Source organism: Pseudomonas sp. 20P_3.2_Bac5 (assembly GCF_025466035.1).
Taxonomy (GTDB): Bacteria; Pseudomonadota; Gammaproteobacteria; order Pseudomonadales; family Pseudomonadaceae; genus Aquipseudomonas.
Genome location: NZ_JANLOA010000105.1, coordinates 111,770 through 168,695, shown reverse-complemented (window position 1 = coordinate 168,695; position 56,926 = coordinate 111,770). Strand labels below are relative to the sequence as shown.

53 protein-coding genes and 1 other RNA gene (2 of these 54 cut by a window edge) are annotated in these 56,926 nt (G+C 60.9%); 41 read left to right on the top strand and 13 right to left on the bottom strand.

Features of this window, described 5'->3' with window-relative positions; genetic code table 11:
• From NTD88_RS19545 to NTD88_RS19525, 5 genes are all read right to left on the bottom strand, one after another.
• Nucleotides 1-142: the beginning of a transcriptional regulator gene (locus tag NTD88_RS19545; RefSeq protein ID WP_262128181.1), read on the bottom strand. It extends 479 nt beyond the left edge of the window; only the first 142 of its 621 coding nucleotides appear in the window; its start codon is at nucleotides 140-142; its stop codon lies beyond the left edge, outside the window.
• A 73-nt stretch (nucleotides 143-215) separates the two neighbouring features.
• Nucleotides 216-1,358, bottom strand: a complete 1,143-nt coding sequence (locus NTD88_RS19540; RefSeq protein ID WP_262154514.1) for an NAD(P)/FAD-dependent oxidoreductase — start codon at nucleotides 1,356-1,358, stop codon at nucleotides 216-218.
• A gap of 16 nt (nucleotides 1,359-1,374) precedes the next feature.
• Nucleotides 1,375-2,325 carry an ornithine cyclodeaminase family protein gene (locus NTD88_RS19535; protein ID WP_262154513.1) on the bottom strand — a complete coding sequence of 317 codons (951 nt, stop codon included), beginning with the start codon at nucleotides 2,323-2,325 and terminating at the stop codon, nucleotides 1,375-1,377.
• A 220-nt stretch (nucleotides 2,326-2,545) separates the two neighbouring features.
• Nucleotides 2,546-3,973: an ATP-dependent RNA helicase RhlB gene (gene rhlB, locus NTD88_RS19530; protein ID WP_262154512.1), complete on the bottom strand. Its 1,428-nt coding sequence runs from the start codon at nucleotides 3,971-3,973 to the stop codon at nucleotides 2,546-2,548.
• Nucleotides 3,974-4,075: 102 nt separating this feature from the next.
• Nucleotides 4,076-4,732 (bottom strand): alpha/beta hydrolase, encoded by a 657-nt coding sequence (locus tag NTD88_RS19525; RefSeq protein ID WP_095154597.1) that lies wholly within the window; start codon nucleotides 4,730-4,732, stop codon nucleotides 4,076-4,078.
• A 334-nt stretch (nucleotides 4,733-5,066) separates the two neighbouring features.
• On the opposite strand from NTD88_RS19525, the gene NTD88_RS19520 reads away from it, so the two are divergent.
• From NTD88_RS19520 to NTD88_RS19505, 4 genes are all read left to right on the top strand, one after another.
• Nucleotides 5,067-6,095: an amino acid ABC transporter substrate-binding protein gene (locus NTD88_RS19520; RefSeq protein WP_095154599.1), complete on the top strand. Its 1,029-nt coding sequence runs from the start codon at nucleotides 5,067-5,069 to the stop codon at nucleotides 6,093-6,095.
• A 67-nt stretch (nucleotides 6,096-6,162) separates the two neighbouring features.
• The gene (locus NTD88_RS19515) at nucleotides 6,163-7,332 is read left to right on the top strand and encodes an amino acid ABC transporter permease (RefSeq protein WP_110969720.1); all 1,170 of its coding nucleotides are present in this window, start codon (nucleotides 6,163-6,165) and stop codon (nucleotides 7,330-7,332) included.
• 10 nt (nucleotides 7,333-7,342) lie between these two features.
• On the top strand, nucleotides 7,343-8,440 hold the full coding sequence (locus NTD88_RS19510) for an amino acid ABC transporter permease (RefSeq protein WP_262154511.1): 1,098 nt from the start codon (nucleotides 7,343-7,345) through the stop codon (nucleotides 8,438-8,440).
• Nucleotides 8,441-8,451: 11 nt separating this feature from the next.
• Nucleotides 8,452-9,216, top strand: a complete 765-nt coding sequence (locus tag NTD88_RS19505; protein ID WP_095154605.1) for an amino acid ABC transporter ATP-binding protein — start codon at nucleotides 8,452-8,454, stop codon at nucleotides 9,214-9,216.
• Between the two features lie 28 nt (nucleotides 9,217-9,244).
• Here the strand turns inward: NTD88_RS19505 and algW are convergent, their stop codons facing one another.
• On the bottom strand, nucleotides 9,245-10,402 hold the full coding sequence (algW, locus tag NTD88_RS19500; protein ID WP_095154607.1) for a Do family serine endopeptidase AlgW: 1,158 nt from the start codon (nucleotides 10,400-10,402) through the stop codon (nucleotides 9,245-9,247).
• Nucleotides 10,403-10,641: 239 nt separating this feature from the next.
• Here algW and NTD88_RS19495 point away from each other — a divergent pair, with 239 nt between their 5' ends.
• From NTD88_RS19495 to cysN, 3 genes are all read left to right on the top strand, one after another.
• Nucleotides 10,642-11,400, top strand: coding sequence for a Nif3-like dinuclear metal center hexameric protein (locus NTD88_RS19495; protein ID WP_262128186.1), 759 nt, complete (start codon nucleotides 10,642-10,644; stop codon nucleotides 11,398-11,400).
• A 138-nt stretch (nucleotides 11,401-11,538) separates the two neighbouring features.
• A complete protein-coding gene (gene cysD / locus NTD88_RS19490) occupies nucleotides 11,539-12,456 on the top strand; it encodes a sulfate adenylyltransferase subunit CysD (protein WP_095154611.1) in 918 nt (305 codons plus the stop codon).
• A gap of 15 nt (nucleotides 12,457-12,471) precedes the next feature.
• Nucleotides 12,472-14,373 carry a sulfate adenylyltransferase subunit CysN gene (cysN, locus tag NTD88_RS19485; protein WP_095154613.1) on the top strand — a complete coding sequence of 634 codons (1,902 nt, stop codon included), beginning with the start codon at nucleotides 12,472-12,474 and terminating at the stop codon, nucleotides 14,371-14,373.
• A 76-nt stretch (nucleotides 14,374-14,449) separates the two neighbouring features.
• Here the strand turns inward: cysN and NTD88_RS19480 are convergent, their stop codons facing one another.
• Entirely contained in the window at nucleotides 14,450-14,929 is a 480-nt protein-coding gene (locus tag NTD88_RS19480; protein WP_262128298.1) for an Lrp/AsnC family transcriptional regulator, read from the bottom strand.
• 127 nt (nucleotides 14,930-15,056) lie between these two features.
• Between NTD88_RS19480 and NTD88_RS19475 the strand changes: the two genes are divergently transcribed.
• The 6 genes from NTD88_RS19475 to NTD88_RS19450 all read left to right on the top strand — a co-directional run bounded on the left by NTD88_RS19475 (nucleotide 15,057) and on the right by NTD88_RS19450 (nucleotide 24,129).
• Nucleotides 15,057-16,253 carry a methionine gamma-lyase gene (locus NTD88_RS19475; protein ID WP_095154617.1) on the top strand — a complete coding sequence of 399 codons (1,197 nt, stop codon included), beginning with the start codon at nucleotides 15,057-15,059 and terminating at the stop codon, nucleotides 16,251-16,253.
• Between the two features lie 229 nt (nucleotides 16,254-16,482).
• The gene (locus tag NTD88_RS19470; RefSeq protein WP_410017297.1) at nucleotides 16,483-18,567 is read left to right on the top strand and encodes a type I secretion system permease/ATPase; all 2,085 of its coding nucleotides are present in this window, start codon (nucleotides 16,483-16,485) and stop codon (nucleotides 18,565-18,567) included.
• Nucleotides 18,564-19,979, top strand: a complete 1,416-nt coding sequence (locus NTD88_RS19465; protein ID WP_262154509.1) for an HlyD family type I secretion periplasmic adaptor subunit — start codon at nucleotides 18,564-18,566, stop codon at nucleotides 19,977-19,979. The genes NTD88_RS19470 and NTD88_RS19465 overlap by 4 nt, the downstream gene beginning before the upstream one ends.
• A gap of 262 nt (nucleotides 19,980-20,241) precedes the next feature.
• Nucleotides 20,242-20,799, top strand: coding sequence for a hypothetical protein (locus NTD88_RS19460; protein ID WP_262154508.1), 558 nt, complete (start codon nucleotides 20,242-20,244; stop codon nucleotides 20,797-20,799).
• A gap of 526 nt (nucleotides 20,800-21,325) precedes the next feature.
• Nucleotides 21,326-22,027, top strand: a complete 702-nt coding sequence (locus NTD88_RS19455; protein ID WP_262154507.1) for a hypothetical protein — start codon at nucleotides 21,326-21,328, stop codon at nucleotides 22,025-22,027.
• Nucleotides 22,027-24,129 carry a proprotein convertase P-domain-containing protein gene (locus NTD88_RS19450; protein WP_262154506.1) on the top strand — a complete coding sequence of 701 codons (2,103 nt, stop codon included), beginning with the start codon at nucleotides 22,027-22,029 and terminating at the stop codon, nucleotides 24,127-24,129. Before NTD88_RS19455 ends, NTD88_RS19450 begins: the two co-directional genes overlap by 1 nt.
• 57 nt (nucleotides 24,130-24,186) lie before the next feature.
• Here the strand turns inward: NTD88_RS19450 and NTD88_RS19445 are convergent, their stop codons facing one another.
• Nucleotides 24,187-24,624: a YhcB family protein gene (locus tag NTD88_RS19445; protein ID WP_095154622.1), complete on the bottom strand. Its 438-nt coding sequence runs from the start codon at nucleotides 24,622-24,624 to the stop codon at nucleotides 24,187-24,189.
• A gap of 141 nt (nucleotides 24,625-24,765) precedes the next feature.
• Here NTD88_RS19445 and NTD88_RS19440 point away from each other — a divergent pair, with 141 nt between their 5' ends.
• From NTD88_RS19440 to zapE, 3 genes are all read left to right on the top strand, one after another.
• Nucleotides 24,766-25,401 (top strand): alpha/beta hydrolase, encoded by a 636-nt coding sequence (locus tag NTD88_RS19440; protein ID WP_262154505.1) that lies wholly within the window; start codon nucleotides 24,766-24,768, stop codon nucleotides 25,399-25,401.
• A 25-nt stretch (nucleotides 25,402-25,426) separates the two neighbouring features.
• On the top strand, nucleotides 25,427-26,776 hold the full coding sequence (locus NTD88_RS19435) for a tryptophan--tRNA ligase (protein WP_262154504.1): 1,350 nt from the start codon (nucleotides 25,427-25,429) through the stop codon (nucleotides 26,774-26,776).
• Between the two features lie 81 nt (nucleotides 26,777-26,857).
• Nucleotides 26,858-27,952 (top strand): cell division protein ZapE, encoded by a 1,095-nt coding sequence (gene zapE, locus NTD88_RS19430; protein WP_095154627.1) that lies wholly within the window; start codon nucleotides 26,858-26,860, stop codon nucleotides 27,950-27,952.
• Between the two features lie 77 nt (nucleotides 27,953-28,029).
• On the opposite strand, the gene NTD88_RS19425 is transcribed toward zapE, so the two are convergent.
• Entirely contained in the window at nucleotides 28,030-28,926 is an 897-nt protein-coding gene (locus NTD88_RS19425; protein ID WP_175652472.1) for a GlxA family transcriptional regulator, read from the bottom strand.
• Nucleotides 28,927-29,417: 491 nt separating this feature from the next.
• On the opposite strand from NTD88_RS19425, the gene rplM reads away from it, so the two are divergent.
• The 7 genes from rplM (at nucleotide 29,418) to NTD88_RS19390 (ending at nucleotide 34,272) form a co-directional block, all read left to right on the top strand.
• On the top strand, nucleotides 29,418-29,846 hold the full coding sequence (gene rplM / locus NTD88_RS19420; protein ID WP_095154629.1) for a 50S ribosomal protein L13: 429 nt from the start codon (nucleotides 29,418-29,420) through the stop codon (nucleotides 29,844-29,846).
• A gap of 14 nt (nucleotides 29,847-29,860) precedes the next feature.
• Complete coding sequence (gene rpsI, locus NTD88_RS19415) at nucleotides 29,861-30,253, top strand: 30S ribosomal protein S9 (protein ID WP_095154631.1); 393 nt, start codon at nucleotides 29,861-29,863, stop codon at nucleotides 30,251-30,253.
• A 262-nt stretch (nucleotides 30,254-30,515) separates the two neighbouring features.
• Nucleotides 30,516-31,109, top strand: a complete 594-nt coding sequence (gene petA / locus NTD88_RS19410; protein WP_095154633.1) for a ubiquinol-cytochrome c reductase iron-sulfur subunit — start codon at nucleotides 30,516-30,518, stop codon at nucleotides 31,107-31,109.
• Nucleotides 31,109-32,320: a cytochrome b gene (locus NTD88_RS19405; protein ID WP_095154635.1), complete on the top strand. Its 1,212-nt coding sequence runs from the start codon at nucleotides 31,109-31,111 to the stop codon at nucleotides 32,318-32,320. Before petA ends, NTD88_RS19405 begins: the two co-directional genes overlap by 1 nt.
• Nucleotides 32,320-33,102 carry a cytochrome c1 gene (locus NTD88_RS19400; RefSeq protein WP_262154503.1) on the top strand — a complete coding sequence of 261 codons (783 nt, stop codon included), beginning with the start codon at nucleotides 32,320-32,322 and terminating at the stop codon, nucleotides 33,100-33,102. Before NTD88_RS19405 ends, NTD88_RS19400 begins: the two co-directional genes overlap by 1 nt.
• 119 nt (nucleotides 33,103-33,221) lie before the next feature.
• Nucleotides 33,222-33,845, top strand: a complete 624-nt coding sequence (locus NTD88_RS19395; RefSeq protein ID WP_095154639.1) for a glutathione S-transferase N-terminal domain-containing protein — start codon at nucleotides 33,222-33,224, stop codon at nucleotides 33,843-33,845.
• Nucleotides 33,846-33,855: 10 nt separating this feature from the next.
• Nucleotides 33,856-34,272, top strand: a complete 417-nt coding sequence (locus NTD88_RS19390; protein ID WP_095154641.1) for a ClpXP protease specificity-enhancing factor — start codon at nucleotides 33,856-33,858, stop codon at nucleotides 34,270-34,272.
• Nucleotides 34,273-34,319: 47 nt separating this feature from the next.
• Here NTD88_RS19390 and NTD88_RS19385 read toward each other — a convergent pair whose 3' ends face one another.
• The 4 genes from NTD88_RS19385 to NTD88_RS19370 form a co-directional block, all read right to left on the bottom strand.
• Nucleotides 34,320-34,898 (bottom strand): BON domain-containing protein, encoded by a 579-nt coding sequence (locus NTD88_RS19385; protein ID WP_095154643.1) that lies wholly within the window; start codon nucleotides 34,896-34,898, stop codon nucleotides 34,320-34,322.
• Entirely contained in the window at nucleotides 34,895-35,488 is a 594-nt protein-coding gene (locus tag NTD88_RS19380; RefSeq protein ID WP_095154645.1) for a phosphoheptose isomerase, read from the bottom strand. The genes NTD88_RS19385 and NTD88_RS19380 overlap by 4 nt, the downstream gene beginning before the upstream one ends.
• Before the next feature lie 122 nt (nucleotides 35,489-35,610).
• On the bottom strand, nucleotides 35,611-35,982 hold the full coding sequence (locus NTD88_RS19375; protein WP_095154647.1) for a YraN family protein: 372 nt from the start codon (nucleotides 35,980-35,982) through the stop codon (nucleotides 35,611-35,613).
• Nucleotides 35,982-37,796, bottom strand: a complete 1,815-nt coding sequence (locus tag NTD88_RS19370) for a penicillin-binding protein activator (RefSeq protein ID WP_095154649.1) — start codon at nucleotides 37,794-37,796, stop codon at nucleotides 35,982-35,984. Before NTD88_RS19370 ends, NTD88_RS19375 begins: the two co-directional genes overlap by 1 nt.
• Before the next feature lie 184 nt (nucleotides 37,797-37,980).
• Here NTD88_RS19370 and rsmI point away from each other — a divergent pair, with 184 nt between their 5' ends.
• The 18 genes from rsmI to lpxC all read left to right on the top strand — a co-directional run.
• The gene (gene rsmI / locus NTD88_RS19365; RefSeq protein WP_095154651.1) at nucleotides 37,981-38,856 is read left to right on the top strand and encodes a 16S rRNA (cytidine(1402)-2'-O)-methyltransferase; all 876 of its coding nucleotides are present in this window, start codon (nucleotides 37,981-37,983) and stop codon (nucleotides 38,854-38,856) included.
• A gap of 68 nt (nucleotides 38,857-38,924) precedes the next feature.
• An RNA gene (gene rnpB, locus NTD88_RS19360) (RNase P RNA component class A) lies at nucleotides 38,925-39,284 on the top strand.
• Between the two features lie 309 nt (nucleotides 39,285-39,593).
• Nucleotides 39,594-40,049 (top strand): division/cell wall cluster transcriptional repressor MraZ, encoded by a 456-nt coding sequence (gene mraZ, locus NTD88_RS19355; RefSeq protein ID WP_095154653.1) that lies wholly within the window; start codon nucleotides 39,594-39,596, stop codon nucleotides 40,047-40,049.
• Nucleotides 40,046-40,993 carry a 16S rRNA (cytosine(1402)-N(4))-methyltransferase RsmH gene (rsmH, locus tag NTD88_RS19350; RefSeq protein WP_371864270.1) on the top strand — a complete coding sequence of 316 codons (948 nt, stop codon included), beginning with the start codon at nucleotides 40,046-40,048 and terminating at the stop codon, nucleotides 40,991-40,993. The genes mraZ and rsmH overlap by 4 nt, the downstream gene beginning before the upstream one ends.
• A complete protein-coding gene (ftsL, locus tag NTD88_RS19345) occupies nucleotides 40,990-41,283 on the top strand; it encodes a cell division protein FtsL (RefSeq protein WP_095154655.1) in 294 nt (97 codons plus the stop codon). Before rsmH ends, ftsL begins: the two co-directional genes overlap by 4 nt.
• Nucleotides 41,283-43,016, top strand: a complete 1,734-nt coding sequence (locus tag NTD88_RS19340) for a peptidoglycan D,D-transpeptidase FtsI family protein (protein WP_177454402.1) — start codon at nucleotides 41,283-41,285, stop codon at nucleotides 43,014-43,016. The genes ftsL and NTD88_RS19340 overlap by 1 nt, the downstream gene beginning before the upstream one ends.
• Complete coding sequence (locus NTD88_RS19335) at nucleotides 43,016-44,479, top strand: UDP-N-acetylmuramoyl-L-alanyl-D-glutamate--2,6-diaminopimelate ligase (RefSeq protein ID WP_095154658.1); 1,464 nt, start codon at nucleotides 43,016-43,018, stop codon at nucleotides 44,477-44,479. The genes NTD88_RS19340 and NTD88_RS19335 overlap by 1 nt, the downstream gene beginning before the upstream one ends.
• Nucleotides 44,472-45,839: a UDP-N-acetylmuramoyl-tripeptide--D-alanyl-D-alanine ligase gene (gene murF / locus NTD88_RS19330; protein ID WP_262154502.1), complete on the top strand. Its 1,368-nt coding sequence runs from the start codon at nucleotides 44,472-44,474 to the stop codon at nucleotides 45,837-45,839. The genes NTD88_RS19335 and murF overlap by 8 nt, the downstream gene beginning before the upstream one ends.
• Complete coding sequence (gene mraY, locus NTD88_RS19325) at nucleotides 45,839-46,921, top strand: phospho-N-acetylmuramoyl-pentapeptide-transferase (protein ID WP_095154662.1); 1,083 nt, start codon at nucleotides 45,839-45,841, stop codon at nucleotides 46,919-46,921. Before murF ends, mraY begins: the two co-directional genes overlap by 1 nt.
• A gap of 5 nt (nucleotides 46,922-46,926) precedes the next feature.
• Nucleotides 46,927-48,273, top strand: a complete 1,347-nt coding sequence (gene murD, locus NTD88_RS19320; protein WP_095154664.1) for a UDP-N-acetylmuramoyl-L-alanine--D-glutamate ligase — start codon at nucleotides 46,927-46,929, stop codon at nucleotides 48,271-48,273.
• Complete coding sequence (gene ftsW / locus NTD88_RS19315; RefSeq protein WP_410017296.1) at nucleotides 48,270-49,487, top strand: putative lipid II flippase FtsW; 1,218 nt, start codon at nucleotides 48,270-48,272, stop codon at nucleotides 49,485-49,487. Before murD ends, ftsW begins: the two co-directional genes overlap by 4 nt.
• Nucleotides 49,477-50,556: an undecaprenyldiphospho-muramoylpentapeptide beta-N-acetylglucosaminyltransferase gene (gene murG, locus NTD88_RS19310; protein WP_262154501.1), complete on the top strand. Its 1,080-nt coding sequence runs from the start codon at nucleotides 49,477-49,479 to the stop codon at nucleotides 50,554-50,556. Before ftsW ends, murG begins: the two co-directional genes overlap by 11 nt.
• Complete coding sequence (murC, locus tag NTD88_RS19305) at nucleotides 50,549-52,003, top strand: UDP-N-acetylmuramate--L-alanine ligase (RefSeq protein ID WP_095154670.1); 1,455 nt, start codon at nucleotides 50,549-50,551, stop codon at nucleotides 52,001-52,003. Before murG ends, murC begins: the two co-directional genes overlap by 8 nt.
• Entirely contained in the window at nucleotides 52,000-52,956 is a 957-nt protein-coding gene (locus NTD88_RS19300) for a D-alanine--D-alanine ligase (protein WP_095154672.1), read from the top strand. Before murC ends, NTD88_RS19300 begins: the two co-directional genes overlap by 4 nt.
• A 4-nt stretch (nucleotides 52,957-52,960) precedes the next feature.
• A complete protein-coding gene (locus NTD88_RS19295; RefSeq protein WP_262154500.1) occupies nucleotides 52,961-53,827 on the top strand; it encodes a cell division protein FtsQ/DivIB in 867 nt (288 codons plus the stop codon).
• A gap of 14 nt (nucleotides 53,828-53,841) precedes the next feature.
• Entirely contained in the window at nucleotides 53,842-55,095 is a 1,254-nt protein-coding gene (gene ftsA / locus NTD88_RS19290) for a cell division protein FtsA (RefSeq protein WP_095154675.1), read from the top strand.
• Nucleotides 55,096-55,152: 57 nt separating this feature from the next.
• Nucleotides 55,153-56,349, top strand: coding sequence for a cell division protein FtsZ (gene ftsZ / locus NTD88_RS19285; protein ID WP_095154677.1), 1,197 nt, complete (start codon nucleotides 55,153-55,155; stop codon nucleotides 56,347-56,349).
• Between the two features lie 112 nt (nucleotides 56,350-56,461).
• On the top strand, nucleotides 56,462-56,926 hold the 5' portion of the coding sequence (gene lpxC, locus NTD88_RS19280; protein WP_095154679.1) for a UDP-3-O-acyl-N-acetylglucosamine deacetylase. Its footprint extends 447 nt past the window's final position; 465 of the gene's 912 nt are visible here — the first part of the coding sequence; its start codon is at nucleotides 56,462-56,464; its stop codon lies beyond the right edge, outside the window.

The window sequence follows — 56,926 nt, the reverse complement described above, 5'->3', positions numbered from 1 at the left end:
GTTTGGACAGGTTGTTGGCGATGTAGTCGATCTTCTGTGTGCGCAGGTCGTGCAGGACGACTTCGGCATGGGGGAAGAACAGCGTGGCGATGGCATCGGCGATCGCCCGGTAGTTCTGCAGGACATCATCGGGTGTCGACATTCGGGCGGGCTCCGGACGGGTTCAGCGCCCTGGGGCCAGGGCGCTGGGAGTGTGCCGCAAACGCGCGGGCGCGTCATCCTTCCTGGCGGGTGGCCAGGCGCGCGGGCGAGAGTTGCTCGGCGCTCAGGCCGAAATCACCGAGGTGGGCGGGCAGGGGCTCGCCGCGCACCAGTGCGGCGCTGGCCTGGCCCATTGCCGGCGAGGTCTGGATGCCGTAGCCGCCTTGCGCCGCGACCCAGAACAGGCCGGGCACGGTGCCGTCGAAACCGGCCACCAGATCTCCGTCGGCGACGAAGCTGCGCAGCCCGGCCCAGGTGCGGAACGGACGACGGATGCTCAGGATGGTGGCTTCCTCGATCTGGTAGATGCCCATGGCGATGTCCAGCTCTTCGGGCTGCACGTCGTGGGGCTCGACCGGGTCGGCGTTGCACGGCGAGCCGAGCAACATGCCGGCGTCCGGCTTCATATAGAAGGACTCGTCGAGGCTGACCAGCATCGGCCAGCCGTGGGTGTCCAGGTCGGCCGGTGCTTCGAAGATGAACGCGGCACGCCGCTTGGGTTGCAGGCCCAACGGACGGGCGCCGGCCAGTTGGCCGATGTGGTCGGCCCAGGCGCCGGCGGCGTTGATGATCACCGGTGCGCGGAATTCGCCGCGGCTGGTTTCCACGCGCCACTGGCCGTCGTCTTCGCGGTGCAGGGCGAGGACTTCACAGTCGCCGTGCACTTCGCCCTGCTGGCGGCGGATGCCGCGCAGGTAGCCCTGATGCAGGCCGTCGGTGTCGATATCGCTGGCGCTCGGGTCGTACAGCGCGCCGTGGACTTTCTCCCGGCGCAGCACCGGCAGCCGCGCACAAGCCTCATCGGCGCTGAGCAACTGCATCTCCGGTACACAGGCGCGGGCGCTGTCGAACTGGCGTTGCAGTTCGGCGGCGTCGCCATCGAAGTCCACGGTCATCTCGCCGCGCGGGGTCAGCAGCGGGTGCTCGGCGAAGCCGGCGGGCGGCTGGTCGAAGAACGCCCGACTGGCCAGGGTCAGGGCGCGGACTTGCGGCGTACCGTAGGCGGCGGTGTACAGCGCCGCCGAGCGACCGGTGGAGTGATAACCCGGCAGCGTTTCGCGTTCGAGCAGCAGCACCCGGCCATGCGCGGCCAGCCAGTAACCGGTGGAAGCGCCGGCGATACCGGCGCCGATAATGATGAAATCAGCCTGTTGCATGGGGCCTCCGACGCTGTCAGCGCGCGCGTTGCAGGTGGTACAGGGCGTTGGCCAGGGCGATGTCTTCGAGGCCGAGGCCGATGGAGCGGAAGAACGCGTGGCGCTGGTAATCCGGGCGTGGTGCCTGGCCGCTGATCAGTTCCGGCAGGTCGCCGATGATGGCTTCGGTCTTCCAGCCATGGTCTTCGGCGGCCAGGCGCATTTCTCCGGCGCTGCCCGGCGTGGTCACGCGGTAGTCGCAGTACACGTCCATCGCCGCGAGGCTGGCGGGTGGTACTTCATGAGCGCGCACCGCATTGGTGCTGATGGAGGTAATCAGCGCCGGCTTGCTCAATTGGGCCGGATCGATGACCGGCTTGGCCGACGAGGTGCACAGCAGGATCACATCAGCATCGACTAGGGCCGCGTCGGCGTTGTCGTGCAGGCTCAGGCGCGGATCGAGGGCGGTGAGGGCGTCACGCTCGCTGGCGCGCTTGCCGTTGAGGCTCGGCGAGTAAAGGCGGATGTCCTGCCATGGGCGCAGGTTGCGGACGTAATGCAGGTGAGCGCGGGCAATCGAGCCGCTGCCGATGATGGTCAGGCGCCGGGCTTCGGCCGGGGCCAGGGCATCCACGGCCACCGCGGTGGTCGCGGCGGTGCGCGCGGTGGTCAGTTCGCCGGCGTCGCACAGCAACAGCGGCAGGCCGCTGTCCATGGACATCAGCAGGGTCCAGGCGGTGACCAGTGCGCCTTGCTCACGGACGATATAGGGCGAGGTCTTGACCCCGTAGACGCGCTCCTGCGCCAGCACGCCGCCGTAATTGATGAAGTCGCCCTTGCCGGACGGGAATTCCACCAGTTGCTGCGGTGGCTGCACCGCCTGGCCGGCTGCCAGGTCACGGAACAGATCGCGCAGCACCTGGGGAACATCCACCTGGGCGAGCAGTTGACGGGCGTGCTGCTGATCGAGAACGAGGGGCGCGGCCATTCGGGACTCCGGGGTGACTGGTTTCTAAACTAATTTTTCCATTATGGACTTTTAGTTTAAGTCTTCGCTATCCCGGTGGAAAAAAAGATTGGAGCTGCCGAGGGGCTTCGCGAGCAAGCTCGCTCCTACAGACCGGTATGGTCTGAGTCTGTAGGCGCGAGCTTGCTCGCGAAAAATTGCAGCCATAAAAAAACGCAGCTCCAAGGCTGCGTTTTCTCGATCATCCGTGCTTACGCGGCACTGATTTCAACAACTCGGTCGGCGGCATCTCGCAACTGATCTTGCGACCCAGCAACGCCTCGATCGCCGGCAACTGGTAGGAGTCATCCTCACCGGCAAAGCTGATCGACACACCGCTGGTCCCCGCACGACCGGTACGGCCGATACGGTGCACGTAGTCGTCCGGATCTTCCGGCAACGTGAAGTTGATCACGTGGCTGATGCCATCGATGTGGATACCGCGACCGGCCACGTCGGTGGCAACCAGCACGGTAATGCGGCCTTCGCGGAAGCTTTCCAGGGTGCGGATGCGCTTGTGCTGCGGCACGTCGCCGGACAGTTGCGCGGCATTCACGCCGTCGCGCACCAGTTTCTCTTCGATGCGCCGCACTTCGTCCTTGCGGTTGGCGAAGACGATCACCCGTTCCCACTTGTTCTCGGTGACCAGGTTGTAGAGCAGCTTGTACTTGTCGCTGCCGGCCACGGCGTAGACGTGCTGTTCGACGGTTTCGCTGGCGACGTTCTCCGGCTCGATCTCGACGATGGCCGGGTCGGTGGTCCACTGCTTGGCCAGGTTCATCACGTCTTCGGTGAAGGTGGCCGAGAACAGCAGGGTCTGACGCTCGCTCTTCGGTGGGGTCTGGCGAATGATCTGCCGGACCTGTGGGATGAAGCCCATGTCGAGCATGCGGTCGGCTTCGTCCAGCACCATCACCTCGACCATGTCCAGGTGCACTTCGCCGCGCTGGTTGAAGTCCAGCAGACGGCCAGGGGTGGCAACCAGGATGTCGCAGTGGCGGGCTTCGAGGGCCTTGAGCTGCTTGTCGTAGTCCATGCCGCCGACGAAGGTCATCACGTTCAGGCCGGTGTACTTGGTCAGCAACTCGGCGTCCTTGGCGATCTGTACCACCAGTTCCCGGGTCGGGGCGATGATCAGCGCCCGTGGCTCACCCATGTAGCGCTCTTTCGGCGGGGGAGTCTGTTGCAGCTGGGTGATGATCGAGATCAGGAAGGCCGCGGTCTTGCCGGTGCCGGTCTGGGCGCGACCGATGGCGTCCTGGCCACGCAGGGTGAAACCCAGGACCTGGGCCTGGATCGGCGTGCAATAAGGAAAACCGAGGTCATGGATGGCGTGCATCAGCTCGGGGGAGAGCTTGAAGTCGTGGAAACGGGTTTTGCCTTCCTGTGGCTCGACGGCGAAGTCTTCCAGCTTCCAGGTCGAAGCTTGTGGTTTTGGCTTGCGCTCGCGGCGGGGCTTGGCAGCGGCGGCGGGTTCGGCGCGAACGGGTTGGGGTTCCTCGGCCTTGAGCGGGGCCACCGGTGCGGAAGCGGTGGCCGGCATGGGTGGCTGCATCACGGGAGCAGCGCTTTCGGCGGCGAGTGGCTCATCCTCGCCTTTGCCGAACATCTTCTTGAGTGCTTTGAGCACGGTCTTCTCGTCAATTGATTAAGGAATGTACGCCGGGCAGTGTAATGCAAGATTCGGGCTCGGCGTAGCGGATTGCACTGACAACTACAGGGAATACGACCGTCAGCGCAAGCGCTCTGTCAGCCAGGCGCCAATGTCGTTGATTTCTTCCGGCAGCACCGCGTGTTCCATCGGGTATTCCTGCCATTGGGCACTGACGCCCCATTTTTTCAGGTACTCGAAGGCCGTGCGGCCCATGGCCGGCAGGACCACCGGATCGTAGACGCCATGCAGGCACAGTGCGGGGATGCGTTGCTGGCTGGCGCTGAGTTGAAGGTCGTCCTTGAAGGTCGGCGCGTAGGTGGACAGGGCCATCACCCCGCCGAGCGCTTCTTGCCACTTTATATAGGCGGTGTGCAGCACCACCGCGCCGCCCTGGGAGAAACCGGCCAGGATGATGCGGCTGGGATGGATGCCGGCACCGCGCTGCTCTTCGATCAGCTCGATGACGTGGGCGGCGGATTCTTCCAGTTGCGCCTCGTCGATCGCCCGGGCCGGGCTCATGGCCTTGATGTCGTACCAACTGGGCATTTCATAACCGCCATTGATCGTCACCGGGCGACTCGGTGCCTGGGGCATTACGAAACGCGTGCTGAGCAAATGCTCTTGCAGGGCTTCGGCCACTGGCATGAAGTCATAGCGGTCAGCGCCGAGGCCGTGCAACCAGATCACACAGGCGTCCGCGGTTTTCTGTGGTTCGAGAATCAAGGGTTTGGTCATGACTGCTCCGAAAAAGTGCACGCGATCTCAATTGAGTGCATGAAAAAAAGGCACGAGGGGGCAATACGGAAAGAAGGTGTCGCATTGCTGCAACTTTGCGCGTTGTAGAACACTGAAACGCTTTAGCCACCAGATCTGGTACGCGCTTTGCTACTTGACCTACGACGTGAGGTGGCGTGTTTCCGCGGTAACACCCCTCATGGGTAACCCAAGGCTGTCACAGAACAGCGTATTGCGCCAATTGACCCAATAACAAGCCGAAACGGGTCGGATGCGCCTCATAAGGGTGCGGTGCAAAACCGGCTCACACAACAAGAGCGATCTGGAGGTTTGAATGAAGATGTTGAAATCCACCCTGGCAGTCATGACGGCTGCCGCTGCGCTGGGCCTGAGCTCCTTTGCCCACGCGGGTGCGACCCTGGATGCGGTGCAGAAGAAAGGTTTCGTGCAGTGTGGCGTGAGTGACGGTCTGCCGGGCTTCTCGGTGCCGGACGCCAAGGGCACCATCGTCGGGATCGACGCCGACGTCTGCCGTGCAGTAGCAGCGGCGGTATTCGGTGACGCGACCAAGGTCAAGTTCAGCCAGCTCAACGCCAAGGAGCGCTTCACCGCGCTGCAGTCCGGCGAAGTCGACGTGCTGTCGCGCAACACCACCTGGACCAGCTCGCGCGATTCCGGCATGGGCCTGGTGTTCGCCGGCGTCACCTACTACGACGGCATCGGCTTCCTGGTGAACAAGAAGCTCGGCGTTTCCAGCGCCAAGGAACTGGACGGTGCAACCATCTGCATCCAGGCCGGTACCACCACCGAGCTGAACGTCTCCGACTACTTCCGCGCCAACGGTCTGAAATACACCCCGATCACCTTCGATACCTCCGACGAAAGCGCCAAGTCGCTGGAATCCGGTCGTTGCGACGTGCTGACCTCCGACAAGTCGCAACTCTACGCACAGCGTTCCAAGCTGGCCGCGCCGACCGACTACGTGGTCCTCCCGGAAACCATCTCCAAGGAGCCGCTGGGCCCGGTGGTGCGCAAGGGTGACGAGGAATGGTTCAGCATCGTCAAGTGGACCCTCTTCGCCATGCTCAATGCCGAAGAAATGGGCGTCACCTCGAAGAACGTCGAGGCCGAAGCCAAAGGCACCAAGAACCCTGACGTGGCGCGCATGCTCGGCGCCGACGGTGAGTACGGCAAGGACCTGAAACTGCCGAAGGACTGGGTGGTGCAGATCGTCAAGCAAGTGGGTAACTACGGCGAAGTGTTCGAGAAGAACCTCGGCAAGGCTACCCCGCTGCAGATCGACCGCGGTCTGAACGCCCTGTGGAACAACGGCGGCATCCAGTACGCGCCTCCGGTGCGCTGATTGGGTCGGCCCGCGGCGGCGAGGTTGCCGCCGCGGGCCGTTACGTTCCTTCTCTTCGGGGCTTTTCATGCAAAATCCACCCAAGGGCTTGTCCCTGAACGACCCACGTGTGCGTGCGTGGCTGTTCCAGATCCTCACCATTGTCGTGGTGGTCGGTCTGGGCTGGTACCTGTTCCACAACACCCAGACCAACCTGCAACACCGGGGCATCACCTCGGGCTTCGACTTCCTCGAGCGCAGTGCCGGTTTCGGCATCGCCCAGCACCTCATTCCGTACACGGAATCCGACACGTACGCCCGGGTATTCGTCATCGGCCTGCTCAACACCCTTCTGGTGACCGTTATCGGCATCATCCTGGCGACCCTGCTGGGGTTCATCATCGGCGTGGCACGACTATCACCGAACTGGATGATCAACAAGCTGGCCACGGTGTATGTCGAGACTTTCCGTAACATCCCGCCGCTACTGCAGATCCTCTTCTGGTACTTCGCGGTGTTCCTGACCCTGCCGGGACCGCGAGGCAGCATCAACCTCAACGACACCTTCTTCATCAGCAACCGTGGGCTGAACATGCCCGGGGCTTCGCTGGCCGACGGCTTCTGGCCGTTCGTGATCTGCCTGGTGGTGGCAATCGTCGCCGTGGTGCTGATGGTGCGCTGGGCCAACCGGCGTTTCGAAGCGACCGGCGTGCCATTCCACAAGTTCTGGGCCGGACTGGCCCTGTTGCTGGTGATCCCTGGGCTGAGCGTGCTGTTGTTCGGCAACCCGCTGAGCTGGGAACTGCCGCAATTGAAAGGATTCAACTTCACCGGTGGCTGGGTACTGATCCCCGAGCTGCTGGCGCTGACCCTGGCACTGACCATCTACACCGCGGCGTTCATCGCCGAGATCGTGCGCTCCGGCATCCGTTCGGTGAGCCACGGCCAGACCGAGGCGGCACGTTCGCTGGGCCTGCGTGAAGGCCCGACGCTGCGCAAGGTGATCATTCCCCAGGCGCTGCGGGTAATCATTCCGCCGCTGACCAGCCAATACCTGAACCTGGCGAAAAACTCCTCGCTGGCCGCCGGTATCGGTTACCCGGAAATGGTTTCGCTGTTCGCCGGCACCGTGCTCAACCAGACCGGCCAGGCCATCGAGGTCATCGCCATCACCATGAGCGTTTACCTGGCCATCAGCATCAGCATTTCGCTGTTGATGAACTGGTACAACAAGCGCATCGCGCTGATCGAGCGGTAAGGAGACGCGCATGACTTCCCATGTTTTCAAACCCGATATGCCGCCACCGGTGAAAACCGTCGGCGTACTCGCCTGGATGCGCGCCAACCTGTTCTCCAGCTGGATGAACACCCTGTTGACGCTGTTCGCCATCTACCTGGTCTGGCTGATCGTGCCGCCGCTGCTGCAGTGGTCGATCTTTGATGCCAACTGGGTCGGCACCACCCGCGCCGATTGCACCAAGGAAGGCGCCTGCTGGGTGTTCATCCAGCAGCGCTTCGGCCAGTTCATGTACGGCTATTACCCCACCGAGCTGCGCTGGCGGGTCGACCTGACGGTCTGGCTGGCCGTGATTGGCGCCGCGCCGTTGTTCATCACGCGCTTCCCGCGCAAGACGATCTACGGCCTGTGCTTCCTGGTTGCCTACCCGATCGTCGCCTACACCCTGCTGCACGGCGGGACTCTTGGTCTTGCCACGGTACCGACCAGCCAATGGGGCGGCCTGATGCTGACCCTGGTCATCGCCACCGTGGGCATTGTTGGCGCCTTGCCGCTTGGCATTCTGCTGGCCCTGGGCCGGCGCTCGAAAATGCCGGCGGTGAAAGTGGTCTGCGTGACCTTCATCGAGTTCTGGCGCGGCGTGCCGCTGATCACCGTGCTGTTCATGTCCTCGGTGATGCTGCCGCTGTTCCTGCCTGAAGGCATGAGCTTCGACAAGCTGCTGCGGGCGATGATCGGCGTCATCCTGTTCCAGTCGGCGTACATCGCCGAAGTGGTGCGCGGTGGTCTGCAGGCCATTCCCAAGGGCCAGTACGAAGCCGCCGCGGCCATGGGCCTCGGCTACTGGCGCTCGATGGGCCTGGTGATCCTGCCGCAAGCCCTGAAGCTGGTGATTCCCGGCATCGTCAACACCTTCATTGCCCTGTTCAAGGACACCAGCCTGGTGATCATCATCGGCCTGTTCGACCTGCTCAACAGCGTCAAGCAGGCGGCCGCCGACCCGGCCTGGCTGGGCATGGCGACCGAGGGCTACGTGTTCGCGGCCCTGGTGTTCTGGATTTTCTGTTTCGGTATGTCCCGCTACTCCATGCACCTGGAGCGCAAGCTGGACACAGGCCACAAGCGTTAGGAGAGATTTTGATGAGCGAAGCGATCAAACAGCCTGTTGGCCCTGAAGGCATTATCCAGATGCAGGGCGTGAACAAGTGGTACGGCCAGTTCCACGTGCTCAAGGACATCAACCTGAACGTGCGCCAGGGCGAGCGCATCGTGCTGTGCGGGCCTTCGGGCTCGGGCAAGTCCACCACCATCCGTTGCCTCAACCGCCTGGAAGAACACCAGCAAGGTCGCATCGTGGTCGATGGCGTGGAGCTGACCAACGACCTCAAGCAGATCGAGGCGATCCGCCGCGAAGTCGGCATGGTGTTCCAGCACTTCAACCTGTTCCCGCACCTGACCATCCTGCAGAACTGCACCCTGGCGCCGATGTGGGTGCGCAAGATGCCCAAGCGCAAGGCCGAGGAAATCGCCATGCACTACCTGGAGCGGGTGCGGATTCCGGAGCAGGCCAACAAGTTTCCCGGTCAGTTGTCCGGTGGTCAGCAACAGCGTGTGGCGATTGCCCGGGCGCTGTGCATGAAGCCGAAGATCATGCTGTTCGACGAGCCGACCTCGGCCCTCGATCCGGAAATGGTCAAGGAAGTGCTCGACACCATGGTCGGCCTGGCGGAAGACGGCATGACCATGCTCTGCGTGACCCACGAAATGGGCTTCGCCCGCACCGTGGCGAACCGGGTGATCTTCATGGACAAAGGGGAAATCGTCGAGCAGGCTGCGCCGGATGACTTCTTCGACCGGCCGCAGAACGAGCGAACCAAGCTGTTCCTGAGCCAGATCCTGCACTAATGAAAAGGGGCCGCAAGCGGCCCCGAAATCAGTTCTCTTCCTGCACCGCCGGCGCTGGCGGCGGTCGCAGACCTACCTCGGCAACCAGTTTCAGCGGCTTGCCATTGCGCACCACTTCGATCGCAACCTTCTCATTGGGCTTGATCCGCGCCACCTGGTTCATCGAGCGGCGGCCATCGCCGGCCGGTTCGCCATTGATGCTGAGGATTACGTCACCCAGTTGCAGACCGGCTTTCTGTGCCGGGCCGTCGCGGAAAATCCCCGCTACCACGATCCCGGGCCGGCCTTGCATGCCGAAGGATTCGGCCAGTTCCTGGCTCAGCGGCTGAACCTCGATGCCCAGCCAGCCGCGAATCACCTGGCCATGCTCGATGATCGACTTCATCACCTCCAGCGCCAGCTTGGTCGGAATGGCGAAGCCGATCCCTTGCGAGCCGCCGGACTTGGAGAAGATCGCCGTGTTGATACCGGTCAGGTTGCCGCTGGCATCTACCAGCGCGCCGCCGGAGTTGCCGGGGTTGATCGCCGCGTCGGTCTGGATGAAGTCTTCGTAGTTGTTCAGGCCCAACTGATTGCGCCCGGTGGCGCTGATGATACCCATGGTGACGGTCTGGCCGACCCCGAACGGGTTGCCGATGGCCAGGGCGACGTCGCCGATATGGATATTGTCGGAGCGGCCGATGGTGATGGCCGGCAGGTTCTTCAGGTCGATCTTGAGGACCGCGAGGTCGGTTTCCGGGTCGCTGCCGATGACCCGGGCCAGCGTTTCGCGGCCATCCTTGAGCGCCACCACGATCTGGTCGGCGCCGGCGGTCACGTGGTTGTTGGTCAGCAGGTAGCCTTCCGGGCTCATGATCACCGCCGAACCCAGGCTCGATTCCCAGCGTCGCTGCTTGGGCAGGTTGTCACCGAAGAAACGCCGGAACTGCGGGTCTTCGAACAGCGGGTGCGCGGACTTGTTGACCACTTTGGTGGTGTACAGGTTGGCTACCGCGGGCGCCGCGTGGCTGACCGCATCGGCGTAGGACACCGGGCCCTGGACGATGCTGGTGGTCTGCGGCGCTTGTTGCAGGTTGACGTCCTGGCTGGGCAGGCCGACCCATTGGGGAAAACGCTGGATGACCAGCAGCGCGATCAGCACGCCGGTGAACAGTGGCCAGCCGAAGTAACGCAAAGCCTTGAACATTGAATGGATCCTGGGGGGTTGGCCCGAGCCGATGACGCAGTGGGGAGTTAATGAACGCGCGCGATCATACTTCGGCAAGACCTGTGCAGGAACAGCTAAATCATTCGGCCTGTGACGACGTTGGCCGAATGCCCCCAGGTTGTTGCCGCCGGTTTCCCCAACACAGTCGACGGCCCATAATGGCGGGCATTATACGGGGCCTTGCGCCGCGCTGAACTGCTGAATTGAGGAGTCTTTCCATGGCTGTTGCCCTGACTACCCTGGTCGAGGAAGCCGACCGCTACCTCGGTAGCGCGAAAATCCAGGATTACTGCCCCAACGGCCTGCAGGTCGAAGGCCGGCCGCAGGTCACCCGGATCGTCAGCGGCGTGACCGCCAGCCAGGCGTTGCTGGATGCTGCCGTCGAGGCCGGGGCCGATCTGGTGCTGGTGCACCACGGTTATTTCTGGAAGGGCGAGAACCCCTGCATCACCGGCATGAAGCAGCGCCGCCTGAAAACCCTGTTGAAAAACGACCTGAGTTTGCTGGCGTACCACCTGCCGCTGGATGTCCACCCGGAAGTGGGCAACAACGTGCAACTGGCGCGGCAACTGGACATTACCGTGGAAGGCCCGCTAGACCCGAACAACCCACGGGTGGTGGGCCTGGTCGGCTCCCTGGCCGAACCCGTGTCGGCGCGGGATTTTGCCCGTCGCGTCAGTGAAGTGATGGGGCGCGAGCCATTGCTGATCGAGGGCGAGGAGATTATCCGTCGGGTCGGCTGGTGCACCGGCGGCGGCCAAGGCTATATCGATCAGGCGATCGCCGCCGGCGTCGACCTGTTCATCAGTGGCGAAGCCTCCGAGCAGACATTCCACAGTGCCCGGGAAAACGGCGTCAGCTTCATCGCCGCCGGCCACCACGCCACCGAGCGCTACGGTGTACAGGCGCTGGGCGACTACCTGGCGCGGCGTTTCGCCCTGGAACATCTGTTCATCGATTGCCCCAATCCGGTCTGAATCCTAAAACGACTGGGCATATCCATATACTGTTTCGTTCTAGCCGCCTTCCTAAATAGAATCGGGCGCTGTGATAAAGTTGCCCGCTCGAACACGGCCCGCTTGGCCGTCCATAAGATCGTTTTCCCGTGAGTAGCCATGGTCGACAAACTGACGCATTTGAAACAGTTGGAGGCGGAAAGCATCCACATCATTCGTGAGGTGGCCGCCGAGTTCGATAACCCGGTGATGCTGTATTCCATTGGCAAGGATTCGGCCGTGATGCTGCATCTGGCACGCAAGGCCTTCTTCCCTGGCAAGCTGCCGTTTCCAGTGATGCATGTCGACACCCAGTGGAAATTCCAGGAGATGTACAGCTTCCGCGACAAGATGGTCGAGGAAATGGGCCTTGAACTGATCACCCACGTCAACCCGGAAGGTGTGGCGCAGGGCATCAACCCGTTCACCCATGGCAGCTCCAAGCACACCGACATCATGAAGACCCAGGGCCTGAAACAGGCGCTGGACAAGCATGGTTTCGACGCCGCCTTCGGTGGCGCGCGCCGCGACGAAGAGAAGTCCCGCGCCAAGGAACGCGTCTATTCCTTCCGCGACAGCAAGCACCGCTGGGACCCGAAGAACCAGCGTCCCGAGCTGTGGAACGTCTACAACGGCAAGGTCAACAAGGGCGAGTCGATTCGCGTCTTCCCGCTGTCCAACTGGACCGAGCTGGACATCTGGCAGTACATCTACCTCGAAGGCATCCCGATCGTCCCGCTGTACTTCGCCGCCGAGCGTGAAGTCATCGAGAAGAACGGCACCCTGATCATGATCGACGACGATCGCATCCTCGAGCACCTCAGCGACGAGGAAAAGGCCCGTATCGTCAAGAAGAAGGTGCGTTTCCGTACCCTCGGCTGCTACCCGCTGACGGGCGCCGTCGAGTCGGAGGCCGAAACCCTGACGGACATCATTCAGGAAATGCTCCTGACCCGTACGTCCGAACGCCAGGGCCGTGTCATCGACCACGATGGCGCCGGCTCCATGGAAGACAAGAAACGCCAAGGCTACTTCTAATTTCAGGGTTACTCCATGTCGCACCAATCTGATCTGATCAGCGAGGACATCCTCGCCTACCTGGCCCAGCACGAGCGCAAGGAACTGCTGCGTTTCCTGACCTGCGGCAACGTCGACGACGGCAAGAGCACCCTGATCGGGCGCCTGCTGCACGACTCCAAGATGATCTACGAGGACCACCTCGAGGCCATCACCCGCGATTCGAAGAAAGTCGGCACCACGGGCGAAGACATCGACCTGGCGTTGCTGGTCGACGGCCTGCAGGCCGAGCGTGAGCAGGGCATCACCATCGATGTGGCCTACCGCTATTTCTCCACCGCCAAGCGCAAGTTCATCATTGCCGACACCCCCGGCCATGAGCAGTACACCCGCAACATGGCCACCGGTGCGTCCACCTGTGACCTGGCGATCATCCTGGTCGATGCCCGTTACGGCGTGCAGACCCAGACTCGCCGCCACAGCTACATCGCGTCGTTGCTGGGCATCAAGCACATCGTCGTCGCCATCAACAAGATGGACCTCAAGGGCTTCGATGAGCAGGTCTTCGAGTCGATCAAGGCCGACTACCTGAAGTTCGCCGAGGGCATCAACCTTCAGCCGAGCAGCCTGCACTTCGTGCCGATGTCCGCGCTCAAGGGCGATAACGTGGTCAACCGCAGCGAGCGTTCGCCGTGGTACACCGGCCCCGCGCTAATGGAAATCCTCGAGACCGTTGAAGTCGCCGCCGACCGCAATTTCACCGACCTGCGCTTCCCGGTGCAGTACGTCAACCGTCCGAACCTGAACTTCCGGGGCTTCGCCGGCACCATCGCCAGCGGCGTGGTGCACAAGGGTGACGACGTGGTAGTGCTGCCGTCGGGCAAGAGCAGCCGCGTCAAATCCATCGTCACCTACGAAGGTGAGCTGGAGAACGCAGGCCCAGGCCAGGCCGTAACCCTGACCATGGAAGACGAGATCGACATCTCCCGTGGCGACCTGCTGGTTCACGCCGACAACGTACCGCCGGTGACCGACCAGTTCGACGCGATGCTGGTGTGGATGTCCGAAGAGCCACTGCTGCCGGGCAAGAAATACGACATCAAGCGCGCCACCAGCTATGTGCCGGGCTCGGTTGCCAGCATCACCCACAAGGTCGATGTGAACACCCTGGAGCAGGGTGCCGCGAGCGCACTGCAACTGAACGAGATCGGCCGGGTCAAGGTCAGCCTCGATACCGCCATCGCCCTGGACGGTTACGACAGCAACCGCACCACCGGCGCGTTCATCGTTATCGACCGCCTGACCAACGGCACCGTCGGTGCAGGCATGATCATCGCGCCTCCGGTCCTGCCACACGGCAGCACCGGTCAGCATGGCAAGCTGGCCCACGTCGCGACCGAAGAGCGCGCGCTGCGCTTCGGCCAGCAGCCGGCCACCGTGCTGTTCAGCGGCCTGTCCGGCGCTGGCAAGAGCACCCTGGCCTATGCCGTGGAGCGCAAGCTGTTCGACATGGGCCGTGCGGTCTACGTCCTCGACGGCCAGAACCTGCGTCATGACCTGAACAAGGGTCTGCCACAGGACCGCGCCGGTCGCACCGAGAACTGGCGTCGTGCCGCCCACGTGGCGCGTCAGTTCAACGAAGCCGGCCTGCTGACCCTGGCCGCATTCGTTGCCCCCGATGCCGAAGGCCGCGAGCAGGCCAAGGCGCTGATCGGCAAGGAGCGTCTGGTGACCGTTTACGTCCAGGCGTCCCCGCAAGCCTGTCGCGAGCGTGACCCGCAAGGCCTGTACGCCGCTGGCGGCGACAACATCCCGGGCGAGAGCTTCCCGTACGATGTGCCGCTGAACGCCGACCTGGTCATCGACACCCAATCCACCAGCGTGGAAGAGGGCGTCAAGCAGGTGCTGGACGTGCTGCGTGAGCGTGGCGCGATCTAAGCGTCGACGCTGAAAAACAAGAAACCCGCGATGGTGAAAACCATCGCGGGTTTTTTTGTGCTTGGCGAGGGTGGACTCAGATGTGCTTCTCCGACACCGGGATCACCCGTTTTTCCTTCACCGCCTTATAGGAAAAGCTCGAATAGATTTCTTTCACACCCGGTAACGATTGCAGCACCTCGCGGGCGAATTCGCCGAAGGACTCCAGGTCCCGCGCCAGCACTTCCAACAGGAAGTCATAGCGCCCGGAAATATTGTGGCAGGCGACGATTTCGGGGATTTCCATCAGCCGCTGTTCGAAGGCGCGGGCCATGTCCTTGGTGTGTGAGTCCATCATGATGCTGACGAAGGCGGTGACGCCGAAGCCCAGGGCCTTAGGTGACAGGATCGCCTGGTAACCATTGATATAGCCGCTTTCCTCCAGCAGCTTGACCCGCCGCCAGCAGGGCGAGGTGGTCAGGGCGACGTTGTCGGCCAATTCCGAAATGGTCAGTCGGGCGTTGTCCTGAAGGGCCGCGAGGAGGGCGCGGTCGGTGCGGTCGATGGCGTTGGGCAAAATTTGCCCTATCTTCGCCGAATCATGAGCTTTCATGCCTGCAATACCCCAAGGCGGTGGTCACATTTGGAAAAATATTAGTCGGTCAGTGGCATAAGCTTATTACAAACCACAAGAGGCTGTTGTCATGAGCGGCTCGACCAGAAACCCAGGATTCGCCACCCGTGCCATTCACCATGGCTACGACCCACAGGCCCACGGAGGGGCGCTGGTGCCGCCGATCTACCAGACGGCCACATTCGCTTTTCCCACTGTCGAATACGGCGCGGCGTGTTTTGCCGGCGAAGAAGCCGGGCATTTCTACAGCCGTATCTCCAACCCCACCTTGGCGTTGCTGGAGGCGCGAATGGCGTCACTGGAAGGTGGCGAGGCAGGTCTGGCCCTGGCCTCCGGCATGGGCGCTATTACCGCCACCTTGTGGACGCTGCTGCGCCCCGGCGACGAAGTGCTGCTGGGCAGCACGTTGTATGGCTGCACCTTCGCCTTTCTGCACCACGGCATCGGTGAGTTCGGCGTCAAGCTCAAGCATGTCGATATGGCCGACCTGAAAGCGGTCGAGGCTGCCATCACACCGGCAACGCGGCTGATCTATTTCGAGTCGCCCGCCAACCCCAACATGCACCTGGCCGACATCGCCGGTGTCGCGAAGATCGCCCATCGCCACGGCGCGACACTGGTCGTCGACAACACCTATTGCACGCCCTACCTGCAACGCCCGCTGGAGCTGGGCGCGGACCTGGTGGTGCATTCGGCGACCAAGTACCTCAGCGGTCATGGCGACATCACTGCGGGGCTGGTGGTCGGGCGCAAGGCGCTGGTGGACCGCATCCGCCTGGAAGGGCTCAAGGACATGACCGGTGCGGTGCTCTCGCCTCACGATGCGTCGTTGCTGATGCGTGGCCTGAAGACCCTCAACCTGCGCATGGACCGCCACTGTTCCAATGCAATGGCCGTGGCCGAATTCCTCCAGCAACAGCCGGAAGTCGAGCTACTGCATTACCCCGGCTTGCCGTCCTTCCCGCAGTACGCCCTGGCGAAGCGGCAAATGGCGCTGCCGGGCGGCATGCTGGCGTTCGAGCTAAAGGGCGGCATTACTGCCGGCCGCCGCTTCATGAATGCCCTGCAATTGTTCAGCCGCGCGGTCAGCCTGGGGGATGCCGAGTCGCTGGCGCAGCACCCAGCGAGCATGACCCATTCCAGCTACACGCCGGAGGAGCGGGCCCGCTACGGGATTTCCGAAGGGCTGGTGCGGTTGTCGGTGGGGCTGGAGGATGTCGAGGACTTGTTGGCGGATATCAAACACGCGTTGCGGGCGCAAGATTGAGTAGAAGGGGATTACAACTAGTTACCTGACTTCCTGTAGTCCCCTTACAAGACCTCGATTTTGTTACCGAAATTTCTGTCGCCATTGCAGGATCCAGCATGATTTTTCTCACCAGTGAATGAGCCTAGTTTTCGGGGATGCTTTTCCCGGACATGAGGCACTCGCGGTGGCGACAGACAATCGGAATCAACAAGGCGAGTGGCTGGACTCTGGTCTGGCATGCCTGGTCATGCTGGCGCGTTATCACAATACGGTGGCTAGCGCAGAGCAACTTGTTCACCGCTTCGCGGCCGGCAGGGCGCGCTTTTCCACCCCTCAGTTACTTCAGGCGTTCAAGCAGCTCGACCTCAAGGTCACGCTGTCCACGTGCACGGTTGAGCGTCTTCCCCGGTTGCCGCTACCGGCCATTGCCATTGACCGCGACGGTGAGTACTTCATCCTTGCCCGGCTCGAGGGCAGTCAGGCGCTGGTTCAGGATCCCCGTACAGCGACCCCGCAAGTACTGACGCTCGACGCCCTGGGCAAACGCTGGAGTGGTGAGGTGATCCTTGTGCGTTCGCAGGCGCTCCTGCCCGGCGTAGCGGCGCGATTCGACTTCACCTGGTTCATCCCCGCCGTAGTGAAGCACCGAAAGCTACTGGCTGAAACGCTGTTCGTGTCGTTCGTCCTGCAGCTGTTTGCCCTGGTGACACCGCTGTTTTTCCAGGTGGTGATGGACAAGGTTCTGGTGCACCGGGGGCTGACCACGCTTGACGTAATCGTGGTCGGGTTGCTCGCGATTACCCTGTTCGAAAGCCTGCTCAGCCTGTTGCGCACCTATGTTTTTGCCCACACGGCCAGCCGCATGGACGTGGAGTTGGGAAAGCGGCTGTTTCAACACCTGGTGGAATTGCCACTGGCGTATTTTCGGTCGCGCCGGGTGGGTGACTCCATCGCCCGTGTGAGAGAGCTTGAAAACATCCGCAGTTTTCTCACCGGGAACAGCATCACCCTGGTGCTGGACGTGCTGTTTTCCATCGTGTTCATCGCGGTCATGTTCGCCTACAGCGGATGGCTGACCCTGGTGGTGGTGGCATCGCTGCCGCTGTATGTACTGATCTCCCTGCTGCTCACCCCGATACTGCGTGCCCGGCTGGAACAGAGTTTCAACCGCGGCGCCGAAAACCAGGCATTTCTGGTCGAGACCATCAATGGCATCGACACCCTCAAGTCGATGGCGGTGGAACCGCAGGTCACGCGGCGCTGGGACGACCAACTGGCCGCCTATGTATCGGCCAGTTTCAAGACGCAGAACCTTTCCACCCTCGCCCATGAGAGCGCTGCGTTGATCGGCAAGCTGGTCACCGTCATCACCCTGTGGCTGGGCGCGCGGCTGGTCATCGATGGAGAACTGACAGTCGGCCAGTTGATTGCCTTCAACATGCTTGCTGGCCGCGTGTCGCAACCGATCATGCGCCTGGCTCAACTGTGGAGCGGTTTCCAGCAGGTTGGGCTGTCTATTCAGCGACTGGGCGACATTCTCAATACCCGGACCGAAGCGAACCATGGCAACGGCAGCGTGTTGCCGAAACTGGTCGGGCGTATCGAACTCGACCAGGTGAGCTTTCGTTACCGGCCCGATGCCAGTGAAGCATTGCGTGCGGTTAGCCTTCAGATCGAGGCCGGCGAGCTGATTGGCGTCGTGGGCCGCTCTGGCTCCGGCAAAAGCACTCTGACCCGGCTGATCCAGCGCCTCTATTCGCCGGAGCGCGGCCGGGTGCTGCTCGACGGCATGGACCTGGCGATCGCGGATGTCTCCTCCCTGCGCCGGCAGATCGGTGTCGTACTGCAGGACAACATGCTGTTTCGCCGCAGTGTCCGCGACAACATCGCCCTCAGCGACCCTGGCGCGCCGATCGAGGACATCGTGCGGGTGGCGAAGCTGGCGGGCGCCCATGATTTCATCCTCGAATTGCCCGAGGGCTACGACACGATGGTGGGGGAGCATGGCGCCTCGTTGTCGGGCGGGCAGCGGCAGCGCCTCGCCATTGCCCGGGCCTTGCTGAGCAATCCGCGGATCCTGATTCTCGACGAGGCCACCAGTGCCCTCGACTACGAGTCGGAGCGGATCATCCAGCAGAACATGGCGCATATCTGTCGCGAGCGCACGGTCATCATCATTGCTCACCGGTTGTCTGCCGTGCGCCATGCCAACCGCATTCTGGTGATGGAGCGCGGGCAGATTGTCGAGCAAGGCCCTCATGAGCAGTTGCTCCGCAAACCTGATGGTGTCTATGCCCACCTGCACCGATTGCAGCAGGGGGGCGGCGAATGACTGCCCTCAGGATGCTGATGGCGCGTTATCGCGAGGTTTGGCGTGAAGCCTGGCGTCAGCGCCGCTCGATGGACGGGCCGCAGCGAACGCGACACGAACTTGAGTTCCTGCCTGCCGCACTCGCGTTGCAGGAAACACCCGTGCATCCCGCGCCGCGTTACCTGCAACGGATCTTGCTGCTCTTCGCGGCCCTGACCCTCGCCTGGGCCTGCATCGGCGAAATCGATGTTGTCGCCAGTGCCGCGGGAAAGATCGTTCCCAGTGGTCGGAGCAAGTTGATCCAGGCCAGTGAGGGCGCCGTTATCCGTGTTATCCACGTCAGCGACGGGCAAGTCGTCAAGGCCGGTGATCTTCTGGTGGAACTGGAAGACCGGATAACGGCCGCCGAGGTCGAGCGACTGGGCAGTGAGCTGCTGGCAGCCCGTATCGACAAGGCCAGGGCGCAGGCGTTGTTGTCAGCCATCGAGCGACAGCGCGAACCGGAACCGCTGGCAGCGCTTATACCCGACGCACCCGCCGTGCAAAAACAGGCCGCGCAACGTTGGTTGCAGGGGCAGTACCTGGAATTGCGTGCGGCCCTCGATCAGGTGACGGCTGAAATCGAACAGCGCAGCGCCGAGATCCGCTCCGCCAGTGCCCGGGTCGAGTCGCTGCAGCAGATGTTGGTCATCACCCGGCAACTGGCCGCTGACTACAAACTGCTGTGGCGGGAGTCGGCCATGGCCAAGCACCTGTACCTGGAAAAGGAACAGATTCGCCTCGACCAGGAGCGGGAACTGACGACGCAGCGTTTGCGGGTGGAGGAACTGACCGCGGCGAAAAACGCCGCCAGCCACCGTCATGCCGGTGTCATCGCGCAAACCCGAAGGGCAATGCTCGACCTCTACGGCGAAGCCGGACAGCGGGTTGCAGCCCTGACGCTTGAGGTGAGCAAGGCCGAACAACGGCATCGCCTGAAGACCCTAACATCGCCGGTCGATGGCACTGTCCAGCAATTGGCGATTCACACACGTGGGGGTGTTGTTACCGAAGCGCAGACGCTGATGGTGATTGTTCCGGTCAAGCAGCCCGTTGAAGTGGAAGTGCAATTCGAGAACAAGGACATCGGCTTTGTTTTTCCTGGTCAGCCGGTAGAAATAAAGATCGAGACGTTCACGTTTACCAAGTACGGCGTGATTCCCGGTGTTGTTCAAAGTATTTCGAGCGACGCCATCGAGGATGAACGGCGCGGGTTGATGTACAGCGCCAGGGTGAAACTGGAACAAAGCCATATTCGAGTGAATGAGCGGGACATTCCGTTATCTGCGGGTATGGCTGTGCGTGCGGAAGTGATAACGGATAGGCGCAAGGTGATCAGTTATTTCTTGAGTCCGTTGCAGCGGCATGTGCGGGAGAGTTTGGGGGAGCGGTGAGTTCGATGAAAATAATCCCCAATTAACGAGTGTCAGACCTGGAGGATGCTAGGTGTTAATTCTGAGGTGGTTTTTTTCTGTATTTACATTTACGTGGAATTTGCTCAGGGTTCTTGCGGCTTCACTAATTTTTTTATTGGGGGTTATATGTTTGAAGGTGATATTTGACTGGGTTGTTAGCCCTCCCGTTGTCCCGGGTTTTTATGATCCCTATACGTGCGGAAAAATTTCTGGGTATGTGCTCAGGTATCCCAAGGCGTACGTGAAATTTTGGCCGGAGTATGAGGGGGAAAGTTCATGGGGTCCCGGATTTATCAAAAATAAAAAAGGGTGTGGTGCGAATTTGAGATCGTTAACGATGATGATGTCTTGGCCGGATATGAAACCAGTTAGTTTTAGCGTTGGGGCTTCATCGGAGTTTACCGGGGTGATCATTACGATTATGCCTTTGTTGCCAGTATTTAAAGGTATGTCGAAGGTGTTGGAGACTTCGCTTGACTTTGTTACACCTGAACAAATGTGCGGGGCAAAGTATAAAAATGATCTCGGGTTGTATCACGTCAGAGGTTACGGTCCTGTCTGGAGAGATAGTTATTCTGATTTTTATTGGAGCGAGCGAGATGGGGCGGTGGAACACTTGATTTATTGCCTCTGGTTACCAATCCAGAACAAAAACTATAGATGCATGGCGAGGTTTTTAATTCCGGAGCTTGATGCTTTCGCGGAAGTTGAATTTCCGTCAGAAGATATAAGTTTATGGCGCGAGATTTTAACCGATTCAGTAAGTTTTTTTAATGATGGTTTGATTGGGAGTGAGTGATGAATAAATTGACGGCGCAGGACTTGGATCACGCTAGAGCAGTTCTCGAGGGAGAGGGACCTGTCGTCATGTATAAGTACTTGGCGGCGAGGGGGGATCGATACGCGATTCTTGCGAGTGGTGTAGTAAGTGCTGACTCTGTTGCGGGGTCGCAGCAATTAGCTGTATGAAATCGGTTGCGGAGGAAGTTCGAATTCCGCTTGCTGAAAAGGTAACTTCTAAAGTTGTGAAGAATATGGCTGCGGCGTAATTGGAACAAAGCCATATTTGAGTGAATGAGTGGGGCATTCCGTTATCTGCGGGTATGGCTGTGCGCGCGGAAGTGATAACGGATAGGCGCAAGGTGCTCAGTCATTTTTTTGAGTCTGTTGCAGGGGCATGTGCGGGAGAGTTTGGGGAAGCGGTGAGTTCGATGAAAATAATCCACAATTAACGAGTGTCAGGCCTGGAGGGGTGCGAGGTGTTTATTCGGGGTTGGGGAGTTTCTGCATTTAAATTTGTATGGAGGTTGTTCAGGTTTTTAGCGGTGTCGTTGGTTTTTTTGTGGGGACTTCTATTTCTTAAGCTGATTTTTGAGTGGGCTGTTAGCCCTCCCGCTGTTCCAGTTTTTTATGATCCCTATACGTGCGGAAAAATTTCCGGGTATGTGCTCAGGTATCCCAAGGCGTATGTGAAGTATTGGCCGGAGTATGAAGGGAAAAGCTCATGGGAGCCCGGATTTATCCACAATAAAAAGGGGTGCGGTGCGAACTTGAGATCACTAACAATGATGATGTCTTGGCCGGAGATGAAACCGGTAAGTCTTATTGTTGGTGGTTCTTCGGATTTTAAAGGGTTGACCGTCACGATTGTGCCCGTGCTACCTATATTCAAAGGCATGTCCCGAGTTTCGGAAGTCTCCCTTAGATTTTTGACACCTGATCAGCATAACAGTGCTGAATACCGAGATGACTTAGGTTTGCATCATGTAAGAGGCTACAACAATACATCGCGTAATAGTTATTCGGATTTTTACTGGGGAGGGCAAGATGGACAGATAGAGTATGTTATTTCCTGTCGTTGGTTGTTGATGCAACAAAGAAATTCTACATGCGAAGCAAGATTTATGATTCCGGAGCTTGAGGCTTTGTCAGAAGTTCGCTTTCCACCTGAAAAAATAAAATTATGGCGAGAGTTTGTTGAATCTTCAACGTTGTTTTTTAATGATGGCTTGATTGGGAGTGAATGATGGCTAAGTTGACTATGCAAGATATTGAAAGTGCTAGGGCGCTTCTCCATAGTGAAGGCCCGGCTGCGATGTATGACTATCTGGCTGCTCAAGGTGACCGTTACGCAGTTCTTGCGAACGGTGTGGTGAAGGTCGACTCTATAGCAGGGGTTGCCGCGCTTAGCTATATGAAGTCAGTGGCGAAAGATGCAGGCGCACCATTGGATGATATCGGTATATCAAAGATAATGTTTAATATGGGGGCGGGTTATCTAGATAATCGGATTGCCAATATGGAGGGCGGCGTTGTCGATACGGATATAGATTATGAGGGTGCGACAATACTTCACAATGAAACTTTTGAAGGTGTCGGTCTTCCTCATGAAGCCTGGACACTACACGCGGTGCTCGATGTTCTGACTGAAGAGGGAAAAAATGCAGATGCGCGTGCTGCCGTGCGGTTGGCCGAGTCGTGGATCGGCCAGGCCACTACCTCGAATGAAAAAGTATTGTCGGTTGCGAGCGAAGTGCTCGGGCAATCGGTTTCTCCCGGGGATGCCTTACGTTTTTCGTTGGCAATGGACGCCGGGGTACAGATAGAGCATGTCGAGATCGATGTCGATGCGCTGGTGGGACGGTTGGGAGACCTGACCCTGAGGTTGATTTCCCCGACGGGGACGCAGAGCCTGTTGCTCGATCGTTCGGGCAAGGCGCCGGGGAGTGGTGCTGACGACCTTGGCAGTCCGCGTGAAGGTGCGTTCAGGTACACCTTCATGTCCACTCACGATTGGGGCGAGGCCTCTGCAGGCGCCTGGACGCTGGAGGTGAGCAATGCCGCCAATGGTTTGCCCGTGACGTTGAACAGTTGGGCGCTGCGTGTGTCCGGCACAGCCACCACCCGCGACGACACCTACTTTTATACCAATGGATATGCCGTCGCGGTGATGCACCAGCCCGAACGGGGTGTGCTGGATGACGCGATCAACGGGCAAGCGGGTGGTCGTAATACCCTGAATGCGGCTGCGGTGAGCGGTGATGTTTCGGTCGATCTGGGTACGGGCGTCGCCAGTATTGGCGGTACGGGATTGACGCTGGCCAATGGTGGTATTCAAAACCTGATCAGCGGCGATGGTAACGACACGTTGGTGGCCGCTGGTGAAGATGCCCTGCTCGACGCCGGGCGTGGTCGCAACCGCCTGGTGGGTGGTACGGGCAAGGACGTGTTTGTAGTGCACCGGCGGGAGGGTGGTCAGGATGCGCTGGAGAATTTCGAGGTGGGTCGCGATGTAGTCGAACTGATCGGGTTCAGCGGAAAGCAGTTTGGCGACCTGCAGCCCGAGCCTGGCGAGAGCGGTTTCAAACTCGGCCTGGGGGATGGGCAATCCCTGATATTTCCGGGGCAGGTTGCGTCGGCAGTGGGCGCGTCGGATTTTCGCTTCAGGGATACCTTCGTTGCACCGCCGCATTATGTCGACAGCAGCATTGTCGAGCAGACCGTAGAAGCGCCGGGCGTTGTCTTGCTCAATGGCGGCGGAGGTGGTGTGAGTTATTCCACTGATGCAACAGGCCAGTTCGTGGCGTCGTTGTCGGGCACGGTGTACAGCCGGGATAACGGGGCGAAGGATGTGTTTGTGGTGGTGAGGCAGGAGGGTGTGGACAACTACCGCAACGCGCTGCGTGGTTTCAGGCATGGCATCGACAAGATCGATTTGAGCCAGACCGGCATCAGCAGCTTTGATGCGCTCGACCTGAGCAAGGTCAACCGGGCCACCATCAATGGTTTGTCGCAGATTCACGGCGTATCGGTGCGCACCTCCGCCTTGGGGGACGGTGCCAAGCCTGTGGAGTTGCTCTATCTGGATACGCTCGAGCTTGCACAGATCTCTCGGGATGACTTCATTTTTGCGGATGCAGGGCAGGCTGTTGCTGTTCCGGTTGTCGCGGAGGGTGATAGCGCGCAAACAGCGCAGTTGCTGGTGGCCAGCGCGGACCTGCGGGCATTGCCCGACATCGGAAACCTGATCGACTCGATGGCGGCATTTGCACCGCCGTCTTCGGCAGGGTTCTTCCCAAGGGGAGATCAGGCGTTGGCGTGGCAACCGACGCTCGCGGTCAGTGCCTGACGGGCGTGTCGAATAACGGGCCTAATAAAAAGCCCCGCGGGTGCGGGGCTTCGGGGGTCAGTTGCGCTTGAGTCCATAATGCTCGTCGAGCATGCCCGGTGTATTCGGCGCTTTGGGCGCGTAGTCACGCGGGACTTCGGTGTCCTTTGGCGGAGTCAGGCGATCACGCGGACCTTGTGGCGCGTCGGAGTGCAGGGCAGCCAGCAGGCGCTGACGGGTCAGTTCATCCAGTGCCAGGCGGTTGGCGCCATCGGCCAGGTGATCCTGCACTTCCTGGTAGCTTTGGGTAAGTTTCTTGACCAGAGCCGCGGTGCTGTTGAAGTGGGTCACCACTTCATTCTGGTAGCTGTCGAAGCGTTCCTGGATATCGTCCAACTGCCGCTGGGTGCTGCTCGGTGCGGCATTGGGCAGAAGGCGGGCAACCAGGAAACCAACGACGACACCCACTGCCAGGGCCAGGGTCGGCAACAACCAAACTAAGAGCGAGAGTTCCACGAGTCCTTCCTCTATAAACGGCTTTGCTTTACGTTAACGGCTCGGACCTGCGCTGTATACCGCGAAGCATCGCAAATATCTCAGAACAGAATCATTCAGCTAGACGAGTCGACCCTTGCCGGGGTCACGGAGTTTAATTCCTTGCTTACCCGCGAAACCCCCGTATTCATCGACGGCCCGGTCGGCCAACTGGAAGCGCTTTATCAGGAGACGGCCGACGCCCCTGGCGCGGTGCTGATCTGCCACCCCAATCCGGTCCAGGGCGGAACCATGCTGAACAAGGTGGTTTCGACGCTGCAGCGTACCGCGCGGGACGCCGGTCTGATCACCCTGCGCTTCAATTATCGTGGCGTTGGTGCCAGCGAGGGCAGCCACGACATGAGCAGCGGTGAAGTGGATGATGCCCAGGCCGCCGCCGCCTGGCTACGGGAAAAGCACCCGGACTTGTCGTTGACCCTGCTCGGTTTCTCCTTCGGCGGTTTCGTCGCCGCTGCGCTCGGCGGCCGTCTGGAGGCCGAAGGTGCAGCGCTGAAGCAGTTGTTCATGATCGCACCCGCGGTGATGCGCCTGGGAGACAGCCATGCGATCCCGCAGCACTGCCCGCTGACCGTCATCCAGCCGGACGCCGACGAAGTGATCGAGCCTCGCGTCGTCTACGACTGGTCCGCTGAACTGCCGCGTCCCCATGAGCTGCTGAAAGTGGCAGAATGCGGACACTTTTTTCATGGCAAGCTGACCGACCTCAAGGATCTGGTGCTGCCGCGTCTTTCGAACTGAGCCAAGCCTGAATAAGCGATAACCCATGACTACGCGCATCCTCACCGGTATCACCACCACCGGCACCCCGCACCTGGGCAACTACGCCGGTGCCATCCGCCCGGCGATCCTCGCCAGCCAGCAGCCGGGTGCCGACTCGTTCTACTTCCTCGCCGACTACCACGCCCTGATCAAATGCGATGACCCGCAGCGCATCCAGCGCTCGCGTCTGGAAATCGCCGCGACCTGGCTGGCTGGTGGCCTGGACCCCGAGAAGGTGACCTTCTATCGCCAGTCCGACATTCCCGAGATTCCCGAGCTGACCTGGCTGCTGACCTGTGTCGCTGCCAAGGGCCTGCTCAACCGCGCGCATGCCTACAAGGCGTCGGTGGACAAGAACCTGGAAAACGGCGAAGACCCGGATGCCGGCGTGAGCATGGGCCTGTACAGCTATCCGGTGCTGATGGCTGCGGACATCCTGATGTTCAACGCGCACAAGGTGCCGGTGGGCCGTGACCAGATCCAGCACGTGGAAATGGCGCGGGATATCGGCCAGCGCTTCAACCACCTGTTCGGCCAGGGCAAGGACTTCTTCGTCCTGCCGGAAGCGGCGATCGAGGAAAGCGTGGCGACCCTGCCGGGCCTGGACGGTCGCAAGATGTCCAAGAGCTACGACAACACCATCCCGCTGTTCAGCAGCGCGAAGGACATGAAGGACGCGATCTCCCGCATCGTCACCGACTCCCGCGCGCCGGGTGAGGCGAAGGATCCGGACAATTCGCACCTGTTCACGCTCTATCAAGCCTTCTCCACGCCAGCACAGGCCGACGCCTTCCGCAGCGAGCTGCTGCAGGGCCTGGGCTGGGGCGATGCCAAGCAGCAACTGTTCCAGTTGCTCGACGGCCAACTGGGCGAAGCTCGCGAGCGTTACCACCAACTGATTACCCGCCCGGCGGACCTGGAGGACATCCTCCTGGCCGGCGCGCGGAAAGCCCGCAAGGTCGCGACCCCGTTCCTCGAGCAACTGCGTGAAGCGGTGGGCCTGCGCTCGTTCCGCGCCCTCGATCAGGGCCCGGCCGAAGTGAAGAAAAAGGCCGCGAAAGCCGCGCGCTTCGTCAGCTTCCGTGATGAAGACGGCAGCTTCCGCTTCCGCCTGCTGGGCGCTGATGGCGAGCAACTGCTGCTTTCCCGCAGCTTCGCCGATGGCAAGACCGCCGGTGCCGTGACCAAGCAACTGCAGCAAGGTCAGGCGCTGGACGTCCGTGAGGAAGGTTTGGGCTTCAGCCTGTGGCTGGAAGGCGAGAGCGTGGCCGATGGCCCGCAGTTCGACGATGCCGCGGCCCGTGACAGCGCCATCGAAGCTCTGCGCGCGGCGCTGGCGCCTCAACAGGACTGACGGCTTATCGGAAGTCTGATTGCCATTACCCGGGGCCGTCGCTACAGTGACGGCCCGCTTTTGTTGCCTTGCTAACGAATTATGACGCCCCTAGAACGATATCAAGCAGATCTGAAACGTCCCGATTTCTTCCATGACGCGGCCCAGGAAACGGCAGTGCGCCATTTGCAGCGCCTGTACGACGATTTGATCGCGGCGCAGAACAGCAAGCCGGGCGTGTTCGGCAAACTGTTCGGCAAGAAAGAGCAGGTGCCGGTCAAGGGCTTGTACTTCTGGGGTGGCGTTGGCCGGGGCAAGACTTATCTGGTCGACACCTTCTTTGAAGCGCTGCCATTCAAGGAAAAGTCCCGCACGCACTTCCACCGCTTCATGAAGCGGGTCCACGAGGAAATGAAAGGGCTCAAGGGTGAGAAGAACCCGCTGACCCTGATTGCCAAGCGTTTCTCCGACGAAGCGCGGGTCATCTGCTTCGATGAATTCTTCGTCTCCGACATCACCGACGCCATGATCCTTGGCACCCTGATGGAAGAGCTGTTCAAGAACGGCGTGACCCTGGTGGCCACCTCCAACATCGTTCCGGACGGTCTGTACAAGGATGGCCTGCAGCGGGCGCGCTTCCTCCCGGCTATCGCCCTGATCAAGCAGAACACCGAGATCGTCAACGTCGACAGCGGCGTGGACTATCGTCTGCGCCACCTGGAACAGGCCGAACTGTTCCACTTCCCGCTGGACGAAGCTGCCCACGAAAGCCTGCGCAAGAGCTTCCGCGCGCTGACGCCGGAATGCACCCAGGCAGTGGAAAACGATGTGCTGATCATCGAAAACCGCGAAATCCGCGCTCTGCGCACCTGCGACGACGTGGCCTGGTTCGAATTCCGCGAACTGTGCGACGGCCCGCGCAGCCAGAACGACTACATCGAGCTGGGCAAGATCTTCCATGCGGTGTTGTTGAGCGGTGTGGAGCAGATGGGTGTGGCGACCGACGATATCGCGCGGCGCTTCATCAACATGGTCGACGAATTCTATGACCGCAACGTCAAGCTGATCATCTCGGCGGAAGTGGAATTGAAGGACCTGTACACCGGCGGACGCCTGACGTTCGAATTCCAGCGCACCCTGAGCCGCCTGCTGGAAATGCAATCCCACGAATTCCTGGCTCGCGCGCACAAGCCTTAAAAGCAGCTACTAGCGGTAAGCGACAAGTCGAGCGCGCGCTCTTCTTGTAGCTTGCCGCTTGCCGCTTTCAACTGCCGTCAAGCTTCCTGCATGAACTGCTGCCGATACTGATTCGGCGACAGCGCGGTGTGCTGCCTGAAGAGTCGTGCGAAGAAGCTGGCATCGTCGTAGCCGACTTCGTAGCTGATGGTCTTGATGCTCTTGCGTGTGCCGGACAGCAACCCTTTTGCCGTTTCGATCCGCAGCCGTTGCAGGTAATGCAGCGGCTTGTCGCCCGTGGCGCTCTGGAACCGGCGCATGAAGTTGCGGATGCTCATGCCGTGGTTGCGGGCTACATCCTCAAAGCGGAACTTGTCGGCGAAGTGCTCTTCGAGCCAGTGCTGGATCTGCAGGATGATCACGTCCTGATGCAACTTCTGCCCGCCGAAGCCCATGCGGCCTGGGGTGTAGTTGCGTTGCACTTCATAGAGGATGTCGCGGGCAACGGCCTGGGCAACATTGGCGCCGCAGAAACGCTCGATCAAGTAGATATAGAGGTCGCAGGCCGATGTGGTGCCTGCGGCGCAGTAGAGATTGTCGGCGTCGGTCAGGTGCTTGTCCTGATTCAGCTGGACCTTGGGGAAGCGCTCGGCGAACTGGTTGAAGAAGCGCCAGTAGGTGGTTGCTTCCTTGCCATCCAGCAGGCCGGCTTCGGCCAGCCAGAACACGCCGCTGGCCTCGCCACAGAGCACTGCTCCACGGGCATGCTGCTCGCGTAGCCAGGGCAGAATCTGGGGGTAACGCTCGCAGAGCGAGGAGAAATCCTCCCAGAAGGCGGGAAGGATGATCACGTCGGCTTCTTCCAGGCCGCCGTCGACCGGCACCTGGACGTCGCTGAAGCTGTTGACCGGCTCGCCGTCAGGGCTCACCAGGCGGGTCTCGAACATGGGTTGGAGACTCAGGCCCAGTTGCTTGGCGTAGCGCAGGCTGGCCAGATGGAAAAAGTCCTTGGCCTGCATCAGGGTCGAAGCGAAGACTTTGTCGATGGCCAGGATGCTGACGCGGCGCAGGGGCGCGTTGGGTTGGGTAAACATCATGTTCTTTATTCTTATAGGGGAGAGTGGTCAATCACCGGCTGGATCGTCTTATTTTTTGGCGATTGTGTCCAGTCTCGCGTCCCTGTGTTGTGTACACGTTCTTCAAACATTGCCCAGGGCGCAGGCAAAGGCCTGGGAATCGCTCGCCAGAGCGCGGTTCCCGCAAAATCAGGTTGATATTTTCCCGGTAATCTGGATAATCCTGCTGCTCTTTCTTCGGTGGAAGTGATGCCCCGCCGTCGAACGGAATCCCTGCCGTATATTGGACGCGCTGACCCGAGCCCCCGATAGCGTTCGTATGCGGCTGCCTTTGACCTTGTCAAAGTAAGCACTATTCAGTAAGATTTGCCGTCTTATTTTCGCAGGGCGGCCCCTGAGGCTTATAAAGAATGAAAACTTTTACTGCTAAACCGGAAACAGTAAAACGCGAGTGGTTCGTCGTTGATGCTGCTGGTCAGACCCTGGGTCGTCTGGCCACTGAAATCGCGAGCCGTCTGCGTGGCAAGCACAAGCCTGAATACACCCCTCACGTTGACACCGGCGACTACATCGTCGTAATCAACGCCGAGCAGGTACGTGTTACTGGTGCCAAGAGTTCGGACAAAATGTACTACTCCCACTCCGGTTTCCCGGGCGGCATCAAGGAAATCAGCTTCGAGAAGCTGATTGCCAAGGCCCCTGAGCGTGTGATCGAGACCGCGGTCAAAGGCATGCTGCCTAAGAACCCGCTGGGTCGTGACATGTACCGTAAGCTGAAAGTCTATGCGGGCGCTGCTCACCCTCATACTGCTCAGCAGCCCCAAGAACTGAAGATTTAACGGAATAGTTCATTATGTCGGCGACTCAAAATTACGGCACTGGCCGTCGCAAGACTGCAACCGCACGCGTTTTCCTGCGTCCGGGCACTGGCAACATCTCCATCAACAACCGTTCTCTGGACGTGTTCTTCGGTCGTGAAACCGCGCGCATGGTCGTTCGCCAGCCGCTGGAACTGACTGAAACCACCCAGAAGTTCGACATCTACGTCACCGTTATCGGTGGTGGTGTCAGCGGTCAAGCCGGTGCTATCCGTCACGGTATCACTCGCGCTCTGATGGACTACGACGAGTCCCTGCGTGGCGCTCTGCGCCGTGCTGGCTTCGTTACCCGCGACGCTCGTGAAGTCGAGCGTAAGAAAGTGGGTCTGCGTAAAGCACGTAAGCGTCCACAGTACTCGAAGCGTTAATTCGCCCGAGTTTCAAAAAAAGCCCGGTTCCAGGTGGAACCGGGCTTTTTTTATGTCTTGAATAATGGGGGTTGATCATCCGTGTGACAACTTGCCGCATAGACGCAGGTCAAGGCCAGCGCGGGATGCAGGCCTTTGGCCAGGGTAATAACCTTGTCAGGCATGGGTCTTTTCTTTACCATGCGGCAAATTTTTAGCGGTTCGGAAGTTACTTAGTAGATGCCTGTTTCAACAGGCCACAAAGCTGATGGGAGAGGACTGAATGAGCAATGACGGCGTCAACGCAGGCCGGCGTCGCTTCCTGGTAGCAGCCACGTCTGTAGTGGGTGCAGCAGGAGCGGTGGGGGCTGCGGTCCCGTTCGTAGGGTCATGGTTCCCCAGTGCCAAGGCGAAAGCTGCCGGTGCACCGGTGAAGGTCAATATTGCCAAGGTGGAGCCTGGGCAGCAGTTGGTGGCCGAATGGCGTGGCCAGCCGGTTTTCATTGTCCGTCGCACTGAAGAGATCCTCGGTAACCTCAAGAAGATCACTGGCGACCTTTCCGATCCGGAGTCCAAGGCGTCGGTCCAGCCGACTTACGTTGACCCATCGAACCGCTCGATCAAGCCGGAGATCCTCGTGCTGGTTGGCCTGTGCACCCACTTGGGCTGCTCGCCGACTTTCCGTCCGGAAGTGGCGCCCGTCGACCTCGGGCCAAAATGGGTGGGTGGCTATTTCTGCCCATGCCACGGTTCTCACTACGACCTCGCCGGCCGCGTCTACAAGTCCCAGCCTGCGCCGCTCAATCTACCGGTGCCACCGCATTCGTACGAGTCGGATGAGATCATCATCGTCGGCATCGATCAGGAGAAAGCGTGATGAGTAAGTTCATGGAATGGGTTGACGCCCGCTTCCCCGCCACCAAGATGTGGGAAGACCATCTGAGCAAGTATTACGCTCCGAAGAACTTCAACTTCTTGTATTTCTTCGGCTCCCTGGCGCTGCTGGTCCTGGTCAACCAGATCGTTACCGGTGTCTGGCTGACCATGAGCTTCACCCCTTCGGCCGAAGAGGCGTTCGCCTCGGTCGAATACATCATGCGTGACGTCGAGTACGGCTGGATCCTGCGCTACCTGCACTCTACCGGTGCGTCGGCGTTCTTCATCGTCGTCTACCTGCACATGTTCCGCGGCCTGCTGTACGGTTCCTACCAGAAGCCACGCGAGCTGGTGTGGATCTTCGGCATGCTGATCTACCTGGCGCTGATGGCGGAAGCCTTCATGGGTTACCTGCTGCCTTGGGGCCAGATGTCCTACTGGGGTGCCCAGGTGATCATCTCGCTGTTCGGTGCCATCCCTGTGATCGGCGATGACCTGACGCAGTGGATCCGCGGTGACTACCTGATTTCGGGCATTACCCTGAACCGCTTCTTTGCGCTGCACGTGATCGCACTGCCAATCGTGATCCTCGGCCTGGTGGTTCTGCACATCCTGGCGTTGCACGAAGTGGGTTCGAACAACCCTGATGGTGTCGACATCAAGAAGAAAAAAGACGAGAACGGCATTCCGCTGGACGGCATTCCATTCCACCCTTACTACACCGTGAAAGACATCGCCGGTGTTGTGGTCTTCCTGTTCGTGTTCTGTGCCGTGGTGTTCTTCTTCCCGGAAATGGGCGGTTACTTCCTGGAGAAACCGAACTTCGAACAGGCCAACGCCTTCAAGACGCCTGAGCACATTGCGCCGGTTTGGTACTTCACGCCGTTCTACGCAATTTTGCGGGCGATTCCAGACAAGCTCATGGGTGTCATTGCCATGGGTGCTGCGATCGCGGTGCTGTTCGTCCTGCCCTGGCTGGACCGCAGTCCGGTTCGCTCCATGCGCTACAAAGGCTGGCTGAGCAAAGTGTGGCTGCTGGTGTTCTGCATCTCCTTCGTGATTCTGGGTGTGCTGGGTGTGCTGGCACCAACCCCGGGCCGTACGCTGTTGTCGCAGGTATGTACCTTCCTGTATTTCGCCTACTTCATTCTGATGCCGTTCTACACCAGGCTTGAGAAGACCAAACCGGTTCCGGAAAGGGTGACTGGCTGATGAAAAAGCTATTTGCAGTATTGATTCTGGCAGTGATGCCAACCCTGACCTTCGCTGCCGGTGGGCATGAAGTCGAACTGGACAAGGTCAATATCGACCTGACCGACAAGGCCGCCATGCAGGACGGTGCCCGTACCTTTGCCAACTATTGCATGGGTTGCCACAGCGCCAAGTTCCAGCGCTATGAGCGTGTTGCTGATGACCTCGGCATTCCGCATGAGATCATGCTCGAGAAGCTGGTCCTCACTGGTGCCAAGATCGGTGATCACATGAACATCGGCATGCAGCCGAACGATGCGAAGACCTGGTTCGGTGCGGCACCGCCTGACCTGACCCTGGTTGCCCGTGTCCGTGGTGCCGACTGGCTCTACAGCTACCTGCGGGCGTTCTACGAAGATCCATCGCGCCCATGGGGTGTGAACAACAAGATCTTCCCGAACGTCGGCATGCCGAACGTGCTGGTTGGTCTGCAGGGTCGTCAGGTCGTGGGTTGCAAGCAGATCCAGACCGTCGTCGAAGGCAAGAAGCAATTCGACCCGCTGACCGGTGCTCCTCTGACCCATGAAGCATGTGATCAGCTGACCATCGTGCCGAAATCCGGTACCCTGACCGACGAGCAGTTCGACGAGAAGGTCAAGAACCTGGTGACCTTCCTGGCCTATTCGGCCAACCCGGTCAAACTGGAAAGTCAGCGCATCGGTACTTACGTGCTGCTGTACCTGGCCTTCTTCTTCGTATTCGCCTACCTGCTCAAGCGCGAATACTGGAAGGACGTGCACTGATCACGCAGTAATTTCTGGTAGTTGAACGCGCGCCCTGGGGCGCCTCCGGAATACGGAGGTGGCCGCAGGGCGCGTTTGCATTTGTATCTTTATTATTCCAACACGCGAGGAGGACCCATATGGGCGTGACCAACCGGTTAGCCTGCTACTCCGACCCCGCTGATCACTATTCTCATCGGGTGCGCATCGTTCTCGCCGAGAAGGGTGTCAGCGTCGAAATCATCAACGTCGCGGCGGGAAATCAGCCGGCCAAACTGCTTGAGGCCAATCCGTACGGCACGCTGCCGACCCTGGTCGATCGCGATCTGGCGTTGTACGAATCGACGGTCGTAATGGAATACCTCGATGAGCGTTATCCCCATCCGCCGCTGTTGCCGGTGTATCCGGTAGCGAGGGCGAACAGCCGGTTGTTGATTCACCGTATCCAGCGTGACTGGTGCTCGCTGGTGGACCTGATCCTCGATGCTCGCAGCAAGGATGCGGCCCGCGTCCAGGCGCGCAAGGAGTTGCGCGAGAGCCTCACGGGTGTGTCCCCGCTATTCGGGGACAAGCCATGTTTCCTGAGTGAGGATCAAAGTCTGGTGGATTGCTGTCTACTGCCCATACTGTGGCGTTTGCCGATACTGGGTATCGAGCTGCCACGGCAGGCCAAGCCGTTGCTGGACTATATGGAGCGGCAGTTTGCCCGCGAAGCTTTCCAGGCAAGCCTGTCCTCTACAGAACGAGAAATGCGCAAGCTTTAAGGAGCTGTTGATGAACTCCAGTCGCCCCTACCTGGTGCGTGCACTGTATGAGTGGATCGTGGACAACGATTGCACGCCTCACATCCTGGTGAATGCCGAATACCCGGCCGTCCAGGTTCCCCAAGGTTTCGCCAGCGACGGTCAGATTGTTCTGAACGTATCGCCCAGTGCTGTGCGCAGCTTGCACATGGACAATGACGCGGTGAGTTTCGAAGGCCGGTTTGGTGGTGTTGCGCACAGCTTGTTCGTGCCCATCAGTGCCATTCTTGGAATCTATGCTCGTGAGAACGGCCAAGGCATGGTCTTCGAGCTGGAGCCGCCGGTGATTGATGATGAAGATGATGTCGAGCCGGATGACGACGGTCCGCCGGACGGTGGACAGCCGCCTCGCCCGAGTGGTCGGCCAAGTCTGAAAGTAGTGAAATGAAAAAAGGCGACCTTAGGGTCGCCTTTTTGCTGCAGGGCGTTCGTTGTTCAGTCGATGTATTCGAACAGCTTGACGATCTTCTGCACGCCGGACACACCCTGGACCAGGTTGGTGGCACGGCCGGCTTCCGCCTGGGTCAGCAGGCCCAGCAGGTAAACGATGCCGTTCTCGGTGATGATCTTGATCCGCGAGCCGGGAATGCTGGCGTCGGTAAGCATCTGGGTCTTGATCTTGGTGGTCAGCCAGGCGTCGTTGTTGCGGGCGAGCAGGGAGGAGGGCTGTAGCACCTGCAACTCGTTGTGCACCTTCTTGACCTTCTGCACCTGACTCGCGGCCTGTTCGGCCAAGCTCTTCAGGTCGGCACGGGGTGTCTGGCCGGCGAGCAGGACGACGCCGTTGAAGCTGCTGACGACGATGTGTGAGTTCTGGTCCAGGTCAGGGCTGGCCTTGGCGACGTTGACCGCCACCTTGGTTTCGATCAGTGAGTCGTCGATTTTGCTGCCGAGGGTGCGGGTGCCGCGGTCGTCCTCGATCGGAGACTCACGGCTGGCATTGATCACCGAGCTGCAGCCGGTCAGGCTCAGGCACAGGGTCAGGGCCATCAGGCCGAGGCGATTTGGGGTCATTCTTCACTCCCGAACAGTTGGCTGTCGATCAGGTCACAGAGGCAGTGGATCGCCAGCAGGTGGACTTCCTGGATACGTGCGGTGACGTTGGCCGGCACGCGGATTTCGACGTCTTCAGGCAGCAATAGCGAAGCCATTCCACCGCCATCGCGTCCGGTCAAAGCTACGACAATCATTTCGCGATCATGTGCGGCCTGGATCGCCTGAATTATGTTCGCCGAGTTGCCGCTGGTGGAAATGGCCAGCAGTACGTCGCCCGGCTGCCCGAGCGCGCGGATCTGCTTGGAGAATATTTCGTTGTAGCTGTAGTCGTTTGCGATCGAGGTGATGGTCGAGCTGTCGGTGGTCAAGGCGATGGCCGGCAGGCTCGGGCGCTCGCGCTCGAAGCGGTTGAGCAGCTCGGAGGAAAAGTGCTGTGCGTCGCCGGCCGATCCGCCATTGCCGCAAGCGAGCATCTTGCCCTCGTTCAGCAAGGCATTGACCATGATCTGGCTGGCTTGCTCAATGTGGGGTGCAAGGACTTCCATGGCCTGTTGCTTGGTGTTGATGCTGGCCTGGAAGAGCTGGCGAATTCGGGATTGCATGTCCATCAGTGTGACCTTAAATGGGGCTGGCCGGGCGGGGATTGAGAGGCTCCCGGCACATGACTGTGCAGCCCGCGAAGCAAAGAGCAAAAAGTTGAATAGGTAAAGGCGCGTTCGTCGCAGTGGAGTCAGCTGTCGAAGGCATTTTGCAGCCAGTCGAGCGGTTGTCCTGAATGACCGCTCCCTTGCAGGGCGATCACATCGAAACGGCAGGGGTGACTGGCCCAGCGTGATTCCTCTTGCAGGAAATGCTGCGCGGCGAGCGTCAGTTTTTCCTGCTTGCGGGCATCGATGCTGCCGAGGGCGCCGCCAAAGCCTGCGTGCAGGCGATAACGAACTTCGACGAATACTACTGTATCGCGGTCGAGCATGACCAGATCAAGCTCGCCGCGTTTGCATCGCCAGTTTCGCGTCAGAAGCGAAAGGCCCTGGGTTAGAAGGTAATCCAGGGCCTGTTGCTCGGCCGCCATTCCGGCGGCCTGGCGCGAAGGTGTGGGCATCAACGAGGCGTATCAGGCAGGCGTTTGACCTGGCCGCCGGAGAACTCGGCCCACGGCAGTTGCCGCTCGATGCGCTGTGACGGGTTCATGCTCAAGCTGCCGGAGAGGCCTTCGATGCGGTTATCCGGCAGGGCCTTCAGCTGGGTGAGGCGTGGCGCCAGGCTGTAGGCGTCGACACCCATGGCGTACAGCCGACCCAGGCTGCCAGCTGCTTGTGGCCACTGGCGAACCACCTGCTGACGCAGGCCGTTGCTGCTGTCGAGCAGCCATGGCGTTTCGCAGAAGCGAATGCCGGTCATGTCGTTGTACTGGTTGACGTCGCCACTGGCGCTGTAGACGTTGGAGGTCGCATAGACCGGCACGTCGCCGGCGTATTGGAAGTTCAGCGTCGGCTTGATCTGCTGGGCCTGCTGCGGCGTTGCGGCGAGGAAGATGAAGTCGATGTCCTGGCGACGCGACGGTTGTGCGGAAATGTTGCCGCCAACGGTGCTCTGCAGGCTCTTGGCGCGGCCTTCGCTCTGGCGCAGTTGGAACAGATCAGCGATCTGCTGGGCCAGCGCGACCGGTTGTGCGACGCGTTCGGCAGCCAGCAGGGTGCCGCCTTTGGCTTCCCAGTCCTGGCGGAATGCCTTGAGTACGCGATCGCCCCATTCGCCGCTCGGGACCAGTGCTACGGCACGGCGCATGCCGTCGGCGTAGGCGCGACGGGACACTTCGCGCGCTTCGTCTTCGGCGGCGAGGCCGAACTGGAACAGCTGTGGCGGGGTGCCCTGGCCGGAATCGCTGTAGTTCAGCGCCAGCGTGGTGATCGGCAGTTGCGGGTAGCTGGCGAGTTGCTTGACCAGCGGTTTTTCCAGCGGACCAACCACCAGTTGCACGCCGGCGGCCTGTGCCTGGCGGTAGAAATCGTCGAGGGAGGTCAGGCGAGAGCTGTCGAAAACCTGGATGGCGGGCGGGTTCTGTCCCGCCTGCTGGGCCTGGAAATGTGCGGCCATGAAGCCGTCACGCAGGGCCCGGGCAACACCGGCCAGTTGGCCTTCCTGTGGCAGCAGCAGGGCGATCTTGGTCAGCGGCTGGCTGGTCAGGCTTTTGAGTTTGACCAGTGGCGATGGCAGTTGCAGTGCGGCTGGGTGATCGGGGTGTTGTGCTTTCCAGGTGTCGATGGCGGCTTGCTGTTGTTCAAGCGTGCCTGCGCTTTTGACTGCCAGGGCCAGGCTGGTCCAGCCGGCAAGGGTGTCGCTGCCCGCGCTCTGCAGTTGCTCTGCGGGCAGTGCCGAGACCAGGCTCCAGATGGCGTCATTGTTGGCGTTGGCGGCATTGCCACTCAACAGGGGCGCCAGGGCAATGCGTTCCTGTGCAGCGGCAAGGGCCTGGCCGTCGGCTTCGAACGCCGCAGCGTGCACGCTGCGGGTGCGGGCCTGCTGGTCTTGCGGCAGCTCGTTCAGTCGCGCCAGGCTCGGGTGGCTCAGGGCGGTCAGCGCGGCCTTGGGTTGGTTGCGGCTCAGTGCCAGTTCGGCGGCCAGGGTGCTGGCGAAAACCTGCTGGGCCGGTTTCAGCGAATCCAGTTGGACCTGCTCGAGAATCCGGGCGGCACGCGCAGTGTCTTTTTGCCGGTAAGCCTGATCGGCGGCGCTCAGTCGCAGCAGCGCAGCTTTCTCTGGCGTCTTGCTGGCGGCGGCCTGTTCGAGCAGTTGCTCGATGCTGGCGTCCGGAGTGCGCGGCAGGTCGCCCAGGCTGGACGAAGGCGAACTGGCGCAGGCTGCCAGCAGGGTAGCGAGGCAGAGGGCTGAGAACAGCCGCAGGCATGCGATCATGTAAGGGTCCTGTTACTCGATCAAATTAACCTGCGATTGTACCCAAGCGCTGGCCCCGGCGCGATCTTGCTGGCGTGAATCCTTCGATACAAGTCGTAGCACGGGGTTGCCGGCAGTGTGGGGAGGCATTGTTTTCGGCGATCACGCTACAATGGCGGCTTTATCCAGATGACAGGTATGTGCTGTGACCGATGCTCCAGGTGTTTCCAATCCCGCCGCCGGAACCCTTTATGTGGTGGCCACGCCAATCGGAAACCTGGATGACATCAGTGCCCGTGCGCTGAAGGTGCTGGGCGAGGTCGCGCTGATCGCTGCCGAGGACACCCGGCACTCGATCCGCCTGCTGCAACATTTCGGTATCAATACGCCTCTCGCGGCCTGTCACGAGCACAATGAGCGTGATGAGGGCAGCCGTTTCCTGACCCGGCTACTGGCGGGTGACAACGTTGCGCTGATCTCCGATGCGGGAACGCCACTGATCTCCGATCCGGGTTATCACCTGGTGCGCCAGGCGCGTGCGGCAGGTGTCGATGTGGTGCCGGTGCCCGGTGCCTGCGCATTGATCGCCGCACTTTCTGCGGCCGGCCTGCCCTCGGACCGCTTCATCTTCGAAGGTTTCCTGCCTGCCAAGGCCGTTGGGCGACAGGCTCGCCTGAACTTGCTCAAGGAAGAGCCGCGCACACTGATTTTCTATGAGGCACCACATCGGATCCTCGAATGCCTGCAGGACATGGAAGCGATTTTCGGTGCTGAGCGCCCGGCGGTGCTGGGGCGTGAGTTGACCAAGACGTTCGAGACCCTCAAGGGGCTGCCTTTGGCGCAGTTGCGAGCGTTTGTCGAGGGAGACAGCAATCAGCAGCGTGGGGAGTGCGTAGTTCTGGTTGCAGGCTGGACGGCTCCGGAAGACGAAGAGGCCGTCAGTAGTGAAGTATTGCGCGTACTTGATTTGTTGTTGGCCGAGATGCCGCTCAAGCGAGCTGCTGCATTGGCTGCGGAAATTACCGGTGTGCGCAAGAATGTTTTGTATCAAGTCGCGCTGGAAAAACAGAAAAACAAGTGATGTCACTGTGACATTATTTGTATTGTTCACTTGTTCTCGGATCGCTCTCCCGTTACTCTTTGCGGCGGAGAGTCGATTGGACAGTCGCTGCCTTCTTTTGTTCCGCAAAAGAGGGGGGAGGAAAGTCCGGGCTCCATAGGGCAGAGTGCCAGGTAATGCCTGGGGGGCGCGAGCCTACGGAAAGTGCCACAGAAAATAACCGCCTAAGCACTTCGGTGACGGTAAGGGTGAAAAGGTGCGGTAAGAGCGCACCGCACGTCTGGTAACAGTTCGTGGCTAGGTAAACCCCACTCGGAGCAAGACCAAATAGGGTTCCATATGGCGCGGCCCGCGTTGGAACCGGGTAGGTTGCTAAAGACGTCCAGTGATGGCCGTCGTAGAGGAATGACTGTCCTCGACAGAACCCGGCTTACAGATCGACTCTCCACCTCTTTCCCTCCCTGCTTGATTCGATAGCAGACGCGCTCTGGTAATACCGAAAAAGTCTTACTCTTAATAAATCACTTTAACTTCGCACTCTATTCATTTGAGTGAATTTGCATTTCGTCCTCGAAAACCCCTCCGAATTACCCTGTTGTCTGTCCTTGTTACGCTAAATCGCCGATCTGTAAGGGTTTTCCTTATATGCGCGCCTTGACGGTGCGGTAGGCGGATTCCTATAGTGTGCGCAAGTGGCAGAAAGTGGCATGAAGTGGGTTTTCAGACACCAAAAAGCTAACAATTAGGGAATCGCAGCCGTGTTCCGCGGAGCAAACGCCATCAACCTCGACGCCAAGGGCCGTCTCGCGATGCCGAGCCGGTACCGTGACGAGCTTGAATCGCGTAGCTCGGGACAGTTGATTGTGACGATCGATGCGGTTGACCCCTGCTTGTGTGTGTATCCGCTCGATGAGTGGGAACTGATAGAAGCCAAGTTGCGCGCCTTGCCGTCGTTACGCGAAGAGAACCGTCGCCTGCAGCGTTTGCTGATTGGCAATGCGGTGGATCTGGAGCTCGACGGCAGCGGCCGTTTTCTCGTTCCGCCGCGTTTGCGCGAATACGCCAAGCTCGACAAGCGGGCGATGCTGGTGGGGCAACTGAACAAATTCCAACTGTGGGACGAGGATGCCTGGAACGCTGTTTCCGCAGCGGATCTGGCAGCCATTCAACAACCGGGCGCCATGCCTGATGAACTGCGTGATTTGATCCTGTGACTATAGATAGCGGCTTTAACCACATCACTGTGCTACTGGACGAAGCCGTAGAGGCTCTCGCCGTGCGCGCCGATGGTTGCTATCTCGATGGTACCTTCGGACGTGGCGGTCACAGCCGACTGATTCTCAAACACCTTGGGCCTGATGGCCGTTTGCTGGGTTTCGACAAGGACCCTCAAGCGATTGCCACCGGGCAAGCGCTGGCGGCCGAAGACGGCCGCTTTGTCATTGTGCAGCGCAGCTTTGCCGAGCTGGGTTCGGAAGTGGCCGAGCGCGGCCTCTCGGACAAGGTCAGCGGTGTGCTGTTCGATCTGGGCGTGTCCTCGCCGCAACTCGATGACCCGGAGCGCGGCTTCAGCTTCCTCAACGATGGCCCGCTGGACATGCGTATGGACCCGTCCCGGGGTGTCAGCGCCGCCGACTTCATCGCTTCCGCGCCTGAAGAAGAAATTGCCCGGGTATTCAAGGAATACGGCGAAGAGCGTTTCGCCAGGCGCATGGCCCGCGCCGTAGTCCTGCGCCGTGCGGAACAACCCTTCACCCGCACCGCCGACCTGGCCGAAGTGCTCAAGGTCGCCAATCCCGCCTGGGAGAAAGGCAAGAACCCGGCAACTCGGGCGTTCCAGGGGCTGCGCATCCATGTAAACAATGAGCTGGGCGACCTTGAAGTCGGTTTGCAGGCTGCACTCGATGCCCTGGAGATCGGTGGTCGTCTGGTGGTGATCAGCTTCCACTCCCTGGAAGACCGCATCGTCAAACTGTTCATGCGCAAGCTGGCCAAGGGCGAGGCGGACAACCTGCCGCGCAACCTGCCGGTCCAGCACAAACCGTTCGAGCCGAAGATCAGGACCATCGGCAAGGCACAGTTTGCTTCCGACGCTGAACTCAAGGCCAATCCGCGGTCGCGCAGCGCCGTCATGCGTGTGGCGGAGAAGCTGCGGTGAGCAGGCTATATGCCAAGCCTTTGCCCGGCGGGAGCTTCCTGATGCTCCTGCTGTTCATTGGCGTGCTCGTTTCCTCGGTCGCGGTGTCCTACAGCGCCCACTGGAACCGGCAACTGCTCAATACCCTGTACGGCGAGCTCAACGAGCGCGACAAAGCACAGGCCGAGTGGGGCCGTCTGATTCTTGAACAAAGCACCTGGACCGCCCATAGCCGCATCGAAACCCTGGCCAGTGAGCAACTGAAAATGCGCATCCCTGCCGCAGATGAAGTGCGGATGGTGGCGCCATGATGAAGCTCGAGGGCGCCCTCTACCCCTGGCGCTTCCGGGTAGTGCTCGGTTTGCTGGCGCTGATGGTCGGTGCCATCGCCTGGCAGATCATCGACCTGCAGGTGGTTGACCGTGACTTCCTGAAAAGCCAGGGCGATGCCCGCAGCATGCGGCACATCCCCATTCCTGCGCACCGTGGCCTGATTACCGACCGCAACGGCGAGCCTTTGGCTGTCAGTACCCCGGTGACCACCTTGTGGGCCAACCCCAAGGAAATGCAGGCTGCCAAGGATCGCTGGCCAGCGCTGGCCGTTGCCATCAACCAGAATCCGAAGCAACTGGCCGAGCGTCTCGAGCAACAGGCCAATAAAGAATTCATTTACCTGGTCCGTGGCCTGACCCCGGAGCAGGGCCAGGTTGTGCTCGACCTGAAGGTTCCCGGTGTCTATGGCATCGAGGAATTCCGTCGTTTCTATCCCGCTGGGGATGTCGCCGCTCACATGGTTGGCTTTACCGACCTCGACGACCATGGTCGCGAGGGGGTCGAGCTGGCCTACGATGAGTGGCTGGCCGGCGTGCCCGGCAAGCGGCAAGTCATCAAGGACCGACGCGGTCGCTTGATCAAGGATGTCCAGGTCACCAAAAACGCCAAGGCCGGAAAGACCTTGGCGTTGTCGATCGACCTGCGCCTGCAATACCTGGCCACCCGCGAACTGCGCAACGCGATTGCCGAGCAGGAAGCCAAGGCCGGTAGCTTGGTCATCATGGATGTGAAAACCGGCGAAGTGCTGGCCATGGTCAACCAGCCGACTTACAACCCGAACAACCGTCGCAGCATGTTCCCGGCGGCGATGCGTAACCGCGCCATCATCGACGTGTTCGAGCCAGGTTCTACAGTGAAGCCGCTGTCCATGAGTGCTGCGCTTCAAAGCGGCCGCTGGAAGCCGACCGACAAGGTTGAAGTGTATCCGGGCACCCTCCAGTTGGGGCGCTACACCATTCGTGACGTTTCCAAGAGTGAAGGCCCGGTTCTCGACCTGACCGGCATCCTGATCAACTCCAGTAACGTGGGCATGTCCAAAGTCGCCTTCGATATCGGTGGCGAAGCGATCTACCGCGTCATGTCGCAACTCGGTCTGGGTCAGTACACCGGACTTGGTTTCCCGGGCGAGCGGGTCGGCAACCTGCCAAACCACCGCGAGTGGCGCAAGGCCGAAACCGCGACCCTGTCCTACGGCTACGGCCTGTCGGTTACCGCGCTGCAACTGGTGCATGCCTACGCGGCCTTGGCCAACGACGGCAAGATGGTTCCGCTGAGCATTCTGAAAACGGACAAGGCGCCGGAAGAAACCCAGGTGGTGCCGAAAGAGACTGCCGAGACCATTCAGCAAATGTTGCAACAGGTTATCGAGGCGCCGCGAGGCGTTTTCCGCGCTCAGGTGCCGTCGTACCACGTTGCCGGCAAGAGTGGTACTGCGCGTAAGGCGACCATCGGTTCGAAGGGCTACACCGAAAACGCCTACCGCTCGCTGTTCGCAGGCTTCGGCCCGATGAGTGACCCGCGCTACGCCGTGGTCGTGGTGATCGACGAGCCGAGCAAAGGCGGTTACTTCGGTGGCCTTGTATCCGCGCCGGTCTTCAGCAAGGTCATGTCTGGCACCCTGCGTCTGATGAACGTGCCGCCAGATAACCTGCCCGCCCCGACACCTCAGCAGCAAGCCGATGCTGCGTCCGCCAAAGGAGGGCGTGGTTGATGACGATGCCATTGAGTAAATTGTTCGCCAACGCCAGCAGCGATCCCCTGATTCGCGAGCTGACCCTGGACAGCCGCAACGTGCGGGCAGGTGACCTGTTCCTGGCGGTGCCCGGGGCCAAGGTCGATGGTCGCGACCATATCGCCGATGCGTTGAAGCGCGGTGCAGCCGCCGTGGCTTATGAAGTGCAAGGTGCTACGGTCCTGCCGATCACCAGCGTGCCGCTGATCCCGGTAAAGGGCCTGATTGCTCAGTTGTCGGAAATCGCCGGTCGCTTCTATGGTGAGCCGAGCCGATTGCTGGATCTGGTTGGTGTCACCGGCACCAACGGCAAGACCAGCGTCACGCAACTGGTCGCCCAGGCGCTGGACCTGCTGGGTCAGCACTGCGGCTTGATCGGTACGTTGGGCACTGGCTTCTACGGCGCACTGGAAAGTGGCCGTCTGACCACACCTGATCCGCTCGCCGTGCAGGCGACCCTGAATAACCTGAAAAAGGCCGGGGCTCGCGCCGTGGCCATGGAAGTTTCGTCTCACGCGCTGGAGCAAGGCCGAGTGGCTGCTTTGGCGTTCGACATCGTCGTGATGACCAACCTGTCCCGCGATCACCTCGATTATCACGGCACCATGGAAGCCTATAAAGCCGCCAAGGCGCGCTTGTTCTCCTGGCCGAACCTGCGCTGCCGGGTGGTCAATCTGGATGACGATTTCGGTCGCGAACTGGCCGGCCAGCAAGGCGAATCCCGCCTGATCAGCTACAGCCTCAAGGATCCCGCCGCAACCCTGTATTGCCGCGAAGCCACCTTCGATGACGACGGCGTACGTGCGGTGCTGGTGACGCCACAAGGCGAGCACATGCTGCGCAGCCGCCTGCTCGGTCGCTTCAACCTGAGCAATATGCTGGCCGCTGTCGGCACCTTGCTGGCGATGGAGCATCCGCTCGACGAAATTCTCAAGGTCACCGCTAAGCTGGAAGGCCCGATCGGCCGGATGCAGCGCCTTGGCGGCGGCAGCAAACCGCTGGTCGTGGTCGATTACGCACACACGCCCGATGCCCTGGAAAAAGTGCTCGAGGCCCTGCGCCCTCACGCTCAAGGCAAGTTGACCTGCCTGTTCGGTTGCGGCGGTGATCGTGATCGCGGCAAACGCCCGCTGATGGCCGAGATGGCCGAGCGCCTGGCGGACCGGGTGATCGTCACTGATGACAATCCGCGTACTGAAGATCCGCTGGTGATTTTCGACGACATTCGTCCTGGCTTGACCAACCCTGAGTCCGCCACCTTTATCTCCGGTCGCGGTGAGGCAATTGCTGGTGCCATCGCATCGGCTGCCGCGGACGACGTCATTGTCCTCGCTGGCAAAGGTCATGAGGACTATCAGGAAATCAACGGCCAGCGGCATGACTTCTCCGACCTAGTTGAAGCCGAAAAAGCGCTGGCAGTCTGGGAGGCCTCTCATGCTTGAGCCACTTTCCCTCACCCAGTTGATCGAACCGCTGAAGGGGCGCCTGGTAGGCGCTGATGCGCGTTTCGACGGTGTCAGCATCGACAGCCGCAAGATCGACGCGGGGCAACTGTTCGTCGCGCTGGCGGGGCCGCGCTTCGACGGGCATGACTATCTGAATGAAGTCGCCGCCAGAGGCGCCGTCGCGGCGCTGGTCGAGCGGGAAGTCGCCGGCGCGAGCCTGCCGCAACTGGTTGTGGCCGATACCCGCCTGGCGCTGGGCCAACTGGCTGCGCTGAACCGTCGTGCATTCAAGCAGCCTGTGGCCGCAATCACCGGTTCCAGCGGCAAGACCACGGTCAAGGAAATGCTTGCCAGCATCCTGCGCACTCGTGGCCCGGTCCTGGCGACCCGCGGCAACCTGAATAACGATCTCGGCGCGCCGCTGACCTTGCTCGAACTGGCGCCCGAGCACACCGCCGCGGTGATCGAACTGGGCGCTTCGCGTATCGGCGAAATCGCCTACACCGTGGGCCTGACCCGTCCGAGCGTGGCGTTGATCAACAACGCGGGCACTGCTCATGTCGGTGAGTTCGGTGGGCCGGAGAAGATTGTCGAAGCCAAGGGCGAGATTCTCGAGGGGCTTGGAGAGGACGGCGTCGCGGTATTGAACCTCGACGACAAAGCCTTTGGCATATGGAAACAGCGCACAGGTAAACATGCGGTATTGAATTTTGCGCTGAACAACCCGGCTGCCGATTTCCATGCCAGCGATATCGGCAACGACGAGCGCGGTTGCCCGGCCTTCGTGCTGCACGGCCCGCAAGGCCATGTGTCGATCCAGCTCAACCTGCTGGGTACTCACAACATCAGCAACGCACTCGCCGCCGCAGCCGCCGCCCATGCCTTCGGCCTGACGCTGGACGGTATCGCGCAGGGCCTGAACACGGTGCAGCCGGTCAAAGGGCGCACGGTGGTGCAGATGACCGACGCAGGTACCCGGGTCATCGATGACACTTACAACGCAAACCCCACCTCGATGTGCGCGGCCGTTGATATACTTGCCGGCTTTTCCGGTCGCACCGTCCTGGTGCTCGGGGATATCGGCGAGTTGGGCCAGTGGGCAGAAGAGGGCCATCGTCAGGTTGGGGAATACGCCAAAGACAAGGTTTCCGCGCTGTATGCCGTAGGTCCGATGATGGCCCACGCGGTCAAGGCGTTTGGCAAGAATGCCCGCCATTTCGCAAGTCAAGCTGACCTGATCGACGCCATTCGCGACGAGCAGGCCACTAACACCACTATTTTGATCAAGGGTTCGCGCAGCGCTGCGATGGAGAACGTCGTGGCGGCTTTGTGCGGTTCCAGCGGGGAGAAACATTAATGCTGCTGCTGTTGGCCGAGTACCTGCAACAGTTCTACAAAGGCTTCGCGGTCTTTCAGTACCTGTCCCTGCGCGGGATTCTGGGGGTACTGACTGCGCTGTCGCTGGCCCTTTGGCTGGGCCCGTGGATGATCCGCACCCTGCAGATCCGCCAGATCGGTCAGTCGGTCCGTAACGACGGCCCGCAATCGCACCTGTCCAAGTCCGGCACGCCGACCATGGGTGGCGCACTGATCCTTTCCGCCATCGGCGTCAGCACGCTGCTCTGGGCTGACCTGAGCAACCGCTACGTCTGGGTCGTGCTGATCGTCACGCTGTTGTTCGGCGCCATCGGCTGGGTCGACGACTACCGCAAGGTCATCGAGAAGAACTCCCGTGGCCTGCCGAGCCGCTGGAAGTATTTCTGGCAGTCAGTGTTCGGTCTCGGCGCCGCGATCTTCCTTTACATGACCGCACCGACCAGCGTGGAAACCACCCTGATCGTGCCGATGCTCAAGGATGTCACCATCCCGCTGGGCGTCGGCTTCGTGGTCCTGACCTACTTCGTGATTGTCGGTTCGAGCAACGCGGTCAACCTGACTGACGGCCTCGACGGCCTGGCCATTCTGCCGACCGTACTGGTGGGCGGCGCCCTGGGTATCTTCTGCTACCTGTCGGGTAACGTGAAATTCGCCGAATACCTGCTGATTCCTTACGTGCCGGGCGCGGGCGAGCTGATCGTGTTCTGCGGCGCGCTGATCGGTGCCGGCCTCGGCTTCCTCTGGTTCAACACCTATCCGGCACAAGTCTTCATGGGCGACGTCGGCGCGCTGGCACTGGGTGCGGCGCTGGGCACCATCGCCGTGATCGTTCGCCAGGAAATCGTCCTGTTCATCATGGGCGGCGTGTTCGTCATGGAAACCCTGTCGGTCGTCATCCAGGTCGCTTCGTTCAAGCTGACCGGCAAGCGGGTGTTCCGCATGGCGCCGATTCACCACCACTTTGAACTCAAGGGCTGGCCCGAGCCGCGCGTGATCGTCCGCTTCTGGATCATCACCGTGGTGCTGGTGCTGATTGGCCTTGCCACCCTGAAACTGAGGTAGAGCGCGTGTCACTGATCGCATCTGACCACTTCCGCATCGTTGTCGGCCTCGGCAAGAGCGGCATGTCCCTGGTTCGCTTCCTGGCGAACCGGGGCGTTGCGTTTGCGGTGGCCGATACCCGGGAGAACCCACCGGAGCTGGCGACGCTGCGACGCGACTACCCACAGATCGAAGTGCGCTGTGGCGAGCTGGATGTGGACTTCCTCTGCCGCGCCGACGAGCTCTACGTCAGCCCAGGCCTGGCGCTCGCTACGCCGGCCTTGCAGCAGGCCGCCGCTCGCGGCGTGAAGCTGTCGGGTGATATCGAACTGTTCGCCCGCAATGCCAAGGCTCCTATCATTGCCATCAGTGGTTCCAACGCCAAGAGCACCGTGACCACGCTGGTCGGCGAGATGGCCGCAGCGGCGGGCAAACGTGTGGCAGTCGGCGGCAACCTCGGCACTCCCGCCCTGGACCTGCTCAGCGATGACGTCGAGCTGTACGTGATGGAGTTGTCGAGCTTCCAGTTGGAAACCACCGATCAGCTCAACGCTGAAGTGGCGACCGTGCTCAATGTCAGCGAAGACCATATGGATCGCTACAGCGGCCTGCCGGCTTATCACCTGGCCAAGCACCGGATCTTCCGTGGTGCGCGGCAAGTGGTGGTCAACCGTCAGGATGCCCTGAGCCGTCCGTTGCTGACCGAAGGCCAGCCCTGCTGGACCTTCGGCCTGAACAAGCCTGACTTCAAGGCCTTTGGCCTGCGGGAGGAGGGCGGTGAGAAGTACCTGGCGTTCGAGTTCCAGAACCTCATGCCAGTACGCGAACTGAAAATCCGTGGCGCGCACAATCAGTCCAACGCCCTGGCGGCGTTGGCGCTGGGCCATGCCGTCGGCCTGCCGTTCGACGCCATGCTGGAAAGCCTGCGCAATTTCGGTGGCCTCGCCCATCGTTGCCAGTGGGTACGCGAGCGTAACGAGGTCAACTGGTACGACGATTCCAAAGCCACCAACGTTGGCGCCGCTCTGGCCGCCATCGAAGGGCTGGGCGCGGATATCGACGGCAAGCTGGTACTGATTGCTGGCGGAGATGGCAAAGGTGCCGATTTCTCTGGCCTGCGCGCGCCTGTTGCCGAGCATTGCCGCGCGGTGGTGCTGCTGGGTCGTGATGCCGAACGGCTGGCTGAAACGCTGGGCGACAGCGTGCCGCTGGTGCGGGTGAAGACACTCGATGAAGCGGTGCAGCAGTGTGCCGAACTGGCTCAACCGGGCGATGCGGTGTTGCTGTCGCCGGCCTGTGCCAGCCTCGACATGTTCAAGAACTTTGAAGAGCGTGGGCGCCTGTTCGCCCAGGCCGTGGGAGGGCTGGCATGATCTTCGGCGCCATCAAGCCCTACCCGTCGCCGCTGATCAGCGGCCGAGGCATAGACCTGGACTTCCCGTTCCTGGTCGGTTGCCTGGCCTTGCTCGGGCTGGGCCTGGTGATGATCACCTCGGCGTCCTCGGAAGTGGCTGCGGCGCAGTCGGGTAACCCGCTGTACCACATGATTCGTCACCTGGTGTACGTGACCCTCGGGCTGGGCGCATGCATCGTCACCATGATGGTGCCGATCTCGACCTGGCAACGCATGGGTTACCTGATGCTGATCGGTGCCTTCGGGCTGCTGGTGCTGGTGTTGGTCCCGGGCATCGGTCGCGAAGTGAACGGTTCCTGGCGCTGGATCGGTTTCAGCTTCTTCAACGTGCAGCCGTCGGAAATCGCCAAGGTCTTCGTGGTCATCTACCTCGCGGGCTATCTGGTGCGTCGGCAGCAGGAAGTGCGCGAGAGCTGGATGGGCTTCTTCAAGCCTTTCATCGTGCTGCTGCCGATGGCCGGCCTGCTGCTCATGGAGCCGGACTTCGGCGCCACCGTGGTGATGATGGGCTCGGCCGCGGCCATGCTGTTCCTCGGCGGGGTCGGCTTGTTCCGCTTCGGTCTGATGGTGGCGCTGGCAGTGGGTGCGGTGTTCGTCCTGGTTCAGGCACAGCCTTACCGGATGGCGCGTCTGACAACCTTTACCGACCCGTGGGCAGACCAGTTCGGTTCCGGCTATCAGTTGACCCAGGCGTTGATCGCCTTCGGCCGCGGCGAGTGGTTCGGCGTCGGCCTGGGTAACAGCGTGCAGAAGCAGTTCTACCTGCCGGAAGCACATACCGACTTCGTGTTCTCGGTGCTGGCCGAGGAGCTGGGCGTAGTGGGCTCGCTGGCGACGCTGGCGCTGTTCGTCTTCGTCACCGTCCGCGCCTTGTACATCGGTCTGTGGGCCGAGAAAGCCAAGCAATTCTTTGCCGCCTATGTGGCATTCGGGCTGGCGTTCCTGTGGATCGGCCAGTTCCTCATCAATATCGGTGTGAACATCGGCCTGCTGCCAACCAAAGGGCTGACCCTGCCTTTCCTCAGTTACGGGGGCAGTTCGCTGGTCATCTGCTGTGCCTGCGTGGGGTTGCTGCTGCGTATCGAATGGGAGAGCCGTACGCACCTGGGCAGCGAGGAACACGAGTTCGACGAAGACGACTTTGCCGAGGAGCCAAATCATCATGGCCGCTGACGGCAAGAACGTATTGATCATGGCCGGCGGGACCGGCGGCCATGTGTTCCCGGCACTGGCCTGTGCCCGGGAGTTCCAGGCGCGCGGCTTCACTGTGCACTGGCTGGGAACGCCACGCGGCATTGAAAACGAACTGGTGCCGCAGGCTGGCCTGCCGTTGCACCTGATCAACGTCACTGGCCTGCGGGGCAAGAGCAAGCTGTCGCTGCTCAAGGCGCCATTCACCCTGATCAAGGCCGTGCTGCAGGCGCGCCGGATCATCCGTCAGCTCAAGCCGGTCTGCGTGGTCGGCTTCGGCGGTTACGTGACCGGCCCCGGCGGCGTTGCCGCGAGGCTGGCGGGCGTGCCGGTGGTGATCCACGAGCAGAACGCCCGTGCTGGCACCGCCAATCGGCTGCTGGTTCCGCTGGCCGGTCGGGTTTGTGAAGCGTTCCCGGACACCTTCGGCGCTAGCGAAAAACGCCGTACCACCGGTAATCCGGTGCGCAGCGAACTGTTTCTGGAACCTGTGCGTGAAGCCTTGCCAGGCCGCCGTGCGCGCTTGTTGGTGCTGGGCGGCAGCCTCGGTGCCGAACCCTTGAACAAGCTGTTGCCCCAGGCGCTGGCGCTGGTGCCGGAAACCCTCCGTCCCGAGGTGTTCCACCAGGCCGGCAAGAATCACGACCAGATCACCGCCGAGCGTTATCGCGAAGCGGGGATCGAGGCTCAGGTAGAGCCGTTTATCAAGGATATGGCCCAAGCCTATGGCTGGGCCGACCTGGTGGTGTGCCGTGCCGGCGCGCTGACTGTCAGTGAACTGGCGGCGGCAGGCCTGCCTTCGATGCTGGTGCCCTTGCCCCATGCGATCGACGACCACCAGACCCACAACGCCCATTATCTGGCCCGCGAAGGTGCTGCCTTCCTGATGCCACAAGCGACAACTGGCGCAGCGCAGCTCGCTGAACGCCTGAACGAGGTACTGATGCAACCGGAAAAACTCGACACCATGGCCGCCACCGCGCGCCGCCTGGCCAAACCTGCTGCTACCCGCACCGTGGTCGACATCTGCCTGGAGGTGGCCCATGGTTGAGAACCAGAAAGCCATGCCTCAGCCCGAGATGCGCCGCATCCGCCGCATTCACTTCGTCGGTATCGGCGGCGTGGGTATGTGCGGTATCGCCGAAGTGCTGCTGAACCTGGGCTACCAGGTGTCTGGCTCGGACCTCAAGGCCTCGGCAGTGACCGAGCGCCTGGAGTCCTTCGGCGCTGAAATCTTCATCGGCCACCGTGCCGAGAACGCCGCGACCGCTGATGTGCTGGTGGTTTCCAGCGCGATCAACACCGCCAATCCGGAAGTTGCCACCGCGCTGGAACGGCGTATTCCTGTCGTGCCGCGCGCCGAGATGCTCGCCGAGCTGATGCGCTACCGCCACGGTATCGCGGTCGCCGGCACCCACGGCAAGACCACCACCACCAGCCTGCTGGCCTCGGTGTTCGCTGCCGGTGGCCTCGATCCGACCTTCGTGATCGGTGGCCGTCTGAATGCCGCGGGCACTAATGCCCAGCTCGGCACCAGCCGCTACCTGATCGCCGAAGCAGATGAAAGCGATGCCAGCTTCCTGCACCTGCAGCCGCTGGTGGCGGTCGTCACCAACATCGACGCCGACCACATGGCGACCTACGAAGGCGACTTCAACAAACTGAAGAAAACCTTCGTCGAGTTCCTCCACAACCTGCCGTTCTATGGCCTGGCGGTGGTTTGCCTGGACGACCCGGTCGTGCGCGAGATTCTGCCGCTGGTCAAGCGCCCGGCAGTCACCTACGGCTTCTGCGAAGAAGCCGACGTGCGTGCGATCAATGTGCGTCAGTCGGGCATGCAGACCCACTTCACCGTGCTGCGTCGCGACCGCGAGCCGCTGAACGTGTCGGTGAACATGCCGGGCAACCACAACGTGCTCAATGCGCTGGCGACCATCGCCATTGCCACCGACGAAGGCATCAGCGACGAAGCTATCGTCCAGGGCCTTTCGGGCTTCCAGGGCGTGGGTCGTCGCTTCCAGGTCTACGGCGAGCTTCCGGTCGAAGACGGCAGCGTGATGCTGGTGGATGACTACGGACACCATCCGACCGAGGTCGCCGCGGTGATCAAGGCGGTCCGCGGTGGTTGGCCGGAGCGCCGCCTGGTGATGGTCTATCAGCCACACCGCTACAGCCGGACCCGCGACCTGTACGACGATTTCGTCCAGGTGCTGGCCGACGCCAACGTGCTGCTGTTGATGGAAGTCTATCCGGCCGGCGAAGAACCGATCCCGGGTGCCGACAGCCGCCAGCTGTGCCGCAGCATTCGTCAGCGCGGTCAGCTCGACCCGATCTACATCGAGCGCGGCATCGAGCTGGCGCCGCTGGTCAAGCCGCTGCTGCGCGCCGGGGACATTCTGCTCTGCCAGGGTGCCGGTGATATCGGTGGACTGGCGCCACAACTGTTGAAGAGCCCGTTGTTCGCTGGTGCGGTTGCCAGTCAGGAGAAATCGAAATGACTGAAGCCTACGCCAAACTGCATTCCACCATTGCGCCAAAAGACTTCGGTCGCGTCGCCGTGCTTTACGGCGGCAAGAGCGCCGAGCGCGAAGTGTCGCTCAAGTCCGGTGCCGCGGTGATCGACGCGCTGCGCAGCGGCGGTGTCGACGTGGTTGCCATCGACGTCGGTGACGACCTGCTGACCCGCCTGCAGAGCGAGAAGATCGACCGCGCCTTCATCATCCTCCACGGTCGTGGCGGCGAAGACGGCAGCATGCAGGGCTTGCTGGAGTGCCTCGGCATTCCCTACACCGGCAGCGGTATCCTCGCTTCGGCACTGGCCATGGACAAGCTGCGGACCAAGCAGGTCTGGCAGAGCCTGGGCATTCCGACCCCGCGTCATGCCGTGCTGGCCAGCGAAGCCGACTGTATTTCCGCGGGCGCGGAACTGGGCTTCCCTTTGATCGTCAAACCGGCCCATGAAGGTTCCAGTATCGGTATGGCGAAAGTGACCAGCGTCGATGAATTGGTCGCCGCCTGGAAAGACGCCGCCACCTACGATTCGCAAGTGTTGGTCGAGCAGTGGATTCATGGTCCGGAGTTCACCGTTGCGGTGCTGCGTGACCAGGTGCTGCCGCCGATCGCGCTGGGCACCCCGCATACGTTCTACGACTACGACGCCAAGTACCTGGCTTCCGATACCCAGTACCGGATTCCGTGTGGCCTGGACAGCGCCAAGGAACAGGAATTGATCGACCTCACCGCCCGCGCCTGCGACGCCATCGGCATCGCTGGTTGGGGCCGTGTGGATGTGATGCAGGACGAGCAGGGCCGGTTCTGGCTGCTCGAAGTCAACACCGCGCCAGGCATGACTGACCATAGCCTGGTGCCAATGGCGGCGCGTGCGGCCGGACTCGATTTCCAGCAGTTGGTGCTGGCGATTCTGGCGGCGAGTGTCGAGGCGCGAGGTTAAGCCCATGCAAGGCGCGATGGTACGTCATCAGCAACCCGCTCCCGGCCGCAAGCCGGTGCCGCGTGGTGCCAGCCGGATGGTGGCGAAAGAGCCACTGTCGGCGCGCCTGCCCAAGCCTGGCTTCAGTGTTTTCAAGCGACTGTTGTGGCCGGTCCTGCTGGTGGCTGCGGGCTTTGGCGCCTATGAAGGCGCGCAGCGGTTGATGCCGTATGCCGACCGGCCGATCACCAAGATCGCCGTGCAGGGCGACCTCAGCTACATCAGCCAGCAAGCGGTGCAGCAGCGGATCGCGCCTTATGTCGCGGCGAGCTTCTTCACCGTCGACCTGGCGAGCATGCGCGCCGAGCTGGAGCAGATGCCCTGGATCGCCCATGCCGAAGTACGCCGTGTATGGCCGGACGAGGTGGTGATCCGTCTCGAGGAGCAGTTGCCGGTGGCGCGCTGGGGTGATGATGCCTTGCTCAACAACCAGGGTCAGGCCTTCACGCCGCGCGAGCTGGCCAATTATGAGCACCTGCCGCAGTTGTTCGGGCCGCAGCGGGCTCAGCAACAAGTGATGCAGCAATATCAGGTACTGAACCAGATGCTGCGTCCCCTGGGCTTTTCGATCGCACGTCTGGAACTGCGCGAGCGTGGTAGCTGGTTCCTGACCACCGGCGCCGGAAGCGCCGGGCCGGGTATCGAACTGCTGCTGGGGCGTGACCATCTGGTGGAAAAGATGCGCCGCTTCATTGCCATTTATAACAAGACGCTCAAAGAACAGATCACGAACATCGCCCGCATCGATCTGCGTTACGCCAATGGCCTTGCCGTTGGCTGGCGGGAACCGATTGCACCGCCCGCGGCCCAATCCGCCGTGGCGAAGAATTAGAGAGAGGCAGGACCATGGCAAACGCGCATAGCGGCAAAATGATCGTCGGGCTGGATATCGGCACGTCCAAGGTGGTTGCACTGGTGGGCGAAGTCGCTGCCGACGGCACACTGGAAATCGTCGGTATCGGCACCCACCCGTCGCGCGGGTTGAAGAAAGGCGTGGTGGTCAATATCGAGTCCACCGTGCAGTCGATCCAGCGCGCCGTCGAAGAGGCGCAATTGATGGCCGGCTGCCGCATCCACTCGGCATTTGTCGGTGTGGCCGGTAACCACATCCGCAGCCTGAACTCCCACGGTATCGTCGCGATCCGCGACCGTGAAGTCAGCGCCGCGGACCTCGAGCGAGTACTGGATGCCGCCCAGGCCGTTGCCATTCCTGCTGACCAGCGCGTGCTGCACACCCTGCCGCAGGACTACGTCATCGACAACCAGGAGGGCGTTCGCGAGCCATTGGGCATGTCCGGCGTTCGTCTGGAAGCCAAGGTGCACGTCGTGACCTGCGCCGTGAATGCCGCGCAGAACATCGAGAAGTGCGTGCGCCGCTGCGGTCTGGAAATCGACGACATCATTCTCGAGCAACTGGCGTCGGCCTATTCCGTGCTGACCGATGACGAGAAAGAGCTGGGCGTGTGCCTGGTGGACATCGGTGGCGGCACCACCGACATCGCGATCTTCACCGAAGGCGCAATCCGCCACACCGCGGTGATCCCGATCGCTGGCGATCAGGTGACCAACGACATCGCCATGGCGCTGCGCACACCGACCCAGTACGCCGAAGAAATCAAGATCCGCTACGCCTGCGCCCTGGCCAAGCTGGCGGGTGCCGGCGAGACCATCAAGGTGCCAAGCGTGGGCGACCGCCCGCCGCGCGAACTGTCGCGCCAGGCCCTGGCTGAGGTGGTCGAGCCGCGCTACGACGAACTGTTCACCCTGATCCAGGCCGAGCTGCGTCGCAGCGGCTACGAAGATCTGGTTCCGGCCGGCATCGTGCTGACCGGCGGCACTTCGAAGATGGAAGGCGCGGTCGAGCTGGCCGAGGAAATCTTCCACATGCCAGTACGCCTGGGCGTGCCGCACAGCGTTCGCGGCCTGAGTGATGTAGTGCGCAACCCGATTTACTCCACTGGTGTGGGTCTGCTGACCTACGGCCTGCTGAAGCAGTCCGATGGCGTGCCCGTGCCAGGTATTAGAAACGACAGCTATGGCGATGAACCAAAGGCTCCTGTGCTTGAGCGTTTCAAGCGTTGGGTCCAGGGCAACTTTTAAGTTTCAAAGCAGTAGTGGTAGGCGCAAAAACTAGAGAAAAATGAAAGGAGAGGGAAAATGTTCGAGCTCGTAGACAACGTCCCGCAAAGTCCGGTCATCAAAGTGATCGGCGTCGGTGGCGGCGGTGGCAACGCCGTCAATCACATGGTGAAGAGCAACATCGAAGGCGTCGAATTCATCTGCGCCAACACTGATGCTCAGGCGCTGAAAAACATCGGCGCACGTACCATCCTGCAACTGGGTACCGGTGTGACCAAGGGCCTGGGTGCTGGCGCTAATCCGGAAGTCGGCCGTCAGGCGGCTCTGGAAGACCGTGAGCGCATCGCCGAAGTGCTGCAGGGCACCAACATGGTGTTCATCACCACTGGCATGGGCGGCGGTACCGGTACTGGTGCTGCACCGATCATCGCCGAAGTGGCCAAGGAAATGGGCATTCTCACCGTTGCGGTGGTGACCCGTCCGTTCCCGTTCGAAGGTCGCAAGCGCATGCAGATCGCCGATGAGGGCATCCGCGCGCTGGCTGAAAGCGTTGACTCGCTGATCACCATCCCGAACGAAAAGCTGCTGACCATCCTGGGCAAGGACGCGAGCCTGCTGTCCGCGTTCGCCAAGGCTGACGACGTGCTGGCGGGTGCCGTTCGCGGTATCTCCGACATCATCAAGCGTCCGGGCATGATCAACGTCGACTTCGCCGACGTGCGTACCGTGATGAGCGAAATGGGCATGGCAATGATGGGTACCGGCTGCGCCAGCGGTCCGAACCGTGCTCGTGAAGCCACTGAAGCGGCCATTCGCAACCCGCTGCTGGAAGACGTCAACCTGCAGGGCGCGCGTGGCATCCTGGTGAACATCACCGCCGGTCCTGACCTGTCGCTGGGTGAGTACTCCGACGTGGGTAGCATCATCGAGGCGTTCGCGTCGGATCACGCGATGGTCAAGGTGGGTACCGTGATCGATCCGGACATGCGCGACGAGCTGCATGTAACCGTCGTGGCCACCGGCCTGGGTGCGAAAATCGAGAAGCCTGTGAAGGTCATCGACAACACCCTGCAATCCGCCGCGGCCCAGGCTTCGACCCCGGCTCCAGCGCCTGTGCGCCACGAGCAACCGGCAGTGAACTACCGCGACCTGGAGCGTCCTACCGTGATGCGCAACCAGACGCACGCCGGTGCTGCAGCGGCTGCCAAGCTCAATCCGCAAGACGACCTGGACTATCTGGACATCCCGGCTTTCCTGCGTCGCCAGGCCGATTAATGAAATTTATCAGGGGTATTAGGGTGATTGGTGTTCAGCAAAGGCCGGGTCTGCTATTATCCCCAGCCTTTGTTGATACCAGTTCGCAATCTGTGCTGAAGCGGCCAATGCCATGATTAAACAACGCACCCTGAAAAATATTATCCGTGCCACAGGTGTCGGCCTGCACTCCGGGGAAAAGGTTTACCTGACCCTCAAACCTGCACCTGTGGACACCGGCATCGTATTTTGCCGAGCCGACCTCGATCCGGTGGTGCAGATCCCTGCCCGTGCGGAAAACGTCGGTGAGACGACCATGTCCACGACACTGGTCAATGGCGATACCAAGGTCGACACGGTAGAGCACCTGCTCTCGGCCATGGCTGGCCTGGGCATCGATAATGCCTACGTCGAGCTCTCCGCGTCGGAAGTTCCGATCATGGATGGTAGCGCTGGTCCCTTTGTATTCCTGATTCAATCTGCCGGCCTGGAAGAACAGGACGCGCCGAAGAAATTCATCCGCATCCTGCGCGAAGTGTCAGTCGAGGACGGCGACAAGCGCGCCACCTTCCTGCCTTTCGACGGGTTCAAGGTGAGT

Bases quoted from the DNA above. Each gene is read 5' to 3' on its own strand.
- NTD88_RS19540 (WP_262154514.1), bottom strand. From the start codon at position 1,358: ATGCAACAGGCTGATTTCATCATTATCGGCGCCGGTATCGCCGGCGCT.
- NTD88_RS19535 (WP_262154513.1), bottom strand. From the start codon at position 2,325: ATGGCCGCGCCCCTCGTTCTCGATCAGCAGCACGCCCGTCAACTGCTC.
- NTD88_RS19525 (WP_095154597.1), bottom strand. From the start codon at position 4,732: ATGACCAAACCCTTGATTCTCGAACCACAGAAAACCGCGGACGCCTGT.
- NTD88_RS19520 (WP_095154599.1), top strand. From the start codon at position 5,067: ATGAAGATGTTGAAATCCACCCTGGCAGTCATGACGGCTGCCGCTGCG.
- NTD88_RS19515 (WP_110969720.1), top strand. From the start codon at position 6,163: ATGCAAAATCCACCCAAGGGCTTGTCCCTGAACGACCCACGTGTGCGT.
- NTD88_RS19510 (WP_262154511.1), top strand. From the start codon at position 7,343: ATGACTTCCCATGTTTTCAAACCCGATATGCCGCCACCGGTGAAAACC.
- NTD88_RS19505 (WP_095154605.1), top strand. From the start codon at position 8,452: ATGAGCGAAGCGATCAAACAGCCTGTTGGCCCTGAAGGCATTATCCAG.
- algW (WP_095154607.1), bottom strand. From the start codon at position 10,402: ATGTTCAAGGCTTTGCGTTACTTCGGCTGGCCACTGTTCACCGGCGTG.
- NTD88_RS19495 (WP_262128186.1), top strand. From the start codon at position 10,642: ATGGCTGTTGCCCTGACTACCCTGGTCGAGGAAGCCGACCGCTACCTC.
- cysD (WP_095154611.1), top strand. From the start codon at position 11,539: ATGGTCGACAAACTGACGCATTTGAAACAGTTGGAGGCGGAAAGCATC.
- cysN (WP_095154613.1), top strand. From the start codon at position 12,472: ATGTCGCACCAATCTGATCTGATCAGCGAGGACATCCTCGCCTACCTG.
- NTD88_RS19475 (WP_095154617.1), top strand. From the start codon at position 15,057: ATGAGCGGCTCGACCAGAAACCCAGGATTCGCCACCCGTGCCATTCAC.
- NTD88_RS19470 (WP_410017297.1), top strand. From the start codon at position 16,483: ATGCTGGCGCGTTATCACAATACGGTGGCTAGCGCAGAGCAACTTGTT.
- NTD88_RS19465 (WP_262154509.1), top strand. From the start codon at position 18,564: ATGACTGCCCTCAGGATGCTGATGGCGCGTTATCGCGAGGTTTGGCGT.
- NTD88_RS19450 (WP_262154506.1), top strand. From the start codon at position 22,027: ATGGCTAAGTTGACTATGCAAGATATTGAAAGTGCTAGGGCGCTTCTC.
- NTD88_RS19435 (WP_262154504.1), top strand. From the start codon at position 25,427: ATGACTACGCGCATCCTCACCGGTATCACCACCACCGGCACCCCGCAC.
- zapE (WP_095154627.1), top strand. From the start codon at position 26,858: ATGACGCCCCTAGAACGATATCAAGCAGATCTGAAACGTCCCGATTTC.
- rplM (WP_095154629.1), top strand. From the start codon at position 29,418: ATGAAAACTTTTACTGCTAAACCGGAAACAGTAAAACGCGAGTGGTTC.
- rpsI (WP_095154631.1), top strand. From the start codon at position 29,861: ATGTCGGCGACTCAAAATTACGGCACTGGCCGTCGCAAGACTGCAACC.
- petA (WP_095154633.1), top strand. From the start codon at position 30,516: ATGAGCAATGACGGCGTCAACGCAGGCCGGCGTCGCTTCCTGGTAGCA.
- NTD88_RS19405 (WP_095154635.1), top strand. From the start codon at position 31,109: ATGAGTAAGTTCATGGAATGGGTTGACGCCCGCTTCCCCGCCACCAAG.
- NTD88_RS19400 (WP_262154503.1), top strand. From the start codon at position 32,320: ATGAAAAAGCTATTTGCAGTATTGATTCTGGCAGTGATGCCAACCCTG.
- NTD88_RS19395 (WP_095154639.1), top strand. From the start codon at position 33,222: ATGGGCGTGACCAACCGGTTAGCCTGCTACTCCGACCCCGCTGATCAC.
- NTD88_RS19390 (WP_095154641.1), top strand. From the start codon at position 33,856: ATGAACTCCAGTCGCCCCTACCTGGTGCGTGCACTGTATGAGTGGATC.
- NTD88_RS19385 (WP_095154643.1), bottom strand. From the start codon at position 34,898: ATGACCCCAAATCGCCTCGGCCTGATGGCCCTGACCCTGTGCCTGAGC.
- NTD88_RS19380 (WP_095154645.1), bottom strand. From the start codon at position 35,488: ATGGACATGCAATCCCGAATTCGCCAGCTCTTCCAGGCCAGCATCAAC.
- NTD88_RS19375 (WP_095154647.1), bottom strand. From the start codon at position 35,982: ATGCCCACACCTTCGCGCCAGGCCGCCGGAATGGCGGCCGAGCAACAG.
- NTD88_RS19370 (WP_095154649.1), bottom strand. From the start codon at position 37,796: ATGATCGCATGCCTGCGGCTGTTCTCAGCCCTCTGCCTCGCTACCCTG.
- NTD88_RS19340 (WP_177454402.1), top strand. From the start codon at position 41,283: ATGAAGCTCGAGGGCGCCCTCTACCCCTGGCGCTTCCGGGTAGTGCTC.
- NTD88_RS19335 (WP_095154658.1), top strand. From the start codon at position 43,016: ATGACGATGCCATTGAGTAAATTGTTCGCCAACGCCAGCAGCGATCCC.
- murF (WP_262154502.1), top strand. From the start codon at position 44,472: ATGCTTGAGCCACTTTCCCTCACCCAGTTGATCGAACCGCTGAAGGGG.
- mraY (WP_095154662.1), top strand. From the start codon at position 45,839: ATGCTGCTGCTGTTGGCCGAGTACCTGCAACAGTTCTACAAAGGCTTC.
- ftsW (WP_410017296.1), top strand. From the start codon at position 48,270: ATGATCTTCGGCGCCATCAAGCCCTACCCGTCGCCGCTGATCAGCGGC.
- murG (WP_262154501.1), top strand. From the start codon at position 49,477: ATGGCCGCTGACGGCAAGAACGTATTGATCATGGCCGGCGGGACCGGC.
- murC (WP_095154670.1), top strand. From the start codon at position 50,549: ATGGTTGAGAACCAGAAAGCCATGCCTCAGCCCGAGATGCGCCGCATC.
- NTD88_RS19300 (WP_095154672.1), top strand. From the start codon at position 52,000: ATGACTGAAGCCTACGCCAAACTGCATTCCACCATTGCGCCAAAAGAC.
- NTD88_RS19295 (WP_262154500.1), top strand. From the start codon at position 52,961: ATGCAAGGCGCGATGGTACGTCATCAGCAACCCGCTCCCGGCCGCAAG.
- ftsA (WP_095154675.1), top strand. From the start codon at position 53,842: ATGGCAAACGCGCATAGCGGCAAAATGATCGTCGGGCTGGATATCGGC.
- ftsZ (WP_095154677.1), top strand. From the start codon at position 55,153: ATGTTCGAGCTCGTAGACAACGTCCCGCAAAGTCCGGTCATCAAAGTG.